General features: G+C 37.8%; 40 protein-coding genes (1 of these 40 only partly in view). 38 read left to right on the top strand and 2 right to left on the bottom strand.

Features of this window, described 5'->3' with window-relative positions; genetic code table 11:
• The first annotated feature begins 338 nt into the window (after nucleotides 1–338).
• The 3 genes from G5W_RS22600 to prmC all read left to right on the top strand — a co-directional run bounded on the left by G5W_RS22600 (nucleotide 339) and on the right by prmC (nucleotide 3302).
• Complete coding sequence (locus G5W_RS22600) at nucleotides 339–1202, top strand: nuclease-related domain-containing protein (RefSeq protein WP_081472507.1); 864 nt, start codon at nucleotides 339–341, stop codon at nucleotides 1200–1202.
• A 173-nt stretch (nucleotides 1203–1375) separates the two neighbouring features.
• Complete coding sequence (gene prfA / locus G5W_RS0119715) at nucleotides 1376–2446, top strand: peptide chain release factor 1 (RefSeq protein WP_010099463.1); 1071 nt, start codon at nucleotides 1376–1378, stop codon at nucleotides 2444–2446.
• 1 nt (nucleotide 2447) lies between these two features.
• Nucleotides 2448–3302, top strand: coding sequence for a peptide chain release factor N(5)-glutamine methyltransferase (gene prmC / locus G5W_RS0119710; RefSeq protein ID WP_010099460.1), 855 nt, complete (start codon nucleotides 2448–2450; stop codon nucleotides 3300–3302).
• 195 nt (nucleotides 3303–3497) lie between these two features.
• Here prmC and G5W_RS0119705 read toward each other — a convergent pair whose 3' ends face one another.
• Nucleotides 3498–4007 (bottom strand): GNAT family N-acetyltransferase, encoded by a 510-nt coding sequence (locus G5W_RS0119705; protein WP_010099459.1) that lies wholly within the window; start codon nucleotides 4005–4007, stop codon nucleotides 3498–3500.
• Between the two features lie 99 nt (nucleotides 4008–4106).
• Between G5W_RS0119705 and spoIIR the strand changes: the two genes are divergently transcribed.
• The 4 genes from spoIIR to G5W_RS0119685 all read left to right on the top strand — a co-directional run bounded on the left by spoIIR (nucleotide 4107) and on the right by G5W_RS0119685 (nucleotide 7106).
• On the top strand, nucleotides 4107–4706 hold the full coding sequence (spoIIR, locus tag G5W_RS0119700; protein ID WP_010099458.1) for a stage II sporulation protein R: 600 nt from the start codon (nucleotides 4107–4109) through the stop codon (nucleotides 4704–4706).
• Between the two features lie 97 nt (nucleotides 4707–4803).
• Nucleotides 4804–5205, top strand: a complete 402-nt coding sequence (locus tag G5W_RS0119695; protein WP_010099457.1) for a GNAT family N-acetyltransferase — start codon at nucleotides 4804–4806, stop codon at nucleotides 5203–5205.
• Nucleotides 5206–5433: 228 nt separating this feature from the next.
• Nucleotides 5434–6468, top strand: coding sequence for an L-threonylcarbamoyladenylate synthase (locus G5W_RS0119690; RefSeq protein WP_010099456.1), 1035 nt, complete (start codon nucleotides 5434–5436; stop codon nucleotides 6466–6468).
• Between the two features lie 101 nt (nucleotides 6469–6569).
• Nucleotides 6570–7106, top strand: coding sequence for a manganese efflux pump MntP (locus tag G5W_RS0119685; RefSeq protein ID WP_010099455.1), 537 nt, complete (start codon nucleotides 6570–6572; stop codon nucleotides 7104–7106).
• A 216-nt stretch (nucleotides 7107–7322) separates the two neighbouring features.
• Here G5W_RS0119685 and G5W_RS0119680 read toward each other — a convergent pair whose 3' ends face one another.
• A complete protein-coding gene (locus G5W_RS0119680) occupies nucleotides 7323–7517 on the bottom strand; it encodes a DUF2187 family protein (RefSeq protein ID WP_010099454.1) in 195 nt (64 codons plus the stop codon).
• A gap of 446 nt (nucleotides 7518–7963) precedes the next feature.
• Between G5W_RS0119680 and G5W_RS0119675 the strand changes: the two genes are divergently transcribed.
• The 31 genes from G5W_RS0119675 to G5W_RS21745 form a co-directional block, all read left to right on the top strand.
• Nucleotides 7964–8566, top strand: a complete 603-nt coding sequence (locus G5W_RS0119675; protein WP_010099452.1) for a low molecular weight protein arginine phosphatase — start codon at nucleotides 7964–7966, stop codon at nucleotides 8564–8566.
• 20 nt (nucleotides 8567–8586) lie between these two features.
• A complete protein-coding gene (locus G5W_RS0119670; protein ID WP_010099451.1) occupies nucleotides 8587–9879 on the top strand; it encodes a methyl-accepting chemotaxis protein in 1293 nt (430 codons plus the stop codon).
• Nucleotides 9880–9906: 27 nt separating this feature from the next.
• Nucleotides 9907–10350 (top strand): ribose 5-phosphate isomerase B, encoded by a 444-nt coding sequence (gene rpiB, locus G5W_RS0119665; RefSeq protein ID WP_010099450.1) that lies wholly within the window; start codon nucleotides 9907–9909, stop codon nucleotides 10348–10350.
• Nucleotides 10351–10640: 290 nt separating this feature from the next.
• Nucleotides 10641–11204, top strand: coding sequence for a TIGR01440 family protein (locus G5W_RS0119660; RefSeq protein ID WP_033445798.1), 564 nt, complete (start codon nucleotides 10641–10643; stop codon nucleotides 11202–11204).
• Nucleotides 11205–11234: 30 nt separating this feature from the next.
• Complete coding sequence (locus G5W_RS0119655) at nucleotides 11235–12470, top strand: serine hydroxymethyltransferase (protein WP_010099448.1); 1236 nt, start codon at nucleotides 11235–11237, stop codon at nucleotides 12468–12470.
• Between the two features lie 81 nt (nucleotides 12471–12551).
• Entirely contained in the window at nucleotides 12552–13157 is a 606-nt protein-coding gene (locus G5W_RS0119650; protein WP_010099447.1) for a class I SAM-dependent methyltransferase, read from the top strand.
• 485 nt (nucleotides 13158–13642) lie between these two features.
• The gene (gene upp / locus G5W_RS0119645) at nucleotides 13643–14272 is read left to right on the top strand and encodes a uracil phosphoribosyltransferase (protein WP_010099446.1); all 630 of its coding nucleotides are present in this window, start codon (nucleotides 13643–13645) and stop codon (nucleotides 14270–14272) included.
• Nucleotides 14273–14296: 24 nt separating this feature from the next.
• Nucleotides 14297–15409, top strand: coding sequence for a non-hydrolyzing UDP-N-acetylglucosamine 2-epimerase (gene wecB, locus G5W_RS0119640; RefSeq protein ID WP_010099445.1), 1113 nt, complete (start codon nucleotides 14297–14299; stop codon nucleotides 15407–15409).
• Between the two features lie 151 nt (nucleotides 15410–15560).
• Nucleotides 15561–17681, top strand: coding sequence for a flagellar hook-associated protein FlgK (gene flgK, locus G5W_RS23045; protein ID WP_010099443.1), 2121 nt, complete (start codon nucleotides 15561–15563; stop codon nucleotides 17679–17681).
• 115 nt (nucleotides 17682–17796) lie between these two features.
• On the top strand, nucleotides 17797–19995 hold the full coding sequence (locus G5W_RS0119630) for a S8 family serine peptidase (RefSeq protein ID WP_010099441.1): 2199 nt from the start codon (nucleotides 17797–17799) through the stop codon (nucleotides 19993–19995).
• A 407-nt stretch (nucleotides 19996–20402) separates the two neighbouring features.
• The gene (locus G5W_RS0119625; RefSeq protein ID WP_010099439.1) at nucleotides 20403–20621 is read left to right on the top strand and encodes an AtpZ/AtpI family protein; all 219 of its coding nucleotides are present in this window, start codon (nucleotides 20403–20405) and stop codon (nucleotides 20619–20621) included.
• Nucleotides 20622–20624: 3 nt separating this feature from the next.
• Nucleotides 20625–20999, top strand: coding sequence for an ATP synthase subunit I (locus G5W_RS0119620; protein ID WP_010099437.1), 375 nt, complete (start codon nucleotides 20625–20627; stop codon nucleotides 20997–20999).
• A 17-nt stretch (nucleotides 21000–21016) separates the two neighbouring features.
• Complete coding sequence (atpB, locus tag G5W_RS0119615; RefSeq protein ID WP_010099435.1) at nucleotides 21017–21739, top strand: F0F1 ATP synthase subunit A; 723 nt, start codon at nucleotides 21017–21019, stop codon at nucleotides 21737–21739.
• Between the two features lie 93 nt (nucleotides 21740–21832).
• Nucleotides 21833–22042, top strand: a complete 210-nt coding sequence (gene atpE, locus G5W_RS0119610) for a F0F1 ATP synthase subunit C (RefSeq protein ID WP_010099433.1) — start codon at nucleotides 21833–21835, stop codon at nucleotides 22040–22042.
• 130 nt (nucleotides 22043–22172) lie between these two features.
• Entirely contained in the window at nucleotides 22173–22688 is a 516-nt protein-coding gene (gene atpF / locus G5W_RS0119605; protein ID WP_010099431.1) for a F0F1 ATP synthase subunit B, read from the top strand.
• The gene (locus G5W_RS0119600) at nucleotides 22685–23230 is read left to right on the top strand and encodes a F0F1 ATP synthase subunit delta (protein WP_010099429.1); all 546 of its coding nucleotides are present in this window, start codon (nucleotides 22685–22687) and stop codon (nucleotides 23228–23230) included. Before atpF ends, G5W_RS0119600 begins: the two co-directional genes overlap by 4 nt.
• A gap of 18 nt (nucleotides 23231–23248) precedes the next feature.
• Complete coding sequence (gene atpA, locus G5W_RS0119595) at nucleotides 23249–24760, top strand: F0F1 ATP synthase subunit alpha (protein ID WP_010099301.1); 1512 nt, start codon at nucleotides 23249–23251, stop codon at nucleotides 24758–24760.
• Nucleotides 24761–24857: 97 nt separating this feature from the next.
• On the top strand, nucleotides 24858–25712 hold the full coding sequence (gene atpG, locus G5W_RS0119590) for an ATP synthase F1 subunit gamma (RefSeq protein ID WP_010099299.1): 855 nt from the start codon (nucleotides 24858–24860) through the stop codon (nucleotides 25710–25712).
• Nucleotides 25713–25743: 31 nt separating this feature from the next.
• Complete coding sequence (atpD, locus tag G5W_RS0119585) at nucleotides 25744–27135, top strand: F0F1 ATP synthase subunit beta (RefSeq protein ID WP_010099297.1); 1392 nt, start codon at nucleotides 25744–25746, stop codon at nucleotides 27133–27135.
• A 55-nt stretch (nucleotides 27136–27190) separates the two neighbouring features.
• A complete protein-coding gene (locus G5W_RS0119580; RefSeq protein WP_010099296.1) occupies nucleotides 27191–27589 on the top strand; it encodes a F0F1 ATP synthase subunit epsilon in 399 nt (132 codons plus the stop codon).
• A 441-nt stretch (nucleotides 27590–28030) separates the two neighbouring features.
• A complete protein-coding gene (locus tag G5W_RS0119575) occupies nucleotides 28031–28261 on the top strand; it encodes a DUF1146 family protein (protein WP_029191207.1) in 231 nt (76 codons plus the stop codon).
• 86 nt (nucleotides 28262–28347) lie between these two features.
• On the top strand, nucleotides 28348–29058 hold the full coding sequence (locus tag G5W_RS0119570; protein WP_010099294.1) for a YwmB family TATA-box binding protein: 711 nt from the start codon (nucleotides 28348–28350) through the stop codon (nucleotides 29056–29058).
• 34 nt (nucleotides 29059–29092) lie between these two features.
• Complete coding sequence (gene murA, locus G5W_RS0119565) at nucleotides 29093–30403, top strand: UDP-N-acetylglucosamine 1-carboxyvinyltransferase (protein WP_010099293.1); 1311 nt, start codon at nucleotides 29093–29095, stop codon at nucleotides 30401–30403.
• A gap of 522 nt (nucleotides 30404–30925) precedes the next feature.
• On the top strand, nucleotides 30926–32038 hold the full coding sequence (gene carA / locus G5W_RS0119560; protein WP_010099292.1) for a glutamine-hydrolyzing carbamoyl-phosphate synthase small subunit: 1113 nt from the start codon (nucleotides 30926–30928) through the stop codon (nucleotides 32036–32038).
• The gene (gene carB, locus G5W_RS0119555) at nucleotides 32025–35282 is read left to right on the top strand and encodes a carbamoyl-phosphate synthase (glutamine-hydrolyzing) large subunit (RefSeq protein WP_010099290.1); all 3258 of its coding nucleotides are present in this window, start codon (nucleotides 32025–32027) and stop codon (nucleotides 35280–35282) included. Before carA ends, carB begins: the two co-directional genes overlap by 14 nt.
• A 67-nt stretch (nucleotides 35283–35349) precedes the next feature.
• Entirely contained in the window at nucleotides 35350–41478 is a 6129-nt protein-coding gene (locus G5W_RS23040; protein ID WP_010099288.1) for a non-ribosomal peptide synthetase, read from the top strand.
• Nucleotide 41479: 1 nt separating this feature from the next.
• Nucleotides 41480–45847, top strand: coding sequence for a MupA/Atu3671 family FMN-dependent luciferase-like monooxygenase (locus G5W_RS0119545; RefSeq protein ID WP_010099286.1), 4368 nt, complete (start codon nucleotides 41480–41482; stop codon nucleotides 45845–45847).
• Nucleotides 45848–45876: 29 nt separating this feature from the next.
• Nucleotides 45877–52341: a non-ribosomal peptide synthetase gene (locus G5W_RS0119540; RefSeq protein WP_010099284.1), complete on the top strand. Its 6465-nt coding sequence runs from the start codon at nucleotides 45877–45879 to the stop codon at nucleotides 52339–52341.
• Nucleotides 52342–52392: 51 nt separating this feature from the next.
• A complete protein-coding gene (locus G5W_RS0119535; protein WP_010099282.1) occupies nucleotides 52393–53196 on the top strand; it encodes a dimethylarginine dimethylaminohydrolase family protein in 804 nt (267 codons plus the stop codon).
• Nucleotides 53197–53218: 22 nt separating this feature from the next.
• The gene (locus tag G5W_RS22595) at nucleotides 53219–54862 is read left to right on the top strand and encodes a carbamoyltransferase family protein (protein ID WP_010099281.1); all 1644 of its coding nucleotides are present in this window, start codon (nucleotides 53219–53221) and stop codon (nucleotides 54860–54862) included.
• 64 nt (nucleotides 54863–54926) lie between these two features.
• Nucleotides 54927–57671, top strand: partial view of a non-ribosomal peptide synthetase gene (locus G5W_RS21745; RefSeq protein WP_010099280.1) — the 5' end (the start) only. Its footprint extends 7089 nt past the window's final position; only the first 2745 of its 9834 coding nucleotides appear in the window; it begins with the start codon at nucleotides 54927–54929; its stop codon lies off the right edge, out of view.

The raw sequence follows: 57671 nt of genomic DNA, 5'->3' as shown, positions 1-57671 counted from the left end.
GCGCCTGTTATAGGCGCTTTTTTGTTTGGGATTGTTGGTGGGTGGCGGGGTGCCAACATTGTTGCCATTTGGCCGAACAATACTGTTTTTTTCGGCGAACAAACCAAATTATCGCTGAAGTTTGGGGAAATCCGACCGAACCAGAAACCATATTCGCCGAACAGCTTATTTAATCATGGAACTGAACAAATGAAAGAAGGAAAATCCTCCATCCGTATAGAAATAATTGTGGGAGGAGGAGAGTCTTTAATAATATTAAAAAAAGAGAACCGTTGGAAGAGCTCTTACAGTTGTAGGCTTTATTAAAAAGGTTAGCACACAACGATCCATTAACTACAATTCTTCAAGCTGAGCTCCGAAAAAGGAAAAGACCGGTTACTGGTGAAAAAGAAATCGAGTTTCCATTGAAATTTTTAAATCAGGAGGAATACATTATTCTACATGATTTGCGAATTAAAGATTATGCCGGTTACTTCCAGATTGATACCTTAGTTATGAGCCCGAAATTTCTGTTGATAGTTGAGATAAAAAATTGGTATGGAAAAGTGATTTTCGGATCAAAAGGACAAGTTACCAGAGTAGGGGATGGTGGAAAGGAAGAAGGATTTAATAACCCCGTATTTCAAGCAAAACTTCAGAGACATCGGTTAAACCTCTTGTTACACTCCCAAGGGGAAAAGAAACTTCCTATCGAATTTCATGTTGTTATCGCATTACCCTCAACCATAATTAAATCGGAGAGTCCAGATTCCATCCCAAAACAAGTTATTTATAATAATGAACTATTGTTTGCCATTCATAACTTGGAAACGCAGTATACCAATTCCGTTATTACGGTGCCAGACCTCGAATGCTTAGCCAATAGATTGATTTCCTCACACGACTCCAGTGCACGGAATATACTTGATTCATTTAACATTAGCAAAGAATCCGTAATAAAAGGTGTCATCTGCCCAGTATGCGACCATTCTCCAATGGTTAGGAAAAAACACAAATGGCACTGTGTACAATGTATGCACTATTCAAAGGACGCCCACCTTGAAGCACTCTCAGACTATAAGCTACTTTTTAATCGATACATCACGAATAGCCAAGCCAGAGACTTTTTAAAAGTGGATTCACCATATGTGGTCAAAAGGCTACTCCAGCAGGGTGGATTTAGGTCTGTTGGGAATACGAGTAACCGTTACTATATCTTGTAAAGAGAGCATTCGCCGAACCTTTTTGCAAAATTCCCGAGGTTAGTCTTGTTTTCGCCGAACCACATTGAAAAACCGCCGAAGCACATCACTCCCCCCCACCCCCACAAAAGAATTTTGACCTGAACCCTTCCGTATACTATAATTATACTGTTAATCTTAGTGAGGTGACCGTGATGTTAGATCGTTTGCAATCATTGGAAGATCGTTACAATAAATTGAATGAATTATTAAGTGACCCGGAAGTTATTAGTGATACGAATAAATTACGTGAGTATTCCAAGGAACAGTCTGGTCTTGAGGATGTTGTACAGGCATATCGTGAGTATAAGGATGTGACTGGGCAACTAAAAGATGCGAAGGAAATGCTAGAGGATGACCTAGACCAGGAAATGCATGCTATGGTTAAGACAGAGATTTCTGACCTTTCGGCTGCAAAGGAAGAATTAGAAGAACGAATGAAAATTCTTCTATTACCGAAAGACCCGAATGACGACAAGAATGTTTTCGTGGAGATTCGTGGTGCAGCTGGTGGAGATGAAGCAGCATTATTTGCTGGGGATCTTTACCGTATGTATACCCGTTATGTAGAGAGCCAAGGCTGGAAGGCTGATGTTATGGATGCTCATACAACAGGTGTCGGTGGTTATAAGGAAATTATCTTCATGGTAAAAGGACAGGGAGCTTACTCCAAGCTGAAGTATGAAAATGGTGCTCACCGTGTCCAACGTGTACCGGAAACGGAATCTGGTGGCCGTATTCATACGTCGACTGCAACAGTTGCGGTATTACCTGAGGCAGAGGAAGTAGAAGTTGAGCTTCATGATAAAGATATTCGTGTCGATCTGTTTGCATCAAGTGGACCTGGTGGACAAAGTGTAAACACGACCATGTCAGCGGTTCGCTTAACACATTTACCGACAGGGATTGTTGTATCCATGCAGGATGAAAAGTCGCAGATCAAGAACAAAGAAAAGGCAATGAAAATTCTTCGTGCGCGTGTGTATGATAAGTTTCAACAGGAAGCACAGGCGGAATATGATGAACATCGTAAGTCAGCAGTAGGTACAGGTGACCGTTCAGAACGTATTCGTACGTACAACTTCCCACAAAACCGTGTGACTGATCATCGTATCGGATTAACGATTCAAAAGCTTGACCAGATTTTAGAAGGTAAGCTTGATGAAGTGATCGATGCGCTGATAATGGAAGAACAAGCTAAGAAATTAGAGCAAATTGGTGAATAATATGACCCAAAAACAATACGAAGTCCTTAACTGGGCTTCTCTTTTTTTAGAACAACATAATCGTGAGACAAGGGTAGCAGAGCTTTTACTTCAGCATCATTTAAACGTATCGCGAACGCAATTTTACTCACAAATGCGCGACGAAATACCAGCTAGTATAGTAGAAAAGTACCGTGAGGATATAGAAAATCATGCGGAAACCGGTGTACCTATTCAGCACATAACAGGTTATGAAACCTTCTATAGTAGAAAATTTTATGTAAATCCTCATGTTTTAATCCCACGCCCGGAAACGGAAGAATTAGTCTTACATGTAATTAATCATGCACCAAAGGACCAGCCAATAACCATAGTTGATATCGGAACTGGTAGTGGAATTATCGCAATTACACTGGCCCTAGAATTACCGAATGCTACTGTGTATGCTATCGATATTTCAAAAGATGCCTTAGCCACAGCTAGAAAAAATGCGGAGACTTTGCAAGCAGATGTCACATTTTTGTATGGGGATTTTCTGGAGCCTTTCATAGATAAAAATCTAACAGCTGATATCGTCGTTTCTAATCCTCCTTATATTTCAGAGGATGAACGTGAGCAACTTTCGGATACAGTCATAAACCATGATCCGGAGCTTGCATTATTTGCTGAGGACCAAGGTCTCGCTGCTTATAAACATATAACGAAAATGCTGCCTCGAGCAGTGAAAAAAGGTGGAACTGTTGCATTTGAAATCGGTTATTTGCAAGGGGAAAGTGTAAAGTCATTGATTCAGGAAACATTTCCAAACTCATCTGTAAGAGTACTTCAAGACATCAATGGAAGAGATCGAATAGTATTTGCGAATAACCTAAGCTAGGGGAGATATTATGAAAACCTTTCCTATGTTGGATTATGGGTTATTTTACTAATAAGTATGACGGCACAGATTTTCATGCATTGGGATTCAAACAAGCCATTAGTTGGGCTTAATGCTCTTGGAATAGTAATTATCATACTACTATTTTTCCATTAGAAAAGAAAAGAACGTATCACAACAGGATACGCTCTTTTCTTAAATAATCTCTCTAATATCCTCCCAACCATATACAAGCTCTAAAAGGTTTTCTCCACCGATTTCGATTTTTTCTATTCCAATTTGCTTTGCGCCAAGAGCCTCATAAAAATAACGAGAAGGATTATCTGCTAAAACCATTACAGTCATAGAATAGATGCCTTTTTCTTTCAACATTTCCACAACAGGCTCTACTAACTTTCTCCCAAGACCTTTTCGTTGATAGGATTCCAATAAATAAATAGCATATAATTCTCCCTTGTATTCTGGATAATTTCCAGTCCGTTCGATACCGCCACCTGAGAATCCTACAATCTGCCCATTCTCATTTTCAACAACATATACATTTTCCTGAGGGATAATCGTCTGCCATCTTTTTTCACGGTCATCATCATTCATATTATTTAAATATTCGTCTGAAACAATGTTTCGATAGGTTGTTCTCCAGCTATCAATTTGTACTTTGGCAATCCCTCTTGCATCAGCAACGCTAGCTTTTCTGACTTTCACATGAATCCCTCCAATAGAAAAATAATAGATTACTAGTTTAAAAATGTTCCTACCTGACCATACTGTGACTAAATCATAGTGTTAGGGGTGGGGTTGAAAATGAAAAAACTAGGAATTATTTTAATTATACTTATTATGATTGCAATTGCCATGCCAATCAAGGGGCAAGGTGATGAAAATAATATGGATGACTATCAGGTTATTCCGGATGATGCGATTCGTTTACGAATTCTAGCAAATAGTGATAATGAAGCTGATCAAAAGATTAAACAAAAGGTACGAGATGATGTAAATGTAGCAATTACAGAGTGGGTTGCAGACATTACGGATATTGAAGAAGCTAGAAAATTATTGGCAAGTAAAGTTCCTGAAATTCATGAAATTGTGAAAGAGACGTTGAAAGAAGCTGGAGAAAAACGAGAAATTGATGTGGAGTATAATGATAGTGTTAGTTTTCCAACGAAAATTTACGGTACATATCTTTATCCAGCTGGAGAATACGAAGCAATTTTAATCACGATTGGCGAAGGAGAAGGCTCGAACTGGTGGTGCGTCTTATTCCCTCCGTTATGCTTCTTAGATTTTGCAAATGGGATTAGTGTGGCGGAGGCAAGCCCAGGTGGTTTTGAGGAAGAAGCTGAGAGTGAAGAGGGATTGAAGATAAAATTTTTCCTATTTGAATGGCTTGGATTGTCATAGAGTCAAAATCTCATGCATAAAATGATAGAAAAGCGAGATTCTAGAAAATGTTATTTCAGAAGTGCTATAAAAATTCTATCATAACAGGGGTGTAGATATGAAATTACTACTAGCAAGTGAGGTACCAAATGAGAAACTTGAAATATTTTTACGAACGACAGACCAAGTAGACGGGGAAAGTCTAATCAATGACGGATATGTAGTTGAAATTGCGAATGAAATCAAAGGATGCTTTGTCCTTTCATCTGTTGACGCTGGTGTGTTTTGGCTAAAGCAGCTATATATAGCTAAGGAAGCCGCGCAGAATTTACCAGTACTTTTAGAAACAATCATTGTTCTTGCAAAGACGAAGGAAGCGAAAAAGGTTTATGTACATAGTCATCAACCGGTTGTGGATATATTACTTGGTGCGTTACAGTTCCACCCACAGAAAGAAGCATTAAAAGTGAACAATTTACAAGGAAAAGAAGGAAACTGGTGGGCATACGAAGTCTCATAAGCAATTCTTATTCACATAATCCACAATACACTGTGAACAACTTGTGTGAAAACTGTCAATAAGTCTAAATATAGTGGATAATCTGTGTATAATCCGTTTTAAATAAACGTTTGTTTGGAAAACCTGTGGATAAACACGGGTTTTCTTTTGATTTCTGTGGATAACACTATGTTTTGCTAAACCTCTGCCGATTCGGGTAAAATGAGAAAAGGAAAAGAGGTAGTAGTGATGATAGATACAAAACGATGGAAAATAGCTGAGAGTGGAAAAAGCAAGGAGGAAACAATTGCCGAAGCAGCGCAGTTGCTTAAGGCAGGTCATACCGTTGCCTTTCCAACAGAGACAGTATACGGCCTTGGGGCAGATGCAACAAATGCAGAAGCCGTAGCGAAAATTTTCCAAGCAAAAGGTCGTCCACAGGATAATCCGCTTATTGCACATGTTGCAAGCAAGGACCAGTTATTAAAGCTGGTAGATAGTCTACCTGACTATGTGGAAAATTTAATAGATGCTTTTTCACCTGGACCTATTACGTATGTACTACCTAGTAATGGTATATGTGCGGAAAACGTAACGGCGGGGTTACCTACAGTAGGAGTTCGGATACCGAGTCACCCGGTTGCATTAGCTTTACTAAAAGTATGTGATGTACCGATAGCTGCTCCAAGTGCAAATCTATCTGGAAAGCCTAGTCCCACAACTGCAGACCACGTATGGGAGGACCTGAATGGTAGAATTGCAGGAATTGTAGATGGTGGCCCAACTGGAGTCGGAGTGGAATCAACGATTATAGATTGCACACAGGAAACGCCATCTATATTACGACCTGGTGGTATCTCTAAAGAAGAAATTGAGGAAATAGTTGGCAAAGTTTTAGTAGATCCAGCACTTGATAACGGTGACACAAAGGAAAAACCAAAGGCACCAGGAATGAAATATACCCACTATGCACCTGAGGTTCCTTTATGGTTAGTGGAAGGGGATAATGCTAGGCTACAGAAAGTTTATCAAGAATTAGTTGATGAGGGGAAGCGTGTCGGTGTTTTAGCCAACCGCAATACACTAGAAAAATTAAACGTCACCGATCAAATATCGTTAGGAGAGTCGCTTGAAGAAGTTGCAGCGAACTTATATGATAGCTTACGAAGATTTAAGCAAGGAGAAATTGATATCATCCTTTGTGAAACCTATCCAGAGATAGGCATTGGACAAGCAATCATGAATCGATTACGTAAGGCTGCTAGCCGTTATGTGGAAAAATGATAAGGATAAGTTTTTAATAAGAAAAGCAACACCTTTAATATCCGAATAAACCCCCTTGGACATGCATATAGTGTAGAAGGCATGTCCAAGGGGGATGATTCATGGGGGATTATTTTTCAATAGTAATAATGTCATTGGCAATAGGAATGGATGCATTTTCTGTTAGTCTTGGACTAGGAATGCAACGAATGCGACTTAAAAAAATAGCATACATTGGACTAGTCGTAGGAGTATTTCATATTATTATGCCTTTTCTTGGTATTATAGTAGGAAAATTAATCTCTGCTCAAATTGGTGAGTGGACAACCCTAGCTGGAGGGTTACTGTTATTTGGGATTGGCGCTCATATGTTATTTTCAGCGTTTAATCATGAAGTTGGTAAAGTCATCCAGACAACTGGAATGGGCTTGCTAATCTTCGCATTTAGTGTAAGTATCGATAGCTTTTCGGTGGGCCTTAGTCTTGGTCTGTCCGAAGTGAAAACAGTACTTACACTCATCTTATTTGGGTTTACTAGTATGGTACTAACCTGGGCTGGTATGTTAATAGGAAGAAAAGTTCGAGGGCTTTTAGGTGCATACAGTGAAATACTCGGAGGAAGTATTCTCTGCGGATTCGGTTTATACATCATCTTTTAGTGTATAGGGATTCTAGAGCATCGACAATTGTTTCATAAAAAATGCCGTATATCAAATCAATAATCTGGGAATCGCACAGTTAAATTACAGTGCGATTTTTTATTGATTTGATAGGACTCGCGATTAATTCACAATAAAATAATTGAACCCCATATCTTTAGATACTAATCTAACAGATTGGAGTTCATTTTTTTCAATCACATATGAAACTATATATTAAGAAATAATGCTGTATTTTCCGTGTCTTACTACAGTGTTAGGCATTTCATATCCCAATACCTTTGCTGCGTCCTTTGACAATTCCACCAATACACTATTTTCTCTCACTTGAAATACCTTTCCTTCGTACTGCTGGTTCCTTCTATCGAAAAGAACCACATCCCCTACATTTGCTGTTTCAGTATTTTTCATTAACTTCCCCTCCCAAAGGATAATACCTAAATGAGACTTCTCTATATTGTATAGAAGAATTACCGAGGCTATGTAAACAAAAATGGAGCGAAGATTAGAGAAATAGTAAAATGGTAACTTAGGTATTTTCAATTCTTATAACAATAGTAATACTTTTGTATTAGAATTTCTACAAATTTTTTCATTTTTTGACAATTTGCGAAAAAATAACTAGTTATAAAGTCCTATTTAGCTATTTTTTGTCGTACGAAATAATCATTTTCAAATATTTCGCCAATTTAAAATAAATAACTGTTAGAAATGAAATCATAACACATATAACCTTAAACGGAAAGAGGGATATTTGTCCATGCTTTTTCTGTCAACTGTCTGTAAACTGTGTTATATTTTAGTTAGAAATTCACTTGGTTGTTCATACCACTTGAATTGGAATTGGAGGTATTTTCATGAGGGTTCTATTTGTATGTACTGGGAATACATGCCGTAGCCCGATGGCTGAAGCTCTATTAAAAAGCAGGGTGCCTGACGCTGAGGTAAAATCTGCAGGGATTTTTGCTGCGAAGAATCAAAGGGCATCTAAGAATGCAATTGTAGCGCTAGAGAAAAAGGGTATTAAGCTAGACCATTTATCCAATCCTGTTGATGAAAAACTGTTAAACTGGGCAGACGTTATTTTAACCATGACTACGCAGCATAAGCAATCCCTTATCATGCAGTATCCAAATTTTCAAGATAAGTATTATACGTTAAAGGAGTATGTTTCCGATTCCGATAAAAAGATATGGGATGAACTAAAGTCGTTATATGCAGACTATGAAACGAAACGATCACAATTTATACTAGAAAACCAACGCAAATTAAGTAATCCTGAATTAGAAAAGCAACTACGAGAATATCTACAATATGATATTGAAAAAATCAGCCAGTTAGAGAGTAGCTTAATCAATTATGATATTTCAGATCCATTTGGTGGAGACCTCAAAACATATCAAGAAACGTTAGATGAATTAGAAGAATTTATTGGGTTATTAATTAAAAAATATAGATAGAAAAACTGGGGGAAGACAAAATGAGCGATAAATATCGTTTTGGACTAAGGTTAAAGTTAGTATTCTTTACAACTGTATTAGCAATTATCACCTACTCTACTAGTGCATTTTTCCTTTATTTTCTTTATGACTATATTGTGGAGTTTTGGGCTGTATCCATGGAAGTCTATACATTAATTACCTTATCCTTAGGGATATTTTGGTCGGGTGTGCTGGCGTACTTTGCAGCTCGTATTATAACCAAACCATTAAATAAGCTAGCTCATGTCGCATCAGAAGTGGCAGAAGGTAATCTTAACCAACAAGTAGACATCCCGTCCTCAGATGATGAAATCCGTGCTTTAAGCACATCTTTTAATGCGATGCTTAGCAATTTGCAAGAAATGGTACATAATATAGATGTACATTTCAAAACTACGAACGAATCTGTTGTAGAATTACGAAATGCTTCTAGTGAAGTATCCCAACATTCCGCCCAAATTAGTGCATCCATAGAAGATATTTCTAAGGGAGCTGAAACTTCTTCAGAAGCGATTCAACAAACGGTTGAATCCGTAGAGGAAGCAACTGTCTTAGCAGAAAAAGTTCAAGAAAAAGCTGGACAGTCAAAAGAAAAATCCACGACCATGTTGGAGACATTAAACACGAGTAAGGCAGTTGTACATCAATTAGTGGAAGGAATTCAAAAGCTTGCACAAGACCAAGAATACTCCCTGAAAGATGTGGATCATCTAAAAGAAAATGCTCTTCAAGTAGAATCGATTATTTCAATGGTCGGTGAAATAGCGGAGCAAACGAATTTGCTTGCATTAAATGCTTCTATTGAAGCCGCAAGAGCTGGTGAACATGGAAAAGGATTTGCAGTTGTTGCGGATGAGATACGTAAACTCGCTGATCAAAGTGCTCAAGCAGTCCAACGTATTTCTGAATTAATTATGGCAATTCAAGACGATGTGAATAGAGTTGTGAAGAAAATTAATGAAAATGTCCAGTTTGCGTTTAAAGAGGCGAATAATGGAATTAGAACGAATACAGCTATTGAGCAAATGTCTAGTTCAGTAGAAGAAGTTGCCAGTGAAATTGATGTGATTCTTAACATTGTAAATCAGCAGCTTGCATCTATCCAGGCGACAGCTTCTCAATCTCAAGAAGTGGCGGCAATTGCGCAAGAAACCTCAGCTGGTGCAGAGGAAGTTAATGCATCGGTACATGAGCAAGCAGCGTCCATTGGAAAAGTTGATGAACTTGTTCATGATTTAGAAGAACAAGCAAGAGGCTTGAATAAGCAAATACAAAAGTTTAAGGTTAAGTAATACAATCTAGAATAGGAGTGTCGCAAAGTGAAAGTAATTATCTCAGGTGATCATGCAGGGATGACAATCCGAAATGAAGTAAAAAGCTTGCTAGAAGAGATGGGTATTGAATATGAGGATGTTGGCTGTAGTTGTGAAACATCGGTAGATTATCCGGATTATGCATTACCAGCAGCAGAACGAGTTGCAAAAGGAGAATTTGACCGCGGTATTTTAGTTTGTGGTACAGGAATTGGAATGTCTATTGCCGCGAATAAAGTGAAAGGTATTCGTTGTGCTTTACTTTCTGACGTGTACAGTGCGAAGCTTACTCGTATGCATAATGATACCAATATGATAGCTATGGGTGAACGAGTGTTAGGCCCTGGTCTAGCTAGAGAAATAGCAAAAGCTTGGCTTGAAACTGATTTCGAAGGCGGCCGTCACGAAAAGCGGTTAGATAAAATTACAGCTTATGAAGCGAAAAATTAATTAGAAGTTGAATCGGGACATGAGTATTTCCTATATTTAGATTCAAACAATTGTTTTTGGTGTATAAACCCGATCCGGAATTATACTTCGCTATCACTTCCGGTACAGAGGCGGCTGGTGAGCCTCCTCGTGCTAACGTATTGCGGGGTCTCACCGATGCCTATCCTCCCACTGGAGTGATCGTGTATTTTCGGAGCTAAAATAGTGCATTGTTTGTCTTTTAATTAAGAAATTGGTTATGTCCCAACCTCAACCCTTTTACTTAAGTTAGGTGATGTATCTTGCAACTAATGGAAACGATTCAATCAAATCTACATACTATCTCTACGGAACTTTTAACAGCAGATTATTTGGAAAGCGAATACATTTTTGTGATTGGTTGCTCTACGAGTGAAGTAGCTGGTGAACATATTGGAACGGCGGGTAGTGAGGACATCGCAGCACATATTTTCCAAGCCATGCAAAAACTCCAATCCGATAAAGGAATCAGATTAGCATTTCAATGCTGTGAACATCTAAATCGAGCACTTGTTGTGGAACGTGAAACAATGGAGAAGTTCCAGCTGGAAGAAGTAGCGGTCGTACCTATACCAAAAGCTGGTGGCTCAATGGCTTCTTACGCATATAAGCATTTTAACAACCCAGTAGTAGTAGAAAAGATTCAGGCTCATGCAGGAATAGATATTGGAGAAACCATGATTGGTATGCATCTAAAGCATGTTGCAGTTCCAGTCCGTCTTAAGCAACGTTATATTGGAGATGCGCGTGTAAATGTGGCACGGACTCGACCAAAGCTTATTGGGGGTTCACGTGCAGTATATGATAGATTACAAGATACAAATTCTTGTACATAATATAACAACTAAATTGGGGAGGATTTACCGATGGAACATTTAATGCAGAATGATCACGAATTATTTGAGGCAATTCAAGCAGAAAAAAAGCGTCAGCAAAATAAGATTGAGCTTATTGCATCCGAAAATTTCGTTTCAGAGGCAGTAATGGAAGCGATGGGTTCTGTCTTAACGAATAAATATGCAGAAGGATATCCAGGTAAGCGTTATTATGGTGGTTGTGAGCATGTGGATGTAGTAGAAGACTTAGCTCGTGACCGTGCAAAAGAATTATTTGGAGCAGACCATGCGAATGTTCAACCGCACTCTGGTGCACAAGCAAATATGGCGGTTTATTTCTCTGTATTAGAGCCAGGTGATACAGTTCTAGGTATGAATCTAAACCATGGTGGTCATTTAACACATGGTAGCCCAGTTAATTTTAGTGGAACATTATATAACTTTGTCGATTACGGTGTGGAGAAAGAAACGGAGCAATTAGACTATGACAAAGTACTTGATAAAGCAAGAGAAGTAAAGCCAAAACTAATTGTAGCTGGGGCTAGTGCATATTCTCGTACTCTTGACTTTGCGAAATTCCGTGAAATTGCGGATGAGGTTGGTGCCTACCTAATGGTGGACATGGCTCACATTGCAGGGTTAGTTGCTGCTGGCTTACACCCTAATCCAGTACCATATGCAGATTTTGTAACCACAACAACACATAAGACATTACGTGGCCCACGTGGTGGGATGATTCTTTGTAAAGAAGAATATGCCAAAAAGATTGACAAAGCTGTTTTCCCTGGAATGCAAGGTGGTCCACTAATGCATATTATTGCAGCGAAAGCGACAGCATTTAAAGAAGCATTATCTGATGAATTCAAAGAATACTCTAAACAGATCATCGCAAATGCCAAGGCACTTGGTGAAGCCTTGGTAGAAGAGGGAATCCGTGTTGTATCTGGTGGAACTGACAATCATTTACTATTATTAGACGTTACGCCACTAGGCATCTCTGGAAAGGTTGCAGAGCATGTCCTAGATGAAATCGGAATTACTGTCAATAAAAACACGATTCCTTTTGACACAGAAAGCCCATTTGTAACAAGTGGTATCCGTATTGGTACACCGGCTGTTACCACACGAGGATTTAAGGAAGAAGAAATGCGTGAGATTGCCAGTATTATTTCGTTAACATTGAAGAACCATGAAGACGAAGCAGTGTTAAAAGAAGCGGCAGAGCGTGTATTAGCTCTAACGGAAAAATCACCGCTTTATGCATAATTTGGGCCTGCTTATTAGATAGAGATTGAGGAGCTTGTTTCCGTGAAACAAGCTCCTTTTTGGATAAAGAGGGGAGATAATATGCTTCAACGTTGGTTAGGTAATCAATTGAGACAGCCTAGAGGACTCTTTTCAAAATGGATTGGCAACTATATGCAAAAGGGAAATTTGACTATTAATCGTTGGACTACAGAAGTAATGGATTTAAAAGGAAAAGCGGTTATCCTAGAGATAGGAATTGGTAATGGCGCTACTTTACATGAGATAGTTAAAACCGTGGATATTGGCAGTGCTACTGGTATAGATATCTCAAATGAGATGCTTAAACAAGCAAGAAAACGAAATTTAAAATATATTGAACAAGGCCTAATGGAACTCCGTTATGGAGATGTGATGGACTTGCCTTTTGAAGATATTATTTTTGATAAAGTGTTTTCTATTCATACGATTTATTTCTGGATTGATCTAAACCGCTCCTTCTCTGAGATTCATAGAGTACTGAAACCCGGAGGAAAAGTTTATATATCCATTACGGATAGAGCTCAAATGGAAAAAATGCAAAGAACGAATTCCTTCACTTTATTAGATGTTACGGAGATAGAAAATCTATTACAGAGAAATCACTTTACTTCGGTAAAACGACATTCAAATGGTGTTTTTTGGTGTTTGGAAGCAACAAAAGGTTAGCGCAATCGGTAATACCAATTTCCATTGAGGTCGAAAAAAGAGTGTAACAAGTCATACGAGTTAGAGTTCTTTTTGTATCTCGTGGTTTTAATATATAATTTGCAAGAACTGAGTATTAATAAGACCTTCTTATGAAACTCGCGCGTATCAACCACAATTTAACGAGAGGACATCATAAATTCGCGCGAGTTTCTAGAAAACTAACGAGAGTTCTCCACGAACTTGCACCAGATGATAGAAGTCGCGTAAGGATGTTTCTGTCTCTCGCAAGTAACACCACAAGTCGCGTAGCAAACTAGAAACCTCTCTCGAGAAATACACTTAGTGGCTCGAGTGCAAGTACACTATTTCATCACGATAATCTTCCCCTTACACGACCATAAAAATTACGACTTCCTAACATTTACCACCTCAACCTTGAATAAGTACGTTTTTTTCAGTACAATTTTAAGGATGTAACTAAACAAATAAGGAGTGGTAGCCAAATGGGAAATGTACATGTTTTAGATCACCCGTTGATCCAACATAAATTATCGTTTATCCGTGACAAGAATACTGGTACAAAGGAATTTCGTGAATTAGTAGATGAGGTTGCAATGCTGATGGCATTTGAAATTACGCGTGACCTACCATTAGAAGAGACGACGATTGAAACGCCAGTCACTTCTACTAAAACGAAGGTGTTAGCTGGTAAGAAAATCGGACTAGTTCCTATTCTTCGTGCGGGTCTTGGAATGGTTGATGGGATGTTGAAGTTAATCCCTGCTGCTAAGGTTGGGCATGTTGGATTATATCGTGATCCGGAAACATTGAAGCCGGTAGAATATTACATAAAGCTACCTTCTGATATAGAAGAGCGTGAATTAATAGTTATTGATCCGATGCTAGCAACAGGTGGATCTGCTAAAGATGCTATTCAGTCGTTAAAAAATCGTGGTGCAAAAAATATTCGTCTGATGTGTTTAATCGCCGCGCCAGAAGGTGTAGAGGTAATTAAGGAAGCACATCCAGATGTAGATATTTATTTAGCTGCACTTGATGAAAAATTAGATGATCATGCTTATATCGTACCAGGTCTTGGGGATGCTGGTGACCGCTTGTACGGTACAAAATAATTCGGTAAATCGGAGTGGATATAGATGTCAAAACGCATCAAGGTGATGACAATTTTTGGGACAAGACCAGAAGCAATTAAAATGGCTCCGCTTGTCCTTGAATTGAAAAAGCGTACTGATGAGTTTGAAACAATCGTTACTGTAACAGCTCAGCACAGAGAAATGCTGGATCAGGTTTTAGAAATATTTAATATTACACCTGACATTGATTTGAATATTATGAAACAGAAGCAGACACTTGCTCAAATTACAACACGTGCATTAGAAGGCTTAGATGAAGTGATGAAAGAAACGAAGCCTGATATTGTTCTTGTACATGGTGATACGAGTACGACGTTTGTTGCTTCGCTTGCTGCGTATTATAATCAAATAGCAGTAGGCCATGTAGAAGCCGGCTTAAGAACTTGGAATAAGTACTCACCGTTCCCAGAGGAAATGAACCGCCAGCTTACAGGAGTTATGGCAGACTTACACTTCTCTCCTACGGAAAAGTCAAAACAGAATTTGCTAGATGAGAATAAGCCAGAGGATCGCATCTATGTAACTGGGAACACGGCAATTGATGCACTAAAGACTACAGTTGATGATAATTACAGTCATCCTATTCTAGATGAAATTAATGGAAAACGCCTCGTTTTAATGACTGCACACCGTCGTGAAAATCTTGGCGAAAATATGCAACAAATGTTCCGAGCAATTAAGCGCCTAGTTGAAGAGCATCAGGATATTCATGTTGTATATCCTGTACATTTAAATCCTGTTGTTCGAGATACGGCAAACGAGATTCTAGGAAATGACGAACGTATTCAGCTAATTGAGCCACTAGATGTTGTCGATTTCCACAACTTTGCTGCTCGTTCACATCTCATTCTAACCGATTCTGGTGGTGTACAAGAGGAAGCACCTTCATTAGGGGTACCAGTTCTTGTGTTGCGAGACACAACAGAACGACCAGAGGGAATAGAAGCAGGGACATTGAAGTTAGCTGGAACAGATGAAGATACGATCTTTAATCTAGCAAATGAATTATTGTCAGATCACGCAGCGCATGATAAGATGGCCAAAGCATCCAATCCATATGGAGATGGCGAGGCATCACGAAGAATTGCAGATGCGATTGTAGAATACTTTAAGTAATAATTAGCAGGACTCTTGTGAAAAGGGTCCTGTTTTTTTGTGCCGCTTAGCTATCATAGTCTTTCGGTTTGAATAAGTCCCCTTTACGTGACTAGGACAAATCTACTATAATGAAAGAATAGGAAAATAGATTTAGAAAGTAGGATCGGTTATGGGTGCATCGTTTTCTGGAATAGAATTAATGAAGCGGGCGATTTTTTCGCACCAATCAGCAATTCGTACAACCGGACATAATATAGCAAACGCAAATACGGATGGTTATTCCAGGCAGCGGGTAAATTATGTGGAGACAAATCCAATTAACGGTATGTCGCGCAATAGACTGGAGCTTCCTGGACAGATTGGTTCTGGGGTAGAAGTGAATGTTGTGGAAAGGCTACGTGTTCATTATACAGACTTCCAATTTCGTACCGAATCTAGTAAATACGGTTACTATCATACAAAGACAGAAGCACTAACTCGTATGGAATCGATTATGAACGAACCTTCTAAACAAGGTTTATCCCATACAATGGAATCCTTCTGGCAGTCCTTACAAGACTTAGCAGTGGACCCTACTAGTGAAGCTGCGCGATCTATTGTACGTCAGCGCGGTATTGCGGTAGCAGATACATTTAACCACTTACATACTTCTTTGACAACAGTGAAAAGACAACTAAAAGGCCAGTTGGTTGAGAAGGTTGAGAAGGTTAATACATTAGCTACTCAAATTAATGAATTAAATATGCAAATTGAGAAACTAGAAGGCAATGGTTATCTACCGAACGATTTATATGATGAACGGGATGGATTAGTAGACAAGCTATCAGAGTTAGTCAATATAAAGGTAACCGCCTATAAGAGTGGGAACGCTGCTATGGCAATTGCAGATGGGGTCTATTCCATAGAGATTATCGGTGATAATGGATATTCCATCTTTGGGAATACAAAGCTAGTAGATACTGATTTAAAGGTAGCTAACACGCTTTCTGTACAGGACGGAATAAAAGGTTCAGTTGGTTCTATCACATTAGGTTCTAGAACAATAACTGGGAATGATTTTACTTCGATGGGAGAAATTCAAGCATTGATAGAGCTACAAGGTTATGAAAATGCAAATGGAGAAGTCGAAGGAACATTCCCTTGGATGCTAGCTGAACTTGATAATATGGCATTCAACTATGCAGCGGCTTTTAATGAAATCCATGAAGCTGGTAACAGTACCTTCGAAAATGCGAATGCGCCTATGGACATCCCATTTTTCGCTGATAGCGTGCATGATAGAATTTCATCTTATAGTAGAGAGACGGCGGATGTCGTATTTGTAGTAGATAACAGTGGTAGTATGGGGGGGAAACTTGCAACTGTCGCTGATAAATTAGCCGAATTTGTTGGAGAACTTACAAAGGGAGACCAATTGAAGAATGTAAACCTTGGATTAGTAAAATATATCGAAAACTCTCAGTCTATCGTTTTTCCTGATAGTCAAGATATCTGGACCACCGACCTCGCTGAGTTCGAACAAGAGATAAAAAACCTTGAAATTAGTGGGGCTAGAGAAAATTTAATGGATGCTCTTAATGGGATTATTCCGGTTTATGGGACAAATGAGTCATTTAAACATATTATTTTTGTTACTGATGAATCAGATGATAGTTTACTAACCTCAGAGGATATACTGGATCAATTCAAGGAGCGAGGAATACAAATCCACGGAATATTTAATCCTAGCTTTCCATATAATCTGGAGGATGTCGAACATATCGTACAGGATACTGGTGGGACATCGGTAGATATTAATGCCACTGATTGGTCAGAACAATTAATCAATATTATCGGTACAAACATTCGAGAATACGTGGAAACTGCTGGTCAGGATGGGTTTGAGAAAGAGGGCTATGCGGGGCGTATAAAAGTTTCGGATGATGTCGTAAATGATATTAGTAAAATCGCAGCAGGTAAAGGTACTACAAATGGTGATGGTCAAAACGCCTTAGATTTAGCAAATGTTAGTGAGATGGATCTGCCGTTTAGTAGCGAATTTAGTGATTTCCGTACCTATTTTGGAAATATCATTGGTCAATTAGGTGTGATGACACAAGAAGCGATGCGAATGGAGGACAATACTTCCGTTCTCAGACATACTGTTTCCGAGAATAGACAATCGATTAGTTCGGTTTCACTAGATGAAGAGTTTACCAATCTAATACAGTTCCAACATGCATTTAACGCTGCATCCAGACAAATAACAGCAATGGATGAAGTATTAGACCGTATTATAAATAAAATGTAGGAGGAAGCATAAATTGCTTTCTTCTTTTTTATTGCCTACGCATGATTATTGTTCATTTTGTTTATGTATCAACATAGATGGATAATGGAATAATAGCTAAGGAAGGAGGGATAGATTGCGCTTTTTACAATTAGGATGTTTAACCCTGATTTTATACCTGTTTGGTGGTGGAAATGTTCTAGCTATGGAAGAACAGGAATCCATTATTATTGAGGTTACAGGGAATCCATTAGAACATAAGAAGTTTTTGGAAACCTATCATCCATTTATTGACGTGATTGCTACATATGATAAATTATTTAACGGACTTGCGTTGCAAGGTTCCCCCGATGACCTAGCAAGAATGGGGACTTTAGAGTTTGTAAAAGCCATTCATTCCGTCGAAACCTATCAAACAAACCAATACGAATCCCCACTAAAAACAATTGAGGATGTCGCAGAGGTGAGTCCAGAAATGATTGTTCCATCTGAACTAAATAATACAAGTTACACTGGAAAGGGCGTAGTGGTTGGTGTTGTCGATACCGGAATTGATTATAATCATCCCGACCTACAACATAACTACACAGGTGGGTATGATTTAGTAGATTTAGATGAGGATCCGATGGAGACACTCCCAGAAGAAGGGATGCCCACCAATCATGGGACACATGTCGCGGGTATTATTGCCGCAGATGGAAATATGCAAGGAGTTGCGCCAGATGCGGAAATTAGGGCTTACCGAGCATTAGGTCCTGGTGGTAGCGGAACCTCTGTACAAGTAATTGCTGCAATGGAACAAGCGGTTGAAGATGGTGTCGATGTGTTGAATCTTTCCCTCGGCAATTCGGTTAATGGCCCAGATTATCCAACTAGCACCGCTGTTAATCGGGCAGCTGAGCTTGGGGTAGCGGTTGTGATTGCGAATGGGAATAGTGGACCGGATAATTGGACTGTTGGTGCTCCAGCGACGGCATCTAAAGCGTTTTCGGTAGGGGCATATGCAAATGAACAGACAATTCCAGTATTATTTGATGCCTTAGCTAATAGGCGAATTGATCTTACACCAATGGTTGGCTCTAATCCATGGAAACTATCCATGGATTATGAAGTTGCTCTTTCCACATCAAATGATTTAACAGGGAAAATTGCTTTGATTGAAAGGGGAAAAATTCCTTTTTACGAATTAGCCAAAGAGGCTGAGCAAAAGGGAGCAATAGCAGCTGTTATTTACAATAACGAAGAAGGGACTTTTCAAGGAGCAATAACAAATAATGAGGAACCAATACAAATCCCAGTGGTGTCTATTTCGAGAGAAGATGGAAAATGGCTAAAGCGCTATGTAGAAAAAGAAAAACATCCTTATATCGATACCATTTATGATAAACAGGATAGCGGCATAGCGGAATTTAGTTCTAGAGGACCGGTAACCGTAAATTGGGAGATAAAGCCTGATATACTTGCGCCGGGAACCAATGTGCTCAGTACAGTCCCTGGTGGTTATTTAGCCCTTCAAGGTACCAGTATGGCTAGTCCGCATGTTGCGGGAGTGATTGCCATAATGAAGGAAGCAAAACCCAACTGGTCCAACGAGAAAATATTTGGTGCTTTAAAAACGACAGCAAATCGAATGATAGATGGGACTGGAGAACCGTATGAACCGATTATGCAAGGAATGGGAAATATTAATCCAAAGCGCGCTATGGAAACACCGACAATCATCTACAACCCATCACTGGCATTTGGGAAAATAACCGATTACCGTGAAACCAAAACCATCAACCTTATAGTTGAAAATACATCCAAAAAAACAAGGAAGTATTCTTTTAATCTCCCAACGAAACAGCGAAGTATTAGTTGGAATTTACCGATGCCTTTTACGGTTGAACCAGGAGAGAAAATCGAGGTTCCTCTTGAAATCAGTATTACTTCTAGACAATTGGAAAAGGGTATCCATCAAGGATGGCTTGAATTGCAATCTGAAGAAGAGACATACCATCTACCGTATTTGTTTATTAATGAAACGGCAAATTATCCAAAAGCGACAGGATTCGAGTTTTCCTTGAAATCCTTCTCTGATGATGAATTCGTCTATCGACTATATTTAACGGAAGAAACTCGAAGTGTAGAAGTGGAATTATACGACCCACACTCGCTAATCTATGATCGAACATTACTACGAATGGAAGATACAAAGCTAGGAATGAATGAGGGTTATCTTACAAAAAGGGATATAGGTGCACCTGGAAGGTATTTAGCTATCATTACTGTTCAATTAGAAGATGGAAGTTATGAAAGCTATGAAACGGAGTTGGAGATAGGACCAGACCTATAAAGAAGTTGGAAGAGAAGGTTTTGGGGCGTGGCCTCAAAACCTTCTCTTTGAACCGCGAGGAAAAGGTAAAAAATAACCTCATTATTACTTCTATTCGTTCACAAAAATGTCACCATTAGAACGATAGGATTCCGATATAATATAAGGAGAATTAAAAACTATACAGTTTATCACTAGTCATTTTTGAATGCAATATTAAGAATGCATGAAATATGTCAAAAATAGAGGGAAACCGATTGACAAGTAAAGGTAGGCTAATGTAAACTGACTTAGTGTGGAATAAGAATGATAGGGTTTCCAATTAACTGAAAATTATCGCGTTGTATCGAAAATACATAGTTTTCATTTTATTAAAACCTACTCCAACATTCCCCCCACAGAACTCTTTGTGAAAAGGAGTGTCCATCATGGGGAAAAAGCCACATCATGCAATTGTACTAACAAGTGCAGTATCTGCTAATTTAGCGGGTGGAACGATTCTAGGGATTTTCATAGGTGGCATGGTCGACAATTTGCTACACACAAAGCCAATTTTTACCATAATTGGGCTTCTGCTAGGACTGGCTGCTGGAATCTATGGAATGGTAACAGTTGTTAAGAAATTCACTGAAGCGGGAGACGAGTAAGGAATGACCAACACTGAAAAACAATATGCCCGTCAGCGTAAGTGGATGTTTTACCTACTAGCAGTATTCGTACTTGGGGCAGGATTTACTCCTTATTTACGAATTTTCCTCGGGCTTCTACTAGGAAGTGCCATAAGCTTCTATAATCTTTATCTATTACAAAAGAAAACAATTGAATTTACAGAAGCAGTCGCTAAAGAAGAAAAAGCGCGAGGACTAGGTACAGTATCAAGGTTTGCCGCAGTTGCATTAGCAGTCATAATTGCACTTCGCTACGAAGAGTATTTTCATATGATTGCCGTGATAATTGGATTAATGACTTCATACTTGGTCATTATGATAGATTTTATTAAGAACAAAAATCAGGACAGCGCTTGAAAGAGGGGTGAATAAGTATGGATCATGGGGCGCCGATAGTACATGACGTCTTTGGAATTAGCTGGCTCGATTTCAATTTATCGAATGTATTTATGATTATCGTAACATCAGCAATCGTTTTTGTCCTTTCCGTGTTAGGTGCTAGAAAGTTACAAATGAAACCAACTGGCGTACAAAATGTCATGGAATGGATTCTCGATTTTGTTAAAGGAATCGTAAATGACACAATGGATTGGAAGACAGGTAAGCTATTCTTACCATTAGCACTAACGCTATTTACTTACATTCTAGTAGGTAACATGTTAGGTGTTATCACTAACGGAGTATACAATGGTGAAGTTTGGTGGAAATCACCGACAGCGGATCCCGGTATTACCCTTACATTAGCAGCAATGGTAATTATCTTATCTCATTTCTATGGAATTAAACTACGTGGTGGAAAGAACTATGTTAAATCTTACTTCCAACCACTATGGCCACTATTCCCAATTAAAATTATTGAAGAATTCTCCAATACGTTAACATTAGGACTTCGTCTATTTGGTAACTTATATGCTGGGGAAGTTCTACTAGCATTACTAGTTAGTATGACTGCAGGCAGTGTTTGGGGATTCATTGGTGGTGCAATTCCATTCTTAGCATGGCAAGGTTTCTCTGTATTTATCGGAGGTATCCAAGCATTTATCTTCACAATGCTTTCTATGGTATACATTTCGCATAAAGTTAGTGAAGAACATTAATCAGATTAATTGACCAGTTTTAATAGAACTCTGTTAAAACCGGAAATTATTATTAAAAAAATTATATTTATATTTTAAGGAGGATTTTATATTATGTCAGGAGCATTAGCAGCAGCAATAGCGGTAGGTTTAGCAGCACTTGGTGCAGGTATTGGTAACGGTTTAATCGTTAGTAAAACAGTTGAAGGGATCGCTCGTCAACCTGAGCTTAAAGGTCAACTTCAAACTACTATGTTTATCGGTGTAGGTCTAGTAGAGGCAATGCCTATCATCGCGGTAGTAATCGCATTAATGGTAATGTAATAATTTTATCAAACTTGAAAATGGCGAAGATGTCCTATAAAACTTCGCCGTTGTTTTTACCTGAGTAATAAAATAGTAGTTTTATTGTTGAAGATTGATGGTATGAATCAGGTTGAAAGGAGTGAATTCGGTGCAAGCATTCACTATATACGCCGCTTTAGGTGGATTTCATGTTGGTGATATGATCGTACAACTAATCTTCTTCCTCATTTTACTAGCCCTAGTTGGTAAGTTCGCATGGGGTCCAGTAATGAACATGATGAAGAAGCGTGAAGAATATGTAGCAAGCGAAATCGAAGCTGCAGAACAAAGCCGTATCGAGGCTGAGAAGGCTGCAAAAGAAGCTACAGACCAATTAAAACAAATGAAATTAGAAGCTCAAAAAATTATTGAAGATGCAAAAAATGCTGGTGTGAAGCAGGAACAAGATATTATTGAAGCTGCAAGACAGGAAGCAGATCGCATCAAAAAGGCAGCTCAAGAAGAAATTCAAAACGAAAAAGAAAAAGCACTTCAAGCACTTCAAGATCAAGTTGCGTCCTTATCTGTTCTTATTGCAAGTAAAGTAATTGAGAAAGAATTAAGTGCACAAGATCAAGAGAAGCTGATTAACGAATACATTAAAGAGGTAGGAGAAGAGCGATGAGTGAAGCAGTAGTTGCAAAACGTTACGCAGATGCTCTTTATCAACTCGGTAGTGAAAAATCAACACTTAACATCCTAGTGAATGAATTAGGTGTTGTGAAACAAGTCTTTAATGAGAATAGTGAATTAACTTCGTTCTTAGCACACCCACGCGTTACAAACGTGAAAAAACAACAATTTCTAACAGAAGTATTTGCAGGGGTGTCTCAAGATGTATTAAATACATTGAAGATCCTTGTAGAACGTCACCGTGTAGGTATCGTTCCAGAAATTGCGGATTCATTTGAAGCGCTTGTAAACGAAGCAAGTGGTGTAGCACAAGGAACAGTATATTCTGTTCGTGAGTTATCTGATGCTGAACGATCAGATCTTGAAAAATCATTTGCAAAACGTCTGAATAAATCAGTTGTCAAGCTTGTAAACGTAATAGACCCTTCCATTGTTGGTGGTATGAAAATCCGTATGGGGAACACCATTTTCGATGGAACGATTAGTGGGAAATTACGTCGTATTGAGCAAAATATTAAACTTGCGAACATTTGATGATAGGGGTGAAATGGTATGAGCATCAAAGCTGAAGAAATCAGTAAACTGATAAAACAGCAAATCGAAAATTTCGATTCAGATATTGAAGTAAGTGATGTCGGAACAGTTATTGAAATTGGGGACGGTATCGCACGTGCTCACGGTCTTGACAATGTCATGTCTGGAGAGCTTGTTGAATTTTCAAATGGTGTAATGGGTATGGCGCAGAACTTAGAAGAGTCAAACGTCGGTATCGTAATTCTAGGCCCTTACACAGAAATTAAAGAAGGCGACGAAGTTCGTCGTACAGGACGTATCATGCAAGTACCAGTTGGTGAGGAGCTAATTGGTCGTGTTGTTAACCCATTAGGACAACCAATTGATGGTGGGAAGCCAATTGAAACTAGCAAGACTCGTCCGATCGAATCTCCTGCTCCAGGAGTAATGGATCGTAAATCGGTTCATGAACCACTTCAAACAGGTATTAAAGCGATTGACGCACTAGTACCAATCGGGCGTGGACAACGTGAGCTTATTATCGGGGACCGTCAAACAGGTAAAACAACTGTAGCGGTTGACACAATCCTAAACCAAAAAGACCAAGACATGATTTGTATCTATGTTGCGATTGGTCAAAAAGAATCAACGGTTCGTGGAACGGTTGAAACATTTCGCCGTTACGGTGCATTAGACTACACGATCGTTGTAGCTGCGGGTGCATCTGATCCGGCTCCATTATTATACCTTGCTCCATATACTGGTGTAACAATGGGTGAAGAGTTCATGTACAATGGCAAGCACGTACTTGTTGTATATGATGACTTATCAAAACAAGCAGCAGCATATCGTGAGCTTTCCCTATTACTTCGTCGTCCTCCAGGTCGTGAAGCATTCCCAGGGGATGTATTCTATTTACACTCACGTTTATTAGAGCGTGCGGCTAAGCTTAGTGATGCAAAAGGTGGCGGTTCTTTAACGGCACTACCATTTGTTGAAACACAAGCAGGCGATATCTCTGCATACATTCCAACAAACGTAATCTCTATTACGGATGGACAGATTTTCTTACAATCTGACTTATTCTTCTCTGGAGTACGCCCAGCGATTAACGCAGGTTTATCTGTATCGCGTGTTGGTGGTTCCGCACAAATCAGAGCGATGAGAAACGTAGCTGGTACATTACGCCTAGACCTTGCTTCGTATCGTGAATTAGAGGCATTTGCTCAGTTTGGTTCTGACCTTGATAAAACAACACAAGCAAAACTTAACCGTGGAGCTCGTACAGTAGAAGTTCTAAAGCAAGGATTACACAAGCCACTTAAGGTAGAGTATCAGGTAATGATTATTTTTGCTCTAACAAATGGATTCTTAGATGATATCCCTGTTGAAGATATTACTCGCTTCGAGTCTGAATTCAACTTATGGTTAGATAATAATAAGCCTGAATTACTGACTGTAATTCGTGAAACTGGAAACCTACCAGAAGTAGAAGATTTAAACAGTGCTGTCGAAGCATTCAAAAAAACATTTTTAACAACAGAAAATTAATAAATACCTTTAAGAGTAATGAGTAGAAAGCTTAGGGGTTCCATTGAACACTTAAGCTTTTTACTCCCGCTCTGAAGCGAAAGGGTGGTGAAAGAGCTTGGCATCACTTAGAGATATAAAAAAACGTATTGATTCCACTACGAAAATGAAAAAAATCACGAAAGCGATGGAAATGGTTTCAGCATCTAAGATGAATAAAGCAGAGCAAAACGCTAAAGCATTTGTTCCTTATAGTGAAAAAATGCAAGAGGTTGTTGCTAGTATCGCAAAAAATACTGACGCTAGTCATCCAATGCTTCAAACCCGTGAAGTGAAAAAAACTGGTTATATTGCTATTACTGCTGATAGTGGTTTAGCAGGTGCGTATAACGCAAACATTTTACGGAATCTACGAAATACGATCGAACAAAATCACAAGTCTTCTGATGAATATACGGTAATCGCTATTGGTAGAATGGCGGTTGACTTCTGTAAGAAGCGTAATGTACCAATGGCAAGAAGTATTATCGGACTTCCAGACCAACCATCATTTGCAACGATTAAGGACATCGCTTCTGAAACTGTGCAAATGTATAGTGATGGTGAAATTGATCGTTTAGTTATTATTTATAACCATTATGTTAGTGCAATATCTCAAGTAGTTACAACGAACCAGTTATTGCCGATTGAAAATATGGATGTTTCTGGATCAAGTAGCCAATATGAATATGAACCTGGTGAGGAACAAATTTTAGCAGTACTTTTACCACAGTATGCTGAAAGTCTAATCTATGGTGCATTACTTGATGCAAAAGCAAGTGAGCATGCTGCACGTATGACGGCTATGCGTAGTGCAAGTGATAACGCATCAGACTTAATTGATGGTCTATCCTTGACTTATAACCGTGCACGCCAAGCAGCAATCACACAGGAAATTACCGAGATTGTTGGGGGAGCAAGCGCTCTAGAATAATCTTGATAAAAGTAAGTTAGGAGGGTAATCAATGAGCAAAGGACACGTTACACAAGTAATGGGACCAGTCGTTGACGTTCGATTTGATGACGACAAGCTCCCTGAAATTTATAACGCATTAAATGTCAAACTAGCTGAAGGAAGCTTAACATTAGAAGTTGCACTTCATCTAGGTGACAATTCTGTTCGTACAATTGCGATGGCATCAACTGATGGCTTGCAACGTGGTATGGAAGTAGAAAACCTTGGTAGACCTATATCTGTACCAGTTGGTGAGGTTACATTAGGCCGTGTATTTAACGTATTAGGAGAGAAAATTGATTTGGATCCTGCATTACCAGAAGGAATTCGCTTGGATCCAATACACCGTGAACCACCTGAATTTGAAGACCTATCAACAGAAACTGAAATTCTTGAAACAGGAATTAAAGTTGTTGACTTGTTAGCACCTTACATTAAAGGTGGTAAAATTGGTCTATTCGGCGGTGCGGGTGTAGGTAAAACTGTATTAATCCAAGAATTAATTAACAATATTGCTCAAGAACACGGGGGGATCTCCGTATTTGCAGGTGTTGGAGAACGTACTCGTGAAGGTAACGATCTATATTATGAGATGAAAGACTCCGGTGTTATTGCAAAGACTGCAATGGTATTCGGACAAATGAACGAACCACCAGGTGCTCGTATGCGTGTAGCATTAACAGGTTTAACAATGGCGGAATACTTCCGTGATGAGCAAGGTGCAGACGTACTACTATTCATTGATAATATTTTCCGTTTCACACAAGCTGGTTCTGAGGTATCCGCCCTACTAGGTCGTATGCCATCAGCCGTTGGTTATCAACCAACACTAGCAACTGAAATGGGTCAATTACAAGAACGTATTACTTCAACTAGAAAAGGTTCTGTTACTTCTATTCAAGCAATATATGTACCAGCCGATGACTATACTGACCCGGCTCCAGCTACAACGTTCGCTCACTTAGATGCAACGACTAACTTAGAGCGTAAGCTTTCTGAGCAAGGTATTTATCCTGCAGTTGATCCACTTGCATCAACATCACGTGCCCTTGACCCTGAAATTGTTGGTCAAGAACACTATGAAGTTGCACGTGGAGTTCAAGCTACGCTGCAAAAGTATCGTGAATTACAAGACATCATCGCTATCCTTGGAATGGATGAACTTTCTGATGAAGATAAATTAACGGTAGCTCGTGCACGTCGCATCCAGTTCTTCTTATCACAAAATCTGCATGTGGCAGAACAATTTACTGGTCAACCAGGATCTTACGTGCCAGTAAAAGAAACTGTTAGAGGATTTAAAGAAATCTTAGATGGTAAGTATGATGACCTTCCAGAAGATGCATTTCGTCTAGTTGGTCGTATTGAAGAAGTTGTTGAAAAAGCGAAAAGCATGGAATAATAATAAGGCTTAATGGGGGAACTGTCCCTCAGGTAGTCTTTTAGGAGGGGTTACATTGAAAACACTAACTGTGAGTGTTGTTACTCCTGATGGCCCTGTTTTAGAAGATACGTATGAAATGGTTAGCTGTAAAGCAGAAAATGGAGAACTAGGTATATTACCAGGGCATATTCCATTGGTTGCTCCACTGTCGATTAGCGCTGTTCGCTTAAAGCGTGAATCTGGTGAAGAAAAGCTAGCTATTAACGGCGGATTTTTAGAGGTTCGACCAGATAAAGTAACAATACTTGCGCAATCTGCCGAAAAGCCTCTAGATATCGATGTAGCGCGAGCTCAAGCAGCAAAAGAACGTGCTGAACGTCGTCTTCAGTCAAAAGAAGATCATATCGATCGAGTAAGGGCAGAATTAGCACTCAGAAGAGCAGCTAACCGTTTGAATGTTGCTCAATCATAAACTTTATAAAAAATCTTCACAGCGATAAGCTGTGAAGGTTTTTTTATATTCTATGAAATAACTTATAGTTAAATTACATCGGTTGCACAGGTTATAAGTTCAGAATATGAAGAACAAGGTAAATATCATAGTTATAAACACTTAAAGAACATTAGTATATTACAAGTAAATACTTAAAAAATTTCGTAAAATTCCAATTCAAGGGATAATATTTTTAGTTGGACACTACTAAAAATAAACATCTATTAGTCTCCTATACCCTATAAACATATTCAATCCACAAACATATACAAACTTCTTATCGATTGTCGATATTTCCCGGGAAATGGTAAATTTTTATGTTTGCATGTCGAAAGCTAAAGAGAAGCACAATATAGTTGACTTTCCCCTTGATTCATGGCAGAGTCAAGGTAAGTAAAAGTTTTAAAATAGGTGGTAAAGATGTTGTCAATCGGTCAAGTTGCATTAATAAGTATCATTTCCCATATAGTATTTATATTTATTACTTGGAGATTAATTCAAACCATTAATTTTGAACCATTAGTCCGAAAAGGTAAAGGAACTGAGGCACAGATATTAATACTCTTAGTAACGATTGCTATTGGTTCAACCGTAAGTAGATTCTTTTTGGAGTTTCTACAATGGTCTCAAGATCTTATTTATCTCCTATAGAAAACCTATTAAACTATCAAATTAGACGTATGTTATGTATCTCTCTTGTTCATACTTATTACTAAGTTGAACAAGGGGGATTTACTATGAAACGAATATTATCCGTATGTCTAATAATTTTATTTATATCGAATACAATTTATGCTATGGGAAATGAACGAAATGAACTAATTGATATTGCTAATGTTTTTACAAAAAGTAATCTTCAAATTGATAGTTGGAATGTTACTATAAAAGAAAATAAGGATGATGCTGAGTTGAGTCAAGTCCTTCATGATTTAAGTAGTAGTTACTTAGTCACAAAGGCCGAAAATGAAAACAGTATTATTTATTCAGTTAAGGACACTCACAAAAAGGGTAATATTATCGTAAATTATAATGTGATTTTTCCCAAAGACGAGACGTATCAAGCTGAGTTAGTGGTAACAATTCAAGGGAACACATGGGATTCAGATGTACAATCTACATACATAGAAATTCAATCAGAAATAACTAGTAAATATTTTACAGAAAACATGAAAATATTCTCTTGTATGACTACGAGGGCAAGTGCTATAATTGAAAATGATTATGTAGATAATTTTACTAAAAAACTAAAATTACAACATAAAAATACACAAAATGACAATTTAAAGACAGTGAGAAATTTAGAAATAATATATGGGTATACCTCGTTATGGGGTCAAAAAATTACCATTCAGGATGAGCCAGTAAATGTTCAATTAGTAACACAAACACTTGGCAATGGTGATGTCCAATACACGATTGGAACACCTATCCTAATAAATGAATATTAATATAGGGAAAATGGATCTGAAGGAGATTTGGAATATGGATAAAATCATCGTAAGAGGCGGACAGCAATTGAATGGTAATGTTCACATTGAGGGTGCAAAGAATGCTGTGTTACCCGTAATTGCTGCGAGTATTCTTGCTAGCGAGGGAAGAAACGTAATTCATGATGTCCCAGCTCTAGCTGATGTTTATACAATTAATGAAGTTTTACGTAATATGAATGCTGATGTAACGTTTGAAAATAATACAGTAATGATCGATGCTTCAAAACAATTAATAACGGAAGCGCCATTTGAGTATGTCCGTAAAATGCGTGCCTCCGTTCTTGTTTTGGGACCATTACTAGCTCGTTATGGTCATGCGAACGTTGCGATGCCTGGCGGATGTGCTATCGGTTCACGTCCAATTGATCTACACCTTAAGGGCTTTGAAGCGATGGGTGCAACTGTCCATGTAGGGAATGGCTTTGTTGAAGCACAAGTAAATGGTAGATTACAAGGTGCGAAGATTTATTTAGACGTACCAAGTGTTGGTGCAACTGAAAATATCATGATGGCTGCCGCTCTTGCTGAAGGTAAAACGATTATTGAAAATGCTGCTAAAGAACCAGAAATTGTTGATTTAGCTAACTTCCTAAATAAAATGGGTGGAAAAGTTATTGGTGCTGGAACAGAAACAATCCGTATCGAAGGTGTAGAAACTTTATCTGGAACTGAGCATTCGATTATTCCTGACCGAATTGAAGCAGGTACTTTTATGATCGCGGCTGCAATAACTGGTGGAAATGTACTAATTGAGAATGCTGTTAGTAACCATTTAAGACCTTTAATCTCTAAATTAGAGGAGATGGGGGTAACTATTTTAGAAGAAGGTAACGGAATCCGTGTTATCGGGCCTGATGTATTAAAATCAACTGATATTAAAACATTACCACATCCAGGATTTCCAACAGATATGCAGTCTCAAATGATGGCATTAATGTTATGTGCTCATGGGACTAGTGTTATAACAGAAACGGTATTCGAAAATCGCTTCATGCATGTGGAAGAATTCCGCCGCATGAATGCTAAAATGAAAATTGAAGGACGAAGCGTCATTATAGATGGACCGTCTGAACTTCAAGGTGCAGAAGTAGCTGCGACAGACCTACGTGCAGCAGCTGCATTAATTCTTGCTGGGCTCCATGCAAAAGGTTTAACAAGAGTTACAGAACTAAAACACTTAGATCGTGGCTATGTTAACTTCGCTGAGAAGCTAGCAAAATTAGGTGCGGATATCGAACGTGTGGATGAAAATGGGGATATCGTAAGCCCTCGTGATATTGACTTTGTAGCAGAATTGTCTTAAGTGAAAAAGTTATAGATTGTTAAGGTGGAGCACTATTTTGTGCTTCACCTTTTTGTATGCACCTCGATTCTGAGCATTTTTATGTATATTGCTTTCAATTAGAATCGTAATAAAGGAAGATGTAGTGAGGTAGTCTCAAGTAAGTTAAACTAATCCTATTGTGAAGATTTCCTCTCAGTATATACAACCATCCCCCCATCTAAACACCTGAAATTTTACTTTTACTAAACAACAAACGATTAATTTCAAGAAGTATATAAGCTTGGTGCAAGTGGAGTCAAATGATCTAGTTTATAGAATCTACAAGAAATGCAAAGATCGTTAGGTTAAATTTACAGAAAGTTGCATGATATTACAATTTTATATATAATACGATTAGTCAGACAAATTTGACTTGAAGGATACTTTTTATATGTTGGGAGATAAGCAAAATATTCGGAGAAATTTGCCGACCAGTGGTGAAAATAAAGATATACAAAATACTTTTCCACAATGATGTTTACTGTGAAGGGGGTTTATTTTGTGACAACAGGATATCTTGTATTGGAAGATGGAACAAGCTTTATGGGAACTATTGAAAATGGAAATGACAATATTGGTGAAGTCGTTTTTACAACAAGCATGACCGGATATCAGGAAATTATTACAGACCCATCGTATGCTGACCAGATTATCGTGTTTACCTATCCCTTAATTGGAAACTATGGGTTAAATCAAGATAGTGAAGAATCCGATGTGAAACATTTAACCGGAGTGATTGCATATGATTTTCATCTAACAAAAGAACAAAAACAGGAAGAGACTTTTCTTCATTACTTAAATAAAAATAAAATCCCTCACCTTACTGGTGTTGATACAAGAGCAATTGTAAAGTACATAGGAAGAAATAAGGCGATGAAAGGGATACTAACCAATTATCCTCCAGACTCAAATATAATTAAAGAAAAGCTATATGAAATGCGTGGATATAAATTAAATAGCATTGATTTGATTCAAAAAGTTTCAACTAAGAAGATATTAAGATTTGGACACGAGCCAAGAGAAGAGAATAAAAAACTACATATTGTTGTAATGGATCTAGGGTGTAAACAATCAATTATACGTACTCTTTGCAACTTAGAATCTAAAGTAACAGTTGTTCCGTGGAACACTACTTACGAGCAAATCGAAAGTCTTCAACCAGATGGGATACTTATTAGCAACGGACCTGGAGATCCTGCACAAATGAAAGATTTATACAATGTGATAAAGGAATTAACCTTTAACTACCCGACACTCGGCATTTGTTTAGGACATCAGCTAATTGCTGCTGCATATGGTGGGATGACAGAGAGAATGGGCTTTGGCCATCGTGGCTCCAACCATCCAGTCTATAATCATAAAACCGGAAAAGTGTTTATCACATCTCAAAACCATGGTTATGTAGTAACCAAGAATAAGGAAATAGAAGAGGAATTCGACATAACTTATAGTCATGTGAACGACAACTCCATTGAAGGATTACAACATAAGAAATTACCGATTCAAACCGTACAATTTCATCCTGAATCTTCACCAGGACCACTCGATACATTAAGTATTTTCAAAGACTACTTACAAATGATTGAAAGTGAGAGGAAATATGTATTCACATAAAAAACTATCAAAAGTTCTCATTATAGGTTCGGGGCCAATTACAATAGGACAAGCTGCTGAATTTGATTATTCCGGTACACAAGCTTGTCTAGCATTACAAGAGGAAGGAATAGAAGTTGTTCTTCTGAATAATAATCCTGCAACGATTATGACTGATCCATCTATTGCGAGTAAAGTGTATATGGAGCCATTGGTTACGGAAACGGTAGAGGAAATCTTAATCCGTGAGAAACCAGATGGAATTCTAGCGAGTTTTGGAGGTCAAACGGCCTTAAATCTACTGATTGAATTATCAGAAAAGGGTATATTAGAACAATATCAAGTAGAAATCTTAGGAAGCTCTCTTTGGACAATTCAACAAGCAGAAAATCGGGAAAAATTTCGATCATTAATGCAAAAAATTGGTGAACCGGTTATAGAATCCAAGATTGTAACCTCTTTAGAAGAGGGGATAGAGATTGGGGAATATCTAGGTTTCCCCCTTATGATAAGACCAGCCTATACCCTAGGTGGAGAGGGTGGAGGACATGCGAATAATATTACCGAATTAAAAGATATATTAACAAAGGGATTGCTTTATAGTCCAATAAACCAGGTGATTATTGAAAGAAGTTTAGAGGGTTGGAAAGAAATAGAATATGAAATAATTCGAGATTCAAATGACACATCAATAACAGTTTGTAACATGGAAAATGTTGATCCTATTGGGATACACACGGGTGATTCAATAGTAGTTGCCCCATCACAGACATTAAATGATAAGCAGTACCAAATGTTAAGGTCCGTGTCGCTAAGGGTGATACGAGCATTAGAGGTGATTGGTGCTTGTAACATACAATTTGCTCTTCATCCTCAAACGAATGATTACTACATTATTGAGGTGAATCCTAGAGTAAGTCGATCTTCTGCACTTGCTTCAAAAGCAACAGGCTATCCTATTGCTAGAATAGCAGCAAAGTGTGCAATAGGCTTACATCTGCATAAAATACGGAATCCTATTACTGGCAGTACTTTCTCATCTTCTGAGCCAGCACTAGACTATGTTGTTGTCAAAATGCCAAGGTTCCCTTTCGAAAAATTTAGGCAAGTAGATAGAGGGTTAGGGACGCAAATGAAAGCGACTGGTGAGGTGATGGCTATTGATCGTTCTTTTGAAGGCGCTTTAAATAAAGCAATCCGATCGCTAGACATACAATCGAAAGGACTGTATTGGCATGAATATGAAGACTGTTTAGTGTCTGAGTTAATAGAAGATATTAAAAAAGGTACGGATACTAGAATTTTTGCTATTGCTGAAGCATTAAGACGCGGAGTGGAACTAGCAACCATTCACAAACAGTCACATATCGATATATGGTTTTTAGAAAAAATAGAGAACATTGTCCGTATGGAACAATTTTTATCGAATATCGAATGGAACCAATTACCGTACAATTTATTACATAAAGCAAAAGAATTAAACTTTTCGGATGTGGAATTAGCTCGGATTTTCGGAGTTCCTGAAAAAATCATTCGGGAAAGAAGATATCAATTAGGAATTATTCCTAATTATAAGCAAGTCGATACATGTGCCGCAGAATTCGAAGCGCTAACCCCGTATTATTATTCGACATGGCGGGGAAGTGATGATTATGTGGCGGATGGTATTCGTAATGAGAAAGTGAAAGTACTCGTGTTAGGATCTGGTCCGATAAGAATTGGACAAGGGATTGAGTTTGACTATTGTTCAGTCCATGCAGCACTAGCTCTAAAAGAAAAAGGCTATGAATCTATTGTCATTAATAATAATCCTGAAACATTAAGTACTGATTATGCCACAGCAGATAGGCTTTATTTCGAACCTCTTACAGTAGAAGACATTCTACATGTTATTGATAGGGAAAAGATTAGCCATGTCCTTGTCCAATTTGGAGGTCAAACCGCTATAAACCTTGTTAGGGAACTGGTTAATGCAGGTGTACAAGTCCTAGGTACTAGCCTAGAAAATATACATTTGCTTGAGGATAGAGATTGTTTTTATCATTTATTAGATGAACTAAATATTGAACATCCGAAAGGGAGAGAGATTTCTAGTTTTTCTGAGATAGATAAAGCACTTGGTGAAATAGAAACTCCTATTATCGTACGCCCTTCCTACGTAATTGGTGGGGAGTCGATGCAATTAATTTATCACAGGAATGAATTAGTTGAGTATCTAGAACAATTAAGTAGGAGTAAAAAAGCAGATATATGGCCCCTTGTTATCGATCAGTATATGGAAGCACTTGAGTGTGAGGTAGACGTGATCAGCGATGGAACAAATGTATTAATTGCAGGGATTTTTGAGCATGTTGAACGGACAGGGGTACACTCGGGCGATAGTATAGCAATTACACCTTCTATTTCGCTGAGTCAGGCACAAAAAGAACAAATACAAGATATAACGAAACGGATTTGTAGTGCTCTTCCGATTATCGGTATGATGAACATCCAGTTTTTAGTTAAGGAGGACGACATCTTTATTATTGAGGTGAATCCGCGAGCATCCAGAACCGTTCCGATTCTTAGTAAAGTTACAGGAATACCATTAATCAAGTGGGCAACATATATTCAGCTAGGAGAGACTTTAGATTCTCTAACGCCATTAACAGGGTTATTGGATGAACTCCCCTTTTTTGCTATTAAGCTACCAGTATTCTCAACACATAAACTTCCGGGGATTGATCCGTCTCTTGGTCCGATCATGAAGTCAACTGGTGAAGTTTTGGGATTAGGAAGAACAATCAATGAAGCGGCGGGTAAGGTTCTACCTTTGGAATACCAATCCTTTTTAAATACAGAATCTAAAGGAACAATCATTTGTGTCATTAATGATCGTTACAAGGATGAAAGCTTACCATTAATAGAAAAGATAGTCGATATGAATATCAGTATACTAGGAACAAAAGACACAGAACAGTGGTTACGAAAAAAGGGTATCTTAGTCCAATTATTGATGGAGAGTGAAGAGGGGATTATAGATAGTTTAAAAACGGACCATGTTTTAGCGGTTGTTAATATTCCATATAGTCCAGGAGAAAATAGAGGGTTCGAATATATACTTCGAGTACAGGCGACCCAGAACAAGATACCTCTATTTACATCGTTAGATACGTTACGATTTAATCTACATTACATTGAAAGTACTAAACAGAATGTGGATAAAGAGTCCACAAAATCTCTTCTATCATATCTCACAGGTGAAGTTTTTGAGCCTAAGATCTAAATGGAAGAGAAACATTTCGATTAAATTTCGAGTTTAGGAAAAATAGAATTAAAATGGAGGTGCTGAAATGAAGGAAACAATGAGAAAAAATGTAGGAATAGATAATATGAATTATTTAATGTTCCCTATTACTGCAACAAGAGAGGACCAGATTCAGAGATTGGAAGAAGAGTTTATCCATCATATTAAAGCGACCCCAATGAATCAATGGATAGATTTAGCCTATACGTATCAAATACAAGGTATTCAAGGAGAGTATAGATCTGTTTGTGTAGTGGAGAATGAAGATACCTTAGAAAAGGAAATGAAATTGGAAGATAACGAATGGATTAGGGGGAAAGAATCGCCTCGAGAACCAATTGCATTTATGTTTCCTGGACAGGGGTCACAGTATGTCAATATGGCAGTAACACTTTATCACACAACCCCAATCTATCGGAAGCACTTTGATTATTGTGCCAATTTTATCAATGAGTTGAAACAGTATGATATTCGGGATATCATATATCGCAATGATAGTGATACTATCAATCTACTCAAGCAAACTCAGTACACACAACCTATACTATTTTCACTTGAGTATGCATTGTGTAAATACTGGATGGAGTTAGGCGTAAAGCCAGACGCTATGATTGGGCATAGTATAGGTGAATACGTTGCTGCTTGCATATCTGGTTCTATATCTGTAGAAGATGCACTACAAATTGTAATTGCTCGTGGTGAGCTAATGCAGAGCATAGAGAAAGGATCGATGTTGGCAGTCAACCTTGATCAAGAATCACTTCATAGAAGGTTGCCAGACTATTTAGATCTTGCAGCTATCAACTCCCCAAGTCAATGTGTAGTAGCAGGTTATAAAGAAGATATTGAAAGATTTCAGAACGAATTAAATCAACAAGGAATTCATAGTCAGCTATTGGAAACATCTCATGCTTTCCATTCATTTATGATTGAGCCAATACTAGAAAAGTTTAGAGACGTTCTCCAAACAGTTGAATTTAGTAGGCCTATCATTCCTTGGATTTCAAATGTTACTGGTACGTGGATTCAAGACAATCAAGTGCAGGAACCGGAATATTGGGTGCGACATTTACGCGGAACCGTTAATTTTTCGCAAGGAATACAAATGCTATTAAACCATGGCTACCGGAATTTACTAGAAGTGGGACCGGGAGATACTTTATCAAGGTTTGCTAAAAATTCTTTTAAGGAGCAAATTAATATATTCCAATCACTTCCACATCCAAAGTCGGAGCAGAATGATAAAAAGTTTTATTTACAAACTGCTGGGAAGCTCTGGACAATAGGATTCGGAATTAATTGGTATCGAATTTTACCTACTGAAAATGCTACAAAACTTGCATTAGATGAAATAGATATCAAAAGGGATATTGAAACTGATAGAATCAGAGTTATTCCAAAAGATGAACTATCTCAAGAATTTGTTGGCGTTAGAGATACAATCATTAATATTTGGAAAAAAGTATTACAAACCGAAAAAATAACGCCAACTTCCAACTTCTTCGATTTAGGTGGACATTCTATGCTTGGGCTGCGTATTGTTAGTCAGATTAAAGAAGTCTTGAATGTTAAAATACCATTAACTATTATTTTTAACAATCCTACAGTTTCAGGAATGACAGAATTAGTACTTCAAGAAAGGCAAGCAAACAATGATAACAAGGAGTTCGAAATAGCGCATAAAGACGAAGAAATAATCATTACACCAAATCAGAAAGACAGGTATGAGTCGTTTCCTTTAACAGATCTTGCGCAAGCATATTATTTAGGGCGTGAGACAGACTTTGATTTGGGCAATATTGGTAGTCATATTTATTATGAGCTTGAAAGCGAAGAGTTGGATATTGAGAGATTTGAACGAAGTTTCCAGCAATTAATTGATAGACATGATATGTTACGTGTAGTCATCTTATCTAATGTTGAACAGAAAGTGCTCAGGGATGTAAAGTATAACATTATATTTGAAGACCTGAGAGAGATGCCTGTTCAAAAGAAAGATAAACGCTTTATGGAGATAAGAGATGAAGTAGCCCATCGTGTTCCAGATCCCAAGCAGTGGCCATTATTTGAGATTAGAGTCACCCATTTCTCTGATAGTCAATATTTCATCCATATTCGGTTCGACTACATGATTATTGATGCATTGTCATTAGATATTATAAACAGAGAGTGGCTTAAATTATATAATGATTCTGAGACAGAGTTAGGTGAAACAGAACTTTTATATAGAGATTATATGATTGCTATTCAAGGTTTAAAAGAAACAGAAACATATAAAGAATCACTGTCCTATTGGAATAAGCGATTGGATACATTCGCTCCTGCACCGACGCTTCCTGTAACTAATCGTAAATTGGAGCATACGAGATTAGTAGGGAGACAGGGAAATCTCCCTGCACATAAGTGGGAGTCACTAAAAAGAATTGCTTCTAAAGCAGGGATAACACCATCAAGCATATTATGTGCTATTTTTGCAGATGTTCTTTCACGGTGGAGTGAGAATAAAAAATTCACATTAAATCTACCTACATTTAATAGACTGCCATTGCATTCTCAGGTGAACGAGCTTGTAGGTTCGTTTACATCAACTACATTGTTAGAGGTAGATCAAACGAATAAGAAAACCTTTATCGATAGAGCGAAAGCGATTCAAGAACAAATGCTCCAGGATTTAGATCACCGTGAGGTATCTGGTATTCATATATTGCGTGAGTTAAGTAGAAAGAATGGTGATCCATCCAAAGCATCGATGCCGGTAGTGTTTACAAGTTTAGTCAATCAAGATAGAACGAATAAAAAGTGGGAAGTATTAAATTGGATTGGAAAGGAAGTTTTCCGTTCAAATCAGGCTCCTCAAATACTAATTGATCACCAAGTATGGGAAGAAAATGATGGGAGCTTAGCATACAACTGGGATACATTAGATGAACGTTTTCCTCCAGGATTGATTGAGGAAATGTACCAAACGTATTGTCAATTAATTGAACAGTTATCTACAGAAGAAGTGCTTTGGGAAAGTGTAAATGCGATAGAACAAGTTAATGGATTTATAGACAATCAACAGTTAAAACCAGTTGAGAGAGATTATAAACCAAAATTATTACATGAGTTATTTATTGAATCTGTTCAATTGTATCCAAATCAAACAGCCGTTATATCTGAGGAAAAGTCATTAACCTACAGTGAGTTGTATCAATACTCAAGGAGTATTGAAAGGGTACTGATAGAGGCAGGGACAAGGAAAGAAAATGTGGTCGCTGTTATTATGGATAAAGGTTGGGAACAATCTGTAGCAGTACTTTCCATATTGATGTCAGGTGGAATTTACCTTCCTATTGAACCAACAATTCCACAAAACAGACTAGAATATATACTAGAACAAAGTAATGTAGATATCATCTTAACCCAGGAAAAATATTACTCAACTTTAAGTCAATCTGCAAACCATATCATAGTTATCAATGAAGAAAGACTACCTACAACAGTAGAATACCCTCTAGAATTACTGCCAAAACAATTACCAGAAGATATTGCATATATTATCTATACATCAGGTTCAACAGGTCGGCCAAAGGGTGTCGTGATAACGCATAAGAGTGCGATGAATACACTGCTAGACGTGAACGAAAAATTTGATGTAACGAAAGAGGATCGTGTATTAGCCCTATCCTCATTAAGTTTTGATTTATCTGTATACGATATATTTGGTACCCTCGCAACTGGAGCAACAATAATTATTCCTAATTCAGAGCAAGAAAGAGATCCAGAGTATCTAAGAAATCTTATGTTACGTGAACGTGTTACAGTTTGGAATTCGGTTCCAGCATTAATGGAACTTGTTCTACAAGTGTTTGAACAACATACTTCTAGGGAAATCGAGCATACATTGAAGAACGTTTTTCTTAGTGGAGATTGGATTCCATTAGACCTTCCTGACAGAATTCGTAATTATTTCCCAGATGTACGTATTGTTAGTATGGGAGGGGCAACGGAAGCATCTATATGGTCAATCTATTATGAGATTAATCAGGTGCTCCCGAATTGGAAGAGTATCCCTTATGGAAGACCTCTTTCAAACCAGTATTTTAGAATACTCGATGAAAACATGGAGCCTTGTCCGGTTTGGGTTCCTGGAAAACTATATATAGGTGGAGTTGGACTAGCTCAAGGTTATTGGTGTGACGAAAAGAAGACCAACGCTAGTTTCGTCTATCATCCAACTACGGGTGAGAGGTTATATGATACCGGAGATATAGGGCGTTTTGTGCCAGATGGAAATATTGAATTTCTAGGACGAGTAGATAATCAAGTTAAGATTAGAGGTTACCGTATTGAACTTGGGGAGATAGAGTCTCTACTGAAGGAAACAGATATGGTAAAGGATACTGTGGTAATTGCCCATCAAGAGGCTGAGAGCACGAAACAAATTGTTGCTTATGTCGTGCCGGACCACCAACAGCTTGAAGCGGATTACTCTGTTTATGAGAAGAACCAGGTCACGCAGTGGAATACCGTATATGACAAGATATACTCTGATCAACAACCACAGGTTCAGCAACATAATTATGCGGGGTGGATCGATAGTTTTACTGGAAAAGAAATACCTGAAATTGAGATGGAAGCATGGGTGAACCACACAGTAGAACGAATACGATCCCTAAAACCGAAGAAAGTACTTGAAATCGGCTGTGGTACTGGACTTATATTACAAAAGCTTGCATCAGAAACAGAAAAATATGTAGGAACAGATATTTCAGAAGAGGCTTTAAAATATTTATCCCAACATGTTAGCCATCAACACATCCATCTCGAAATACTTAGAGCAGATCAAGTTGAGATGCTAGAAGAAGCGTCTTTTGACACGGTTATTCTTAACTCAGTTGTCCAATACTTCCCAAGTCAGCGCTATTTGGATGATGTGATTAGTAAAGTGACTTCAAGAGTAATTAACGGAGGAAAAGTCTTTATTGGAGATATTCGAGACTATCGATTACTTAACCCTTTTCATATTGCGAAACAATTAAGGCATGTAAGTGAAAATGCGACAGTTAATGATTTGAAAAAGAAGGTTGCTTTATCAATAGCAGAGGAAAATGAATTACTTATTGATCCGTCCTACTTTGTAGACTATTTATTAAATAAGTTTCCACAAATTGCACACGTGGAACTTCTGCCGAAAATTGGAGAAGAACAAAACGAAATGAATCGTTTTAGATACGATGTAGTCCTTCACATAGGAAAAGCTCCAGAACAAAATCAAAAAGTGAATTGGATTCCATGGCAAAGTAGGCTTAACCTACAATATGTAAAGTCTGTATTAGCCAATGAACAACCCGAATGTTTTGGTATAAAAGGTGTTCAACCAAGAAGAAATCAGCAAGAAGTTTGGATTTCCAAGCGACTAAACATAGCCAGCAACAAAACGATTGAGGAGATAAGCGCCGAGGCAAACAAATACTATCAACAGACAGGCATTGATCCATTTGAATGGTTCGTGCTAGAACAGACATCTTCATATCAAGTACATTTTCAATTGAATATAGAGGATCCAAATGATGGCTATGATGTTTTCTTTACTCGACGAGAGGATGCAGGAGATTCGTATGTTTGGGCTCATAAGACAGAAGAACAGAATAATACACATAAAGCATATACTAATCAGCCGTTAGCAAGGCAGTATCAAGGAAAAATAATTGATAGAATTAAGAGCCATTTGCAAAACCAATTGCCAAATTATATGATTCCGAATCAATTTGTTTTCATTGACGATATCCCACTAACCGGTAATGGTAAAATTGACCGTGCATCCCTGCCATATCCATTTACCCTGGTATCAAGAGGGGAAGATCAAAGACCTAGGAATGAACTTGAACAAAAGCTTGAAACCCTATTTATAGAAATACTTAGAGTGGAGAAAGTGAGTGTTTTTGCTAGTTTCTTTGAGTTAAACGGTGATTCACTATTAGCCGCTCAACTAGTTTCAAAAATACGAGATACATTTGACATTCAAATCTCTCTTAGAGAATTCTTTGAATCACCGACTATTGCAGGAATTGCGAGTATCCTGAGTCAAAAGCAAGAATCGATGGAAGTTGAACTAATCAAACAGCTCGATAATTTATCTGAAGGAGAGATTGACAGAATGCTAAGTGAATACCTGAATAAGGAGAGGTAATATGTCAAAGTCGCTCTATTCTAAACAAGAACTTGAAGCCAAAAAACAACAGTTACTAGAATTAATGAAGAAGAAAGAAAAGCAAAACGGAATCGTTTCCTTCAAACGTGAGGGGAACGACTTCCCCGCTTCTTCAGCTCAACAAAGACTATGGTTTTTAAATCAATTACAGCCAGGAAACCCTTCCTATAATGAAACGTATGTGTTGCGTTTAGAGGGGGAAGTCGATGTTAATCAATTAGAACTAACCGTGAACGATATTATTAGTAGACACGAAGTTTTAAGAACTAACTTTTACCAAGAAGAAGATCAGGTCATGCAGATAGTACATCCCTCAAGAAAGGTAAAGATTGAGCAGCTTGACCCTATATCTCAATCCATACTCAACCAACAAATTATAAAAGAAGAAGTGATAAATTCTTTTGCACGGCGGTCGTTTGATTTAGTAAAAGATTCACTAGTTCGAATTGGAATCAGTCCAATTAACGAGAAAGTGAGCTTGCTTGTACTTGTCGTTCATCATATCGTTTGGGACGCTACATCGACTAGAATCTTCCTAGAAGAATTAAAGGATAATTATGAAAACAATCTAATAGTGAACCCAAACCAATCGCCTCAGTGGCAATTTGTCGATTACACTCTTTGGTCTTTAGAAAACAAAAACCACGAAGAGTCGGTTAATTATTGGAAAGAAAAACTTACCAATCATGTACAACAACTTGACCTCCAAATTAGTAAAAATAGACCGGATGTTCAAAGGAATCTAGGGGCAAAGCGTCTTTACAAATTAAGTAGCGACGCAACTGAAACGCTTAAAAACATTTCAATTGAACATGAAGCAACTATATTTATGACCCTGCTATCTTGCTGGACATTATTATTGCATCGTTACTCAAAACAGGATTCAATTGCCATCGGAATCCCAATGGCGAATCGAAATATATCAGAGGTTCAGCGAAGTCTTGGTTTTTTTGCAAATACAGTTATCATTCAAACAGCTCTATCTGAAGATATGACATTTCAAAGCCTACTTCAAAAGGTAAAGGAGCATACTTTAGATGCCACTGAACACCAAGAGGCACCATTTCATGACATTGTTGATGTGTTAAAGCCTGAAAGAACTCTTAGCTATAATCCATTATTTCAAGTTATGTTTACATACTTAAATCAACCATTTCCAATAGACAAAATAGGCAATTGTTCTATTGAACCACTATTTGTGGATATCGGTGTATCTAAGTTTGACATGACGATTAACACGATAAACAACAAAGATGGGGTATTTGTCGAAATTGAATTTAATACGGATTTGTTCGAGGGAAAGCAAATCGACAATATGTTTACTCATTATCTCCAAATAATAGAACAGCTAAAAAAAGATTCAAATATCCCTATTGGAGAAATTGAAATTATTACGGATGAAGAAATCGAATGGGTCAGAAACCACTTAGTGAGCTCGGATAAGAAGTTCGAGCAACCGAGAAATTGGGTTGATAGATTTTTAAAAACTGTATCCAAACACAAAAATCAAATAGCGGTAGTATGTAGGAACAAGAAACTGACGTATTCAGAATTGGACGAATGGTCGGATCGCGTTGCACAACATATTATGAATCATACCAAATCTAATTCTCCTCTTGTGAGTGTTTGTCATGATCGATCCGTTGAAATGTTGGTTTCAATTATTGGGATTTTTAAAGCAGGTGGTGCATACCTCCCGATACATCCTCAGTGGCCTGCTAAGAGAAAACAGTTCATCATCGAAAACTCAAGACCGGAAATAGTTATAACAGAAAATCATTATATGAATGAATTTTTACACCTTGATATACCTGTATACTGTCTTACAGAATCAATGCAAGGTAGTTCTATTTCATTAGAAAATAATATAGAAGGTACAAATGTGGCTTATGTTATCTATACCTCAGGATCAACCGGAGCTCCTAAAGGCGTGGAAGTTACACATAATAACCTTGCGAATTTTCTAGATGCGATGGATGAAAAGATTGATTGCTGTGAAGAAGATGCGGTACTCTCAGTCACCAATATTACCTTTGATATCTCCTTACTAGAGCTATTATGGCCACTGACCCATGGTGCAAAAGTTGTCATTGCAACAGAATCACAAATAATTGGAAACCAGAGTCAAGCTTCAGCAGTAGATTTTAGTCTCTATTATTTCGCTAGTGATGATGAAAGTATTGTCCAAAACAAATACGATCTCGTAATGAAAGGTGTAAAATTTGCGGATGAGAACGGTTTTGAAGCGGTTTGGACACCGGAACGCCACTTTCATCCTTTTGGTGGACTGTATCCATCTCCATCCGTTTTAAGCTCAGCAATTGCTGCAGTCACAAACAATATTAAAGTACGTGCTGGTAGTGTCGTTCTTCCATTACATAATCCGATAAAGGTAGCAGAAGAATGGTCTATAGTCGATCACCTATCTAACGGCAGGGTTGGGTTATCATTCGCACCAGGCTGGCACCCTCGTGATTTTGTATTGGAACCGCAAAATTACGAGCGGAAACATCAGGTGATGTATGAATCAATCGCTAAAGTTCTCAAACTATGGAGAGGAGAAAGAGTTGCCTTTAATGGTGTGAACGATAAAGAAGAGATGGTGGAAATTTTTCCGAAACCAGTCCAATCTGGGCTTCCCTTGTGGATTACAACTAGTGGAAACCCGGAAAGTTTTGAGAAGGCAGGAGAAATTGGAGCAAATATATTGACACACCTACTTGGCCAAAGTCCAGACGAGTTAGAGGAAAAAATCAAAGTATATCGTCAATCCCTAGAGAAAAATGGATATGACCCCGATACCGGTATGGTAACTCTTATGCTACATACATTTGTGGGCGAGAATCTAGAAAAAGTAAAATCATTAGTAGAACTACCCTTCAAATCATATCTAAAGTCTTCCTTTGGCTTGCTTCAGAATGTTGCAAGTGAAATGGGGTATTCGGGACGCAATTTAAGTTCTCTAGAGAAGGATGAAATAGAACAAATAGCTGATGTAGCTTTTGAAAGGTATTTCCAGACTAGTGGTTTGTTTGGAACACCAAAAGACCTAATTCCAAAGGTTGAAAAACTTTCCTCATTAGGAGTTAATGAGATCGCTTGTCTTATTGATTTTGGAATTGAACAACCAATTGTAATGGATGGATTGAATTCCTTAAACGATCTACGTAAACAGTATGAAGAAACGGTAATGGAAGAATCATTAAGTGAATTGATTCATAACAACAAAGTTACAATCTTTCAGAGTACACCGACACTCATGCGTATGCTCGTTACTAGGGATGAATTATTAAATACATTGTCCTCGGTAAATCATATACTCATCGGTGGAGAAGCTCTTCCTACATCCATGGTTAAGACATTAACCAGGAATACTTCTGCAAAGTTATGGAATATGTACGGACCTACAGAAACAACAATATGGTCCACCATATATAGAATCGAAGAACATATATTGGATGTTGATGAGCCTATCGTCCCAATCGGGAAGCCAATAAAAAATACTAATCTGTATGTTTTGGATAAGTATAAAAGACCGGTTCCTATAGGTATGCCAGGGGAACTCTATATTGGGGGAGCTGGTGTTGCAAAAGGCTACCGAGCAAATCAAGATCTAAATTCTGAGCGCTTTACTTATATCAACATATACGGATTTGTTGACCGTGTATACCAAACAGGGGATATAGTGAAGCTTCTACCAGATGGGCATCTGCATTTTATGGAAAGGAAGGATAATCAGGTAAAGATTAGGGGATATAGAGTTGAACTAAATGAGATCGAACGCTTTATAGAAAATAGGGATACGGTAACCAGAGCAATAGTTGTCGTACACCCAGAGCAGGATACTCTAATTGCCTTTATTCAATTGGAGAAGGGCTTTCGACTTGCAAGTGATACATTAAAAAAAGCGTTAGAATCTGAACTTCCGAGCTATATGATTCCTTCTTACTTTATCGAGGTAAATGATTTTCCTATGAATGCAAGTGGTAAGGTAGACCGTAAAGAACTTGTTAGCACATATAGGATAGAAGATTCGGCTAAAGTGAACAGTCTAATGGAAGTAACTTTCGTAGACAGAATGATTATACAACTTGCAGCAGATGTATTAAAGATTAATATCAATGATGCTGAGTTAAGTAAAACATTTTTTGAGCTTGGTGGGAACTCGTTATCAGCTACGCAGTTTGTACATGAACTCAATAGAGAATTCCAAATATCCTATCCACTACGCTCGTTATATCAGAACCCAAGCTTAACCGATATTGCTAACGAGGTAGAAAAGCTTCAAATAGAATCTGCTGATGAAGATCTACTTGAATCCATATTAAAAGAAATGGATTTAGAATAAAGTAAAGTGTCGAGAGAGGGGGAAGTATGGTGAGCGATTTAAGAAAGCGCTTGGAATCCTTGACGCCCGAACAAAGAGATATGGTATTAAAAAAGTTGAAAAACAAAAGGGAAAATCATTATCTTTCTAATGGGGGAAGACACGTTATACCTCGGCATGAAGAAAGAGGTAGTTATCCTTTATCATCCATTCAAAAACAGATTTGGTTTATGAGTCAATTAAACCCAGAGTTGCCAATATATAATGAGCACCTAATTAAGATTAATTTATCGGGAAAGGTGAATATTGAAGCTCTGAAGAAAAGCTTTGAACAGATTGTAAATAGGCACCAAATTCTTAGAATGCGTGTTAAGCAAACGGAAGATTCAATTGAACAGGTCATTACAAAATCTGAACCGACAATACAGTTCCTTAGCTTAAGAGGGATAAGTGGAGAAGAACAACAGGAAATACTTTCAGAGTACTGTCGCAAAGAGGCTAACTATCCATATCGATTAGAACAAGAAAATCTTATCCGTATGTCCATTATAGAACTATCAGAGAGTAGTTATTCAGTGCTTTTTTCTAGGCACCATATTTTATCAGACGGTTGGTCTGCATCCATACTGCTGTCAGAGTTAGAAAGATTTTATAACATGTATAGCCAGAATGGGGAGATTAATCCAGAACAATCTCAAGAAGAATTAACCATTCAGTACCATGACTATGCCTTATGGCAAGAAAAGTTACTTACAAGTGAGAATTTGGAAAAGGGACTAGAATATTGGAAGGAGAAGCTTGAGGGAGATTTACCGATGCTTTCTATAGGTGGAATAACTCAGGAAGGTACAGGAGTAGGTAGTGAGTATAACTTTAAAATTCCCAATATTCTAACTGATAAATTGAGAAAACTAGCTGAAGAACAAAAGGTTTCCTTATATAGCGTATGGCTGGCGATATATAAGATAGTCATCAGTAAATATACTCAGGAAACTGACCTCGCGGTAGGAACGCCTATTGCGGGCCGAAATATAAGGGAGACTCGTAACGTAATAGGCCCTTTTATTAATACAGTTGTCATCCGTACAAAAGCTGAACAAAACCTTTCTGTTATAGAATATTTGCAACAAGTACATGAAACAACCATACAAGCACTTGAGAATCAAGATGTACCGTTTGAAAAAGTCGTTGAAGTATTGAATCCTAATCGTGATGTAAGGGCAAATCCTTTTTATCAACTATTATTTGTGATGCAAGAGCCACCTACTCAGTTCAGTCTTCCAGGTATAAAAGTGGAGTATGAGTTAATTCCAACAGAAGTAGCGAGATTTCCGTTAACTCTATCCATTATAGAAGGGGAAGAAATGATAGGAAGAGTTCTTTATCGGACGAGCATTCTATCTGAGTACGAGGTGCAATCTTTTGTTCAAAGACTATTGCAAGTTGCAGATGAGATTGTTCAAAGCCCACATCAAAGAATCTATGATTTAAACCTACTTACTTCAAAGGAGAGGTCGGAATCCGCTTATTTGTATAATCAATCGGGGTGCAAGCCTTTTCCTACTGAACCTATACATGTACAGTTTGAAGGCCAGGTTCTTAATACACCGAATTCAATTGCATTGAGTGATCATGAAAGGTCGTATACATACTTACAAACAAATAATCGAGCCAATCAAATTGCACGGTGGTTACAAAAGCAAGGAATTGGCAAAGAGGATTTTATTGGAATTCAGCTCCAACCATGTGCTAAAGCGATTATAGCAATGTTAGGCGTACTAAAAGCAGGGGGAGCTTACCTACCGCTAGATGTTGAAAGTCCAAAAGAAAGAATCGAAATTATTACACAAGATTCAAAACTTAAGGCAATCATTACGCACTCGGAATACAAAACGAGTTATGAGGGATATGAGGTTCCTATTCTCTATATTGATCAATTAGATGATTTTTTACTAGATGAAAGAGAAGATAACTTGAATGTGGATTGCGATAGTTCACAACTTGCGTATGGTATTTATACCTCCGGATCGACTGGGATACCAAAAGGAGTTCTTGTTGAACATAGAAATCTATCCAACTACATTTATGCGATACAAACGAAACTCGGTAATAAGCCAAAAGATCGGTACTTACTCCTTCAATCCCTGGCATACGATTTTTGTCTCACAACAATCTACACTTCTCTTTTATCAGGAGGGACACTGTTCTTCTTACTGAAGGAGGATGCAATTGATCCGGCAAAGGTTGAGGAAATTGTTCAAGGGAAAGCGATAGATTGGTATAAGATAACTCCTTCACATCTAAAGGCGTTAAGTAGTGAATCAGGAACGAAATTATTTCCTCGTAAAGGTTTGATACTGGGTGGTGAGGCATCTGAATGGAGTTGGATTAAAGAGATTTACCGAAACATCCCAGCTAGTTGCAAATTATTTAACCATTATGGGCCTTCAGAAACTACTATTGGTGTTGCTGTATACGAAGTAACTAAGAAAGGATTGTCCAATCAGTTCAGCACAACACCAATAGGATCATCTTTATCCAATAATAGAATCTACATCCTAGACGATAAATTAAGACCTGTCCCTTCCGGTATACCGGGACATATCTATATAGCTGGTGAGCAGGTTGCTAGAGGATACCTAAATAGGGAAGAATTAACGGCTGAAAGATTTATGGAAGACCCATTTATCACAGACTCACGCATGTATAAAACAGGTGATATAGGAAAAATTCTGTACACTGGCGAAATTCAATTTTTAGGCCGGTTGGATGGACAAGTGAAAATCAGGGGAATACGGGTCGAACCAGAAGAAATTCAAAGTCAATTACTCTCACACCCTAGTATAACCGAGGCTATCGTTACGGTAACGAAGGTTCGAAATGAAGAACAATTGGTAGCATACTATGTAAGTAAAAAAGAGGTATTGGACAAGGATCTTCAGACATATTTGAAACAAAAGTTACCTCCAAACTTGGTGCCTGCCTATTTAGTTAAAATGGACACTTTACCAAGGCATGCACATGGAAAAATTGACAGAAAAGCATTACCTGAAATCCAAGTCAGTAATTGGAATGAAATAGAAATACAACCCATGAATCGCTTGGAAGAAAAAATGAAAGACGTATGGGAAAAAATATTGGAACGCCCGGTTCCGAGCATCGATGATTCATTTTTTAAATTAGGGGGCCATTCTCTGTTGGCGACAAGGTTAGTTTCCATGATTAGAAAAGAGTTCAAAGTAGAACTGTCAATCAAGGAATTTTTCGAAAAGCCAAGCATTCGGGAGCTATCGACACATTTATTACAATTAGAAGCGGTATCGACTCATTTCGCTCTTTCGAACATTTCTGAAGCAGAAAAAGAGAAGGGGATTCCTCTTTCAGATGCACAGAAAAGAATGTGGTTCTTATATCGGATGGAAAGTGACAGTGCATACTACAACATGCCTATTAGTCTAAAGATAATTGGTGACTTGGACTATAGGGCTTTCACTGAAAGCATACAAGAGGTCAATAAACGACATGACTCTCTTCGAACTGTTTTCAGGGAGAGTAAGAACATTGACCCAGTTCAAGTAGTATTAAAAGATTTAAAATGTACTATCAATATACTGGACTTTGATGAAAACAGAAGTGAACAAGATATTATGAATTACCTTACAGAGAAGTCAATGGAGCCTTTTAAACTAGAAACAGGGCCTTTAATTAGGGTCCATCTAGTAAAATCGAATCCTAATGAACATGTATTGTTAATTGTACAGCACCATATTATATCAGATGGTTGGTCCTTACGAATAATGATGGATGAGTTGTTTGCTATTTATCATCAAATTATCTCAAACATGCCAATACAATTGGAACAGCCAGTATATCAATATGCAGACTATGTAAATTGGCAACAAAATAGGTATACAGAGGAACAGATAAATCAACAACTTCAGTACTGGAAAGAACAATTAAGTGGTGCACCTTCCTTACTGGAGCTACCTTTGGACAAGCCTCGTCCTTCTATGCAATCATACAATGGTTCATTAATCAGGATGAAATTACCAGAAAAACATGCTGTTCTTATTAAAGAAATATGCGAGGAAGCAAAAGTAACTCCTTACACCATATTTCTTACTTTTTTCAACATTTTGCTATATCGATATACTTACCAAGACAAAATTCTAGTTGGTACTCCTATAGCTAATCGAAACATTCAGGAGTTAGAAGGGATTTTAGGACTCTTTGTAAATACTTTAGTAATTCCATCCACGGTTAAAGGAGACCGAAATTTTAAAAGTCTTTTGCAACAAGTGAATAATCAAATTCTTGGTGCTCTTGAAAATCAAGATATTTCGTTTGAGAGAATTGTACAGGAATTAAACCCAGAACGTAGCTTGAGCTATAATCCAATTTACCAGGTTGCCTTTACATTGCAAAATGATGAACAAGGGAAGAATGGCAACTATGGTGGACTGTCCGTAGAAGAGTTTGAAATTGAGTGGAGGACTTCGAAAGTTGATTTAACATTGATTATCGGGCAGAGTAAGAGAGGTTTTGAAATGGTAATGGAGTACAACACGGATCTTTTTAGACAACAGTCCATTGAACAGATGCTCTCTGATTATATAAAGATTATTTCACAAGTTATTGAAAATCCGAACATGGAGATTTCACGAATTCAACTGGTCGATCAGCAACATGACCTTCTCGTAAAAAAAGCTGAAAGTCAGCCTAGAAGCATAAAAGACTGTATCCAGTATTCTTTTGAAAATTGGGTGAGGTCAAGTCCTAACCACATCGCTCTTCGTTTCTTGGACCGAAGCTACACTTACGATGAAGTAAATAAAAGAGCGAATAAAATTGCAAATCAACTTTACAAGATGGGAATCCGTAGAGGAGATCGGGTAGCACTTTACCATGAGAGATCTAGTGAAATGATTTTTGGTTTTCTAGGAATCTTGAAATGCGGAGCTGCTTATGTGCCTATAGATTCGGAACTACCATTAAATCGTAGGGATTTTATTCTAAAGGATGCATCGGTGGGAGCCATAGTAACGCAAACTTCGTTAGAAGAAAAGCTTAGTAAGTCTGACTTACCTTATCTTTGTACTGATCAATCACAAGACAGCGAAGATTACTCACTTTTGACGAAAGACAAAAGCTATCCAGAGGATATTGCGTACATTATTTATACTTCTGGAACAACTGGTACTCCGAATGGTGTCATGGTGAAACACAGTAGTGTCATGAATTTAATATCTGCTACAATTGATGAATTTAATATTACACAGGAAACGAAAGTAGGCCAGTTTGCAACAATTAGTTTTGATGCTTCTCTATGGCAGATATTAATGGCATTATTGGCAGGTGCAACCTTATGTGTGGTAAGTAGAGAGGAGCAACTATCCACGAAAGCATTAGTTAAGAGATTTAGAGATTGGAATGTTACGTTAGCTGACTTACCTCCCGTTGTATTAGATTCTATACTACCTGAAGATATCCCATCTTTACAAACCGTTAGTACAGGAGGAGAGCGTTGTCCAATTAAGGTTGCAAAAAGGTGGTCATTGGATCGTAACTTTTATAATGTGTATGGACCAACTGAAACAACAATTGCCACGACATGGTATCGGGTATCATCGCCTGAATGTGTGCAAGACTCTGTCCCAATAGGAACGCCTGTACCTAACACAGAGGTATTCATTTTAGATCCAGACTTAAATCCAGTCCCTATGGGAGTAATAGGAGAAATATATATTGGTGGTGTAGGAGTAAGTAACGGATATCTGAATCGAGATGATCTAAATGAAAAGCGATTTATCCCACATCCATTTAGAGAAGAAGAAATTCTCTATAAGACGGGGGATATTGGTAAGGTATTACATGATGGAAATCTAGAGCATTTAGGGAGACTGGATCATCAGATTAAGGTTAGAGGATTTAGAATAGAATTGGGTGAGATTGAGAGTCTATTAAATCTACAAACAGGAGTGAAGGAGGCGATAGTCCAACCTTTAGGAGATAACCAAAACTATCATACTCTTGTTGCTTATGTAGTTCCTCACGGGGAATGGGAGGAAAAGAAAATAATAGAAGAATTAAGGTCTAAACTTCCTGAGCACATGGTTCCTTCTATCTTTGTTCAAATGGAAGAGCTGCCGAGACTAAATAATAAAAAAGTAGACCGTCACTCCCTTCCAACAGCTGTACACATTTTTAGACAACAAAAAGTGATTCAGAAACCGGTAACAGAGGAGGAGGTGGTAGTAGCAGAATGCTGGGCAGAAACTTTAAATCTACCTATAGATAATATTGGTTTGAATAGTAATTTTTTTGAATTAGGGGGGCATTCATTAACTGCTACCCAATTAGTGGCCAGGATATCAGAACTATTTGAGATTGAACTACCGATAAAGGCTATTTTTGAGTACCCGACTATTCAAGCAATACTAGATTTTATTGTTGAAATGAAATTAGAGCTAGGGGGGGAGGAATTAGATTCGCTATTTGAAGAGATTGAAAATTAAATGGATGTTGAGTTAAATAAATAACTAAATTAATAGAGGAGAGATTTAAACATGACTATAAAAAAAGTTCTTATGTGTCCACCAACTTATTTTGATATTGAATATTCAATTAATCCTTGGATGGATATTAATAATAAAGTAGATAAAGCGAAAGCTAAAAAGCAATGGGATTACGTTTATAACATTCTTACTGATTTAAATATCGAAATTGAAATTCTTGAACCAGCGCCAGGACTTCCAGATATGACATTTATAGGGGATGCTGGAATGGTTCATAATAAAAAGTTTTTAGCGACAAACTTTCGACATGCTGAAAGGCAAGGAGAAGTGGAACATTATATTAAATGGATGAAAGAAAACGATTATCCTGTTTATGAAGTACCTAAAGAGGTGTATTTCGAAGGACTTGGAGACATCGTTTACTTTGATGAAGATATAATTTTTGGATATGGTCCACGTTCTTCACCTGAAGCAATAGATTATGTAAAAGAAACTTATCCAGAATTAAAGCTTAAAGGCGAGCTGCATTTAAAAGATGAGAGTTTATACCATCTAGGCTTAGCCATTTCATATATTGACAAGGATACATTGCTATACTATCCGGATGCATTTACCGAGGAGAGTCTAAAATTTTTAAGAGATAACTTCGAACGCAGAATTGAGTGTAGTGAAAAAGATGCAAAGGAATATTTTGTATGCAATAACATTCCAATTGGGAACAACATATTAATGGATAATTGTACTGAAGAATTGGAAGCGGAATTTACTAAATGGGGATATAAAGTGATTAAAACGGATATGAGCGAGTTCAAAAAAAGCGGCGGTAGTGTACGTTGCTTAATCCTTTCAATCTAATCTAATAAAAGGAGGATTACTTATGTATATTATTGGCATAAATAGTGCTTATCATGAATCATCAGTCACTCTACTAAGAAACGGTGAGATTGTTGCAGCAGCAGAAGAGGAGCGCTTTACAAGAATTAAACATGCAAAACCGGCAAATGTTGATAACCCAGATCAACTCCCTATAGAGGCGTTACAATATTGCTTAGATACAGCGGGTATACAGATACAGGATGTTGAAGCGATAGGATACTCGATGCTACCAGAAAAAAGACTTGCTAATAAGGATTTTGAAGATTATGTGATTCAAGGAGATTGGGGTAGTGAAGAGGGAGAAAATTTATATCTGAAAAAGCTTCAGACAATTCCTTCAAAGTTAGAGTCCATGGGCTTCAATGGAGAATTTCATTGGATTAGCCATCATATGTGTCATGCGGCATCAGCGTTTTATCCATCCCCCTTTGAAGAGTCCGCTGTATTAGCGGTGGATGGAATCGGTGAAACTGGTTCAACATTATTCTGTTATGGGAAGGGTCATGAGCTTAATGGATTTGCCGAAATCGAATATCCCGCTTCCTTAGGATTTTTATGGGAAAAGATTTCTATGTTTTTAGGATATTCGGAATATGATGCATGCAAGGTAATGGGGCTAGCGGGATATGGTGATCCTAACCGATTTATAGATCAATATAAATCAATTGTTAAGCTAGTTCCTGATGGGAAGTTTGAGTTAGACAATGAAGTATTACGATTTCGGGTACAAGATTTTGAACCGTTAGAGAATTTGTTCTCTGTTCATAAGAGAACTCCTGATGGTGAAATGACGCAGGATTATAAAGATATTGCTGCAGCTTTACAAAAGGTTACAGAAGAAACCATTTTACATATGGTTCAATATGCTTATGAACATTGTAAAACAAATGCATTATGTCTTGCTGGAGGAGTGGCTTTAAACTGTGTTGCCAATGAAATTTTACTTAAACAAAGTCTATTCGAACAAATTTATATACAACCTGCAGCACATGATGGTGGTACTTCATTGGGGGCTGCATACTATATTTGGCACCATATATTACAAAACACAGAAAGAGTACCAATGAAGAATGCTTATCTTGGTCCAGAATTTACAGATGAGGAAATAGTAAAAGTGATTAAAGAACAAGGATTGATCTATAACAAGGTCGATGAGATAGAGAAAGAGGTTGCTAGATTGCTAAGTGAGCAAAATATTGTTGCTTGGTTTCAGGGAAGAATGGAATTTGGACCGAGGGCATTAGGGAATCGAAGCTTACTAGCCGATCCTCGTAAATATGAAATGAGAGAACGTCTAAACCATGTGGTTAAGAATAGGGAGGATTACCGTCCATTTGCACCAAGCGTTCTTGCGGAAGAAGCAAATAATTGGTTTGTGATGGATAAAGAGTCAAGTGCAACTGATTTCATGTTGATGAGTTTTAAAGCGAAAGATAAATCTAAAATTCCTTCGGTTGTACATGTAGATGGTACAAGCCGTGTCCAGACAGTGAGGAGAGAAGCAAACCCAAGATATTATAGATTAATATCCTCTTTCTATGAACTGACAGGAGTTCCTATGGTACTTAATACTTCGTATAACGATAGAGAACCCATTGTCTGCACACCATTTGATGCAATTAAAACGTTTAAAAAGGGAAGATAGATTATTTGGCTATTGGTGACTACTTAATCTCAAGCAGGGATCTTTAAAGAAGGGGAAAGATAGAATGGGAACTCGTGACAATAAAGTTAAAATCCTATCTGATGAACAGAAAAAGCTGTTGCTTCGAAGTATGTTGCAGTCAAAACGTAATCATGACAAACCACGGATAAAAAAAGTAAAGGATAAGAATATCCTTTCTTTTGCACAACAAAGAATGTGGTTATTGCATCAGCTTGATCCAAGTGGGAGTCAATACAATATGTACGATGCTTTTGTAGTCCAAGGTCCATTGGACTACAAAACCCTTCTCAAGAGCATTAATGCGATCGTAAAAAAACACAAAATTTTAAGAACGGTGTATAAGTATATTAAAGAAGATGGATCAGTACAACCGATAGTTCTACCATTCAAAGAGCAGAATATAAAATTAGTAGAAAAAGAGAATGACCAGGGAATAGAATCATTCATTACAAATGAGGTAGATAAGCCGTTTGACCTAGAGCGAGGACCATTGTTTGAAGTGACTCTCATTAGAAAACATGTGAAATATCATGTGCTACTAATAAGAATGCATCATATTTTAGCTGACGGTTGGTCCTTTACCATTTTAAGAAAAGAATTAAAAGGTATGTATCAGGCTTACCATACACTAGAAGAAGTACAGGAAGATAGTTTATCAATTTTTCAAGAACCTACAATTCAATATAATGATTTTGCATACTGGCAGAAGGACCTCTTTGATAAGGGGGGATATGAAAAACAGGTTCAATATTGGCAAAATCAATTACAGAATATAAAATCGTTAGAAATTCCAACGGATTTTCAACGGCCGAAAGTACTATCTAACAAGGGAGCAAGGTACCAATCTGAGTTAGATGAAAACTTGTCAGAGCGTATCGAGCAATTTTGTCTTAAACACAACTGTACTTTGTATATGTTTATGCTTGCAGTATACTCGACATTATTATTTCGCTACACGGGACAAGATGATTTCGGTATTGGTTCTCCAATCGCAAATAGAAACTCTAAAGAGCTAGAAGATATAATAGGTTTTTTTGTAAACACATTAGTTATACGCTCACAATTATCTGAAAACGAGACGTTTAATGAATCATTAGAGAAAATCACAAATACTACTTTAGAGGCATTTCGAAATCAGGATGTTCCCTTTGAAAAAATAGTGGAAATCGTTAATCCGGAACGGAAAGTAAGCCATAATCCACTTGTACAAGTAGCATATGTACATCATAATACACCGAGCGAGAAATTAATTATTTCTGACTTGACTATAGAAGAATATTATGTCAAACAAACGACAAGTAAATTTGACCTATTGATGATTACTTGGAAAAAAGACGGTATTCTAAACATTGCATTTGATTATAGTACCGAATTATATGCTAAAAAAACAGTTCGAAGTATCGTTGACCAACTAATCCATATTATAGACCAAGTACTTGAAGATATAAACCTTCCAATATCCCAGATTGAACTTTTAAATTCTGGTAAAAGCAATATGCCTGCTTTAGCCAGCGGCGTTACTAATAGAAACCTCGGATATGAGGAACGGGAAATAGACGATGATTTGTTTAGCTACCCGGAAGAAGAGTTACAGAAATCATCACTACAAGTAGGAGAAATCGAATCTTTAACAGAAAAAGAGTGTCACATTCAATTAGAAAAATGGAACAATACCCAAACGGAATATCCGAGACAAAAGAGTGTGGACCAATTATTTGAAGAGCAGACTACTCAAACACCTAGTCATATTGCTTTGGAAGAGAAAGGACAGACACTGACTTACCAGGAAGTGAATGAACATTCCAATCAATTGGCGAGATATCTACTTGATCAGGGGATTAAACCTGGAGACCAGATAGGAATATGGATGAACTCTTCCATATCCATGGTGATCTCCATGCTGGGAATATTAAAAGTAGGTGGAATATATATACCTCTAGATCGTTCTCTCCCAGAAGAACGAGTCAAGAATATGGTAGAGGGGATTCACACAGTTCTAACGACAAGGAAGATGGCCAAGAATGCTCCATCTGTATTCTCCAAATTGATTTATTTAGATGAGGCACAAGAGGAGATCAGTAAGTACAGTCATCAGAATATTCTTTCAGAAGAAACGGGAAGGGATAATGAGAGAGCAGAGGAACCAGCATATATTATGTTTACATCTGGATCAACTGGAAAGCCAAAAGGAGTAGTCATACCCCATCGGGGTATAGTTCGTTTGGTTAAGAATGTGGACTATGTACAACTCGACTCAGAACAAACCATCTTGCAGATTGCCCCTGTATCGTTTGACGCTTCCACATTTGAGATTTGGGGTGCACTTCTTAACGGAGGTAAATTAGTTCTGATGCCAATTGAAAAGCCGTCTCTTTCGGAATTAGGTGAATGGATCCGCAACTCGAAAGCAACGACAGTCTGGTTAACGGCAGGATTATTCCATCAATTAGTCGATCGGCATCTAGAAGACCTTCAAGGCCTGAAACAATTGCTTGCAGGAGGAGACGTCTTGTCCGTGCAGCATTGTAACAAAGTACGCCAGACGTTTCCAGAATGTCGACTCATTAATGGGTACGGACCAACTGAGAATACTACCTTTACGTGTACCTTTACCCTTACCGATTATGAGTACAAAAATACGATCCCTATTGGAAAGCCAATCAACAATACCCAAGTTTATCTTTTAGATCAAGAATTTCAACCCGTTCCAGTTGGAACCGTAGGTGAACTTTTTATTGGAGGAGATGGTTTAGCTAAGGGGTATTTAAATCAAGAGGAACAAACGAGA

This window comes from Ornithinibacillus scapharcae TW25, from assembly GCF_000190475.1.
GTDB classification, from domain to species: Bacteria; Bacillota; Bacilli; order Bacillales; family Amphibacillaceae; genus Ornithinibacillus; species Ornithinibacillus scapharcae.
The sequence above is the reverse complement of the archived record's forward strand: the minus strand, read 5'-3'. Positions and strand labels throughout refer to the sequence as shown.

Bases quoted from the DNA above. Each gene is read 5' to 3' on its own strand.
- spoIIR (WP_010099458.1), top strand. From the start codon at position 4,107: ATGAAAAAACTAGGAATTATTTTAATTATACTTATTATGATTGCAATT.
- G5W_RS22595 (WP_010099281.1), top strand. From the start codon at position 53,219: ATGTATATTATTGGCATAAATAGTGCTTATCATGAATCATCAGTCACT.
- G5W_RS23040 (WP_010099288.1), top strand. From the start codon at position 35,350: ATGAAGGAAACAATGAGAAAAAATGTAGGAATAGATAATATGAATTAT.
- G5W_RS0119655 (WP_010099448.1), top strand. From the start codon at position 11,235: ATGGAACATTTAATGCAGAATGATCACGAATTATTTGAGGCAATTCAA.
- murA (WP_010099293.1), top strand. From the start codon at position 29,093: ATGGATAAAATCATCGTAAGAGGCGGACAGCAATTGAATGGTAATGTT.
- G5W_RS0119545 (WP_010099286.1), top strand. From the start codon at position 41,480: ATGTCAAAGTCGCTCTATTCTAAACAAGAACTTGAAGCCAAAAAACAA.
- G5W_RS0119575 (WP_029191207.1), top strand. From the start codon at position 28,031: ATGTTGTCAATCGGTCAAGTTGCATTAATAAGTATCATTTCCCATATA.
- carB (WP_010099290.1), top strand. From the start codon at position 32,025: ATGTATTCACATAAAAAACTATCAAAAGTTCTCATTATAGGTTCGGGG.
- atpD (WP_010099297.1), top strand. From the start codon at position 25,744: ATGAGCAAAGGACACGTTACACAAGTAATGGGACCAGTCGTTGACGTT.
- upp (WP_010099446.1), top strand. From the start codon at position 13,643: ATGGGAAATGTACATGTTTTAGATCACCCGTTGATCCAACATAAATTA.
- G5W_RS0119675 (WP_010099452.1), top strand. From the start codon at position 7,964: ATGAGGGTTCTATTTGTATGTACTGGGAATACATGCCGTAGCCCGATG.
- G5W_RS0119690 (WP_010099456.1), top strand. From the start codon at position 5,434: ATGATAGATACAAAACGATGGAAAATAGCTGAGAGTGGAAAAAGCAAG.
- G5W_RS0119660 (WP_033445798.1), top strand. From the start codon at position 10,641: ATGGAAACGATTCAATCAAATCTACATACTATCTCTACGGAACTTTTA.
- wecB (WP_010099445.1), top strand. From the start codon at position 14,297: ATGTCAAAACGCATCAAGGTGATGACAATTTTTGGGACAAGACCAGAA.
- G5W_RS0119670 (WP_010099451.1), top strand. From the start codon at position 8,587: ATGAGCGATAAATATCGTTTTGGACTAAGGTTAAAGTTAGTATTCTTT.
- G5W_RS0119620 (WP_010099437.1), top strand. From the start codon at position 20,625: ATGACCAACACTGAAAAACAATATGCCCGTCAGCGTAAGTGGATGTTT.
- G5W_RS0119625 (WP_010099439.1), top strand. From the start codon at position 20,403: ATGGGGAAAAAGCCACATCATGCAATTGTACTAACAAGTGCAGTATCT.
- atpE (WP_010099433.1), top strand. From the start codon at position 21,833: ATGTCAGGAGCATTAGCAGCAGCAATAGCGGTAGGTTTAGCAGCACTT.
- atpB (WP_010099435.1), top strand. From the start codon at position 21,017: ATGGATCATGGGGCGCCGATAGTACATGACGTCTTTGGAATTAGCTGG.
- G5W_RS0119685 (WP_010099455.1), top strand. From the start codon at position 6,570: ATGGGGGATTATTTTTCAATAGTAATAATGTCATTGGCAATAGGAATG.
- G5W_RS0119695 (WP_010099457.1), top strand. From the start codon at position 4,804: ATGAAATTACTACTAGCAAGTGAGGTACCAAATGAGAAACTTGAAATA.
- G5W_RS0119600 (WP_010099429.1), top strand. From the start codon at position 22,685: ATGAGTGAAGCAGTAGTTGCAAAACGTTACGCAGATGCTCTTTATCAA.
- G5W_RS0119680 (WP_010099454.1), bottom strand. From the start codon at position 7,517: ATGAAAAATACTGAAACAGCAAATGTAGGGGATGTGGTTCTTTTCGAT.
- G5W_RS0119570 (WP_010099294.1), top strand. From the start codon at position 28,348: ATGAAACGAATATTATCCGTATGTCTAATAATTTTATTTATATCGAAT.
- G5W_RS0119650 (WP_010099447.1), top strand. From the start codon at position 12,552: ATGCTTCAACGTTGGTTAGGTAATCAATTGAGACAGCCTAGAGGACTC.
- flgK (WP_010099443.1), top strand. From the start codon at position 15,561: ATGGGTGCATCGTTTTCTGGAATAGAATTAATGAAGCGGGCGATTTTT.
- prfA (WP_010099463.1), top strand. From the start codon at position 1,376: ATGTTAGATCGTTTGCAATCATTGGAAGATCGTTACAATAAATTGAAT.
- G5W_RS0119535 (WP_010099282.1), top strand. From the start codon at position 52,393: ATGACTATAAAAAAAGTTCTTATGTGTCCACCAACTTATTTTGATATT.
- atpA (WP_010099301.1), top strand. From the start codon at position 23,249: ATGAGCATCAAAGCTGAAGAAATCAGTAAACTGATAAAACAGCAAATC.
- prmC (WP_010099460.1), top strand. From the start codon at position 2,448: ATGACCCAAAAACAATACGAAGTCCTTAACTGGGCTTCTCTTTTTTTA.